Below are 57,409 nucleotides of genomic sequence, written 5' to 3'. Positions count from 1 at the left end.
AGCGCCGCCGCCGAGCACCCGCGGCACTGACCCCGCGCCAGCTCGAGCTCCTCCAGTACGTTGCCGAGGGCTACACCAACACGCAGATCGCGCGGCGGATGCAGCTGTCAGAGGGAACCGTACGTACGCATCTGAACCACATCTACGAGCGACTCGGCGTCACCAGCCGGACCGCCGCCGTGACAACCATGAGCACCGCCGGGCTGGAGTAGCCGGCCGAGACGAGAACCTCCGGTTGGGGGCTCGACAGGCCACACCACAACCGGAGGCTCTCCTCACCTCAAACCCCGTCCACCGCTGCCATCCTCAGGACCGAAGTGCTAGCGGCCGTTGTCTACTGTTCCGCCCAGAGTCAGGTCGGCGCGGAGCGTTGCGCCGTCGCGGACTCGCAGCTTGACGCCCTGTCCGTCCTCGAACCCCTCGGCCGATGGGGTCAGGGTGTACTTGCCGGCGGAGACCTCGATCACGTATCGGCCACGAGCGTCGGTGATCGTAGCGCCGCGATCGAAGGCGACAGTGGCGCCGGGTACGGCGTGACCGTCCTGGGCCATGACCATGCCGGTCAGCAGGCCATTGCCGTCAGCGGGGCGGTACGACGCCGGCCCGACCGTGGGTGGCGTGGTCACGTCTGCAGCGGAGAAGTCGACGCGCAGCGGCAACTGGGTCGTGCGAGCGTTCCCGGTCGCGTCGAAGCCGGGCGCGATCGCGGACAGATCGACCGTGGTACCTGCCGAGATCAGCGGTGAACTGCTCGACACGGGCGCCGCGTTCGCGACGTCGGTTTCCGGGTTGCCACCCAACCGAGGATCCGCGGTGATCGCGTTCGGGTCCTCGCCCGGCGCGGAAACCTGCGGGCCGTAGTACGCGTTGTTGCTGAACCGGACGCCGGGATAGGCGGCTCGGAACTGGGCGGCCGTGACATCTGCCCGGGTATTGACGAACACGTTGTTCAGGACGTAGTGCGCGTTCTTCGCGATCAGGATCGAGCTCGCGGACCCCGAGGACTCGAAGAATCCGACGGTGTTGTTCTTCACCGGCCGCTGCGTGTTGTACATCAGGTTGTTGTAGACGACGTTCACGCCGCTGTCGCCGTGCGGGTTGACGTAGTTCCGGTCGACGTCCTGGATGATGTTGTACCGCACCACCGCCGAGCCGAAGCCGAAGCCGCACAGCAGGACGCCCTCACCGGAGTCGTGAATGTAGTTGCCCTGGACAAGGATATTCGTCGAGCCGCGGTCCGGGTCGATTCCGTTCGAGTCGGCGGCGTTGACGCGCGTCTCCAGTTCGGCGACCTCATTGTTCTGGACGACGACATTGTCCGTGTAGTACATCTCGATGCCCGACACGCCCGCGCCGTCGATGACGTTGCCCTCAACGGTGGCGCGCTGGACGCTGGTCAGATAGAGCGAGTCCCAGCCGTACTGCGTGTCCCGGTTGGTCAGGTAGTTGCCCGAGACCTCGATGTTCTGATGGGGGCGCCAGTCCGGGTCGGCCGTGACGGTGCCGTCGTTCGCGGCCTTGCCGACGGCGCGGTCGCCCCAGCCGGGTTCGACGTCCTTGTAGCGGTTCTCGCCCATCCCGGAGAACTGCTTGAAGATCACGTTCGCGAACGCGGTGTTCGCGACATAGTTGTCCTTCACCGTGATGTCCTCGAACTGCGAGACCGTCTGCGCGTCACCCTTGAGGCCCTCGAACAGGATGCCTCCGGTACGTTTCGAGCGGTCGAGTCCGGTGCTGCCGATCGACCACATGACGCCGCTGACGTCGTGGACGAAGACGTTGTGGATGCTGTACCCCGCGAGCGTCCCCGAGTTCTCGGCCTGCACGTGGATGCCGCGCAGGTCGCCGGTCAAGGGGTTCTCCTCCCCCGGCAACAGCCCCTGGTTCTTGCCAGGCTGGAACTTCGACGGATCGAAGCCGTCCGTCACGTTGCTGATCTCGACGTTCGAGATGTCCCAGTGCTCCTGGTTCTTCAACTGCAATACGTCGTTGACGACCCCGCGGCCGTTCAGCTCGGGGGCAGCGCCGTCACCGTAGCTCGACAAGATGATCGGCCTGGCGGCCGAGCCGGAGCCCTTCGGCGCCAGCAGCGCGGTCGGGTCGGTGCCTGCGACGTCCGTCGGCTGGCCGGCCGTCCACTGGGTGTAGTCGTACGCCTCCTTGGCAACCTGGTCACCCTCGGCGCTCCACGAACTGCCGGCCCTCAGCAGAATCCGGTCACCAGGTCCGAACGCCGTCGCGTTGACCTTCGCCAACGTCTTCCAGGCAGTCGACGGCGACTGGCCCTTCGCCGTGTCGTCACCGCCGACGGAGTCGACGTAATAGGTGGTCCCGCCCCGTCTCGGCGGTGCCGAGCCGTCCACGACGGGAAGCGCGCCGTTGTCCACGACGCTGCGCCCCTCGGTCTTCAGAGCGGTCTTGTCGGTGTACCCGGCGAACGAAGGCGCCGACTTCGGCGACTCTGCCGGCAGCGCTGCGGATGCGGGAGCCGCACCGGCGACGACCATCGTCACACCGACTGCCGGTACGACGAGGTGCGTGACCCAACGCCTCACTTTGGTCATGGTTCCTGTTCCTCCCTGTTCGCCGATCCCTTGCCGAGTGTGCCAACGGTTCCAATCTCCGTCAACGGCGCGAACAAGAGAATCTGACCAGAAGCGGACATCCATCAGACAACGGTTCCACAACGGGCCGCAGGAGTGCAGGGGTCAGGCCGGGACAGTGCTGTCGCGGATGATCAGGCGGCTCTGCAGATGGATGTCGGGCTGGTCGTCGCCGTCCAGGGCCATGGCGAGCGCCGCCCTCCCCGCCTCCATGAAGGGCAGCGAGACAGTGGTCAGAGGCGGGGTGATGTCACGGGCGATCGGGATGTCGTCGACGCCGGACACGGCGATGTCCCGCGGGACGTTCAGCCCTGCCTCGTGGGCCTCATGGATCGCTCCGATCGCCAGCACGTCGTTGCCGGCCAGGAGCATGTCCGGCTTCTCGGCGCGCTCGAGCAACCGCCTGGTCGCCGTACGGCCGCCCTCTCGCGAGATCTCGACGCTCTCGACGGCGATGGCATCGCGGTCGTACCCCGCCGCCGCAAGGGCTTCGAGGAACCCCTGGGTGCGGCCCTCCATGGCCGGGTGGCCGGCCGAGGTCAGGATCGCCGGCCGGCGGCGCCCGAGCGACGCCATATGACGCGCGACGAGGTGGCCGATCTCGACGTCATCGAACCGTACGGCGGGGAAGTCGTAGTCGTGCTCGCCGATGAACACCACGTTCGCCCCTTCACGATGGGCGGCCTCGAGTTCGGCGAGGATCAACTCCCGGTCCGTACCGACGAAGCTGGCGCTGGTCACGACCAGGGCCAGCGGACGCAGGCCACGCAGGATCCGTAGCGCCGCAAGGTGCGTCTCCGCGTCGGGCCCGACCGCGGTGATGCTGACGGCAACGTCCCGCTCACGACCGGCTTCCTCCATGCCGGCACCCATCGCGGCGATGGAGGCGGTGCGCGGATCACCGCCCAGTAGGACGACTCCCGAGCGCTGGCCACGCAGCGCACGAGCTGCCTGATTACTCACGTAGCCGAGGGCGTCGGCCACAGCCAGGACACGCACCGAGAGATCGTCGCTGACCGCGCGGCCGCCGCCGTTGAGGACCCTGGAGGCCGTCGACGGCGACACACCTGCCACCCTCGCAACGTCCCGGAGGGTTGCGGTGCCCGTCGGCTGGTCAGCTGCCACCGATTCGACTCCGATCGTCACGCCGGCCCGGGCCGGCGACTGCGTGCATGGTCATAGCATCGCTCAGGGACGCGATGGGACAATCATTGCGTGGCCAAAGACAATGACGACGGAGCAACGACTCGATCCGGGGCCAGGCGTCCCGTCGTCACCTTGCGGGACGTCGCCAAGGCGGCGGGCGTCGGTCTGGCGACGGCATCGCGAGCCCTGGATCCGGCGTCTCGCTACGTGACCGACGACGCGCGCCTGCGAGTCCACGACGCCGCGACCAAGCTGGGGTACCGCCCGAACTCGTCGGCTCGCGCGACCACGACCGGCGCGACCCCGACGATCGCCATGGTGGTCTCGGACATCCGCGACCCGTACAACGCCCAGTTGGTCCACGGGGCGATCAACGCGGCTCGGCACCGCGGCCTGATGGTCACGATCAGCGGGACCGAGCACGCCGCCGACGACGAGGTCCGGGTCATCCGGATGCTGCGCAGCCAGCGACCACTGGCCCTCGTGCTCGCCGGAGCCCGGGGCGGCACGAACACCTCGCACGCGGCGCTCTTGCGCGAGCTCGAGCGGTACGAGCGCGACGGCGGCCGCATCGTCGTGGCCGGCGAGGACGAACTGCCTTTCGACACGGCGATCGTTCCCCGGCGCGAAGGCGCCCGGCTCCTGATCACCTCGCTCGCCGAGCTCGGCTACCGCTCGGTCGCGTTGATCCGGCCGGACGGGGACTCGTCGGGCGTCCGGTCCTGGGAGACCGGGATCGCCGAGGGAGCCCGGCAAACGGGAGTTCACGTCGACCACGTCGCACACCTGCGTGACGTTCCGATGTCGCGCGAAGGCGGGTACGCAGCGGCGACCGAGTTGCTGTCGGCCCGCCGCGCGGACGTCGACGCGCTGGTCGCGGCGACCGACACCATGGCCCTCGGGGCAATGAGCGCGATGCGGACGATCGGGCTCGTTCCGGGCACCGACATCGGCGTGGCAGGCTTCGACGACGTCGTCGACGCCGATGACGTCACTCCAGGTCTGACCAGCGTGAACCTCGCACTGGAGGCCGTCGGAGCGGCTGTGGTGGACATGGCGACGTCCGTTCCCGTGGAACAGCGGCGGGCCGAGCACTTCGAGGCCCGCATCACGGTCCGCGCGAGCACCCCACCGCGTGGATGACATGACGGTACGGCGTGAGCCGGCTGGACCCACGCCGTACCAGCGCGTCCTACTGTGCGGCGCTGATTCCTGACTTGAGCTCGCCGATCAGTCCGTCGGCGGCCTGCTGCGGCGTCTTCTTGCCGAAGAGCACGTCCTGCAGGTAGCGAAGGATCAGGGTGTCGGTGTCGCTGGCGCCGTTCGGGACGATCTCCGGGGCCTGCCCCAGGTCGGGCGTCATGGCGTCGGTGTAGTCGACGACCTTCTTGTCATTGGCGTCCAGGTGGCCGGTGATCGCCTTGACGACCGTGGGATTGGCGGGCAGTCCACGTTCGGTGCCGAGAATGGCCCCCGCGTCCGGGTCGTTGACCATGAAGTCGACGAACAGGGCGGCCTCGGCCGGGTGTGGACTCTTGGCGGAAACGGACCAGTACATGCCCGGCTTGAAGTAGAAGTACTTGCCGGCGTTCGCATCGGTCGGCAGCTTGGCGACGACGACGTTCGCATCCCCCGCGGCCTTGGCGTACGCCGTCAGCTGGGACACCTGGGTGAAGATCATCGCGGATTTGCCGGTGGCGAAGTCGGACTGTTCGAGAGTCGCCGAGGCCTGCTCGGCGAACTGGGACGCCGGCTGCGAGGCGCCGTCCTTGGACCAGTCGAGGGCCCGCTGGAAGTAGCCGGCCACCGTCTCGGGCTTGATGACGATCTGGCCGTCCTTGAACATCTGGTCGCCGGCCTGCCGGGCGGCGAGTTCCAGCGAGTACTCGTTGCCCCACGGGGTCGTGCCGTACACCTTGCCGCCGGACTTGTCCGTGATCGACCGCGCGAACGCGTCGAACTGGTCCCAGGTCCAGGTGTTCGTGTCGGGGAGCGAGATGCCGAGCTTGTCGAGGGTGTCCTTGTTGACCAGCAGACCGAACGCCGTGGTGGAGATCGGCATCGCGTACAGGCCGTCCTTGGTCCGCCCCATCCCGAGCACGGACGCGTCGAGAGCGGACGTGTTGAGTTGGCTGATCTTGGACAGGTCGGTCAGCGCGCCGCGGTCGGCGTACGAGGCGAGGTAGAGCTGATCCATCTGGATGACGTCGGGAGAGTTCCCGCCGGCCGTCGCGGTGGCGAGCTTGTCCCAGTAGCCGTTCCAGTCGGAGAACTCGCCGGTGACGTGAATGGTCGGATGCTTCTTCTCGAATGCGGCGATCGCGGTCTGGGTCAGCTTGGTCCGGGCGTCGCCGCCCCACCAGTTGACCCGGAGGTTCACGTCATCCTGGCTGAGCTCGGCCGGCTTGCCCGACCCGGCGTCGGTGCCGACGCCACAAGCGGCCAGACCGAGGGAGGCCAGAGCGATCGTGACCGCGCCGGCGGCAGCGCGTCGAATTCTCAAACGCATGGCTGTTGTCCTGCTTTCTGGATGGAAGGTGCCCGGCTACTTGCCGCCGGTGGTCGCGATGCCGCGGATCAAGTACTTCTGCCCGAAGGTGAACGCGAGGAACAAAGGGATGACCGAGACGACGCTCATGGCGAACATCGAGCCGTACGACGACTGCGACTGTGCGTCGACGAACGACCGCAGCGCGACCGGCACCGTGTAGAGGTTGGGATCGGTCAGGTAGATCAGCTGGCTGAAGAAGTCGTTCCAGGTCCAGATGAAGGTGAAGATGGCCGTGGTCGCCAGGGCCGGGGTCATGAGCGGCAACAGGATCTGGAAGAAGATCCGGCCGTGGCCCGCACCGTCGATCCGGGCGGCCTCGTCCAGTTCCCGCGGTAGCCCGCGGATGAACTGGACCATCAGGAAGACGAAGAAGCCGTCCGTGGCCAGGAACTTCGGGACGATCAGCGGCCAGAACGTGTTGATCAGGTGCGCCTGCGCCCAGATCACGTACTGCGGAACGATCACGACATGGATCGGGATCATGATCATCAGCAGCATCAACGCGAACGCCGGCTTCTGGAACCGGAACCTCAGTCGCGCGAAGGCGTAGGCAGCCATCGAGCAGGTCACCAGGTTGCCGATGATCGCGCCCAGCACCACGACCGCCGAGTTCAGCAGATAGGTACTGAACGGCCGGGTGAGCGCCGACCAGCCACGGGTGTAGTTCGAGGTCTCGAACGTGTTCAGCAGCAGCGACGGGTTGGAGAAGATGTGCCCGTCCGGCCGCAGCGAGCTGACGAGCATCCAGAGCACGGGATACAGCGCAAGCACCACGGCCGCGATCATCAGGACCTGCCGCGCGATCAGCCGGGTCCGGGTCCACCAAGTCTCAGTCGTCATAGTGCACCCAGTACTTCGAGGCCCAGAAGTTGATCGCGGTGAAGGCGCCGACGATCACGACCAGCAGCCAGGCCAGCGCGGACGCGTACCCCATCCGGAACGAGCCGAAGCCCTCCTGGTACAGGTACAGCGTGTAGAACAAGGTCGAATCGCTGGGACCGCCGGTGCCGCCCGACACCACGAAGGCCTGCGTGAACGCCTGGAACGAGTTGATGATCGCCAGCACGAGGTTGAAGAAGATGATCGGAGTCAGCAGCGGCAGGGTGATCGAGGTGAAGGTGCGCCACGTTCCCGCGCCGTCGGTGGAGGCGGCCTCATAGAGCTCGCGGGGAATCTGCCGCAGGCCGGCCAGGAAGATCACCATCGGTGAACCGAACGTCCAGATGTGCAGCACGATGATCGTCCACAGCGACGTACCCGGGTTGGCGATCCAGCTGGTGTGAGTCTGCAGGCCGAAGAAGCCGAGGACGCTGTTGAAGAGTCCTTCGCCGCCGAAGATCAGCCGCCACAGTACGGCGATCGCGACGCTCGACCCCAACAGGGACGGCAGGTAGAACGCCGACCGGTAGAACGTGAGCCCGCGCATGCCACTGTCCAGCAGGATCGCCAGGGCGAGCGCCACGATCAGCTGGCCAGGCACACCGACCAGCACGTAGACGAACGTGACCCTCAGCGAATGATGCAGCCGATCGTCGGAGAACATCCGGACGAAGTTGTCCAGACCGACGAACTTCGGGTCCTGCAGCAGGTTGTAGTTCGTGAAGGCGAGGTACAGCGAGGCGATCAGGGGGCCGATCGTCAGCGCAACCACTCCGACCAGCCAGGGCCCGAGGAAAATCAGGGCTGCCTTGTTGTCGGGCGTGTCGCCCTTGGCTCTCGGCCCGCCCCGGCGTCTCGTCAGCTGCTGCAACTCGGCAACGCTCATGCGTCCCCGCCTCTCAGCGACGGCTGGTCAGCCTCGTCGCCCATCGCACCACTCCTCTGCTCGAGGGAACGGCATGCCGCGGCGCCGGCCGATCCCCGGTGACAACACTCTGGAACTGCGGCCATCATGACAACGGTTCCAGAGTTCGTCAACATCGCCTATGCTCACTGTCCAGTCAGCGAGAACCCTGGAAATCGTCGGTGTTGAGCTCAGCTAAGTTGATTCGGCCATCGCAGTGAGCGCGTCATCTGACGTGACGGTTCCATGTCGCACCTTGGACACCATCGGAGATGCCATGACCAGCAGCTATGTCGCTGAAAGCCGCGACGGCGGAACCCTTGTCGCAGCGCGCGATCAGGCGACAACCGTCGCGCTCGCCGGCGCCGAGGACAGGGCCGTCCGTCGCGCCGCCCAAGACCTCTGCCGGGACCTGGAGACGGTCTGCGGAGCCCACGCGACGATCTCGGCGCAGGCAGCCGGGGCGCGGCTGGTGATCGGGACCATCGGGGTGTCACCGGCGATCGACGAAGCGATCGCCCGCGGCGACCTGGACGTCTCGGCGCTCACGGCGCCCGGTGACGGGTTGCGCTGGGAAGGGTTCGTGATCCAGGCCGGCCCGGACGCGGTCTACCTCGCCGGCGCCGACCGGCGCGGCACGATCTTCGGCATCTACGACCTGTGCGAGGCGATCGGAGTCTCGCCGTGGCACTGGTGGGGCGACGTTCCGGTCCGCCGGCGCGAGCACGTCACCATCGTGCGCGGAACCAGGGCCGATTGGCCGTCCGTCCGGTACCGCGGGATCTTCCTGAACGACGAGGAGGAGCTCGACGCCTGGGCTCGCAGCCACACCGCTGACCGCACGATCGGACCGGAGACCTATCGGCGCGTCTTCGAACTCCTGCTGCGCCTCAAGGGGAACTACCTGTGGCCGGCGATGCACGTCAACGCGTTCAATCAGGACCCGGCCAACGGCCGGCTGGCTCACGCGATGGGCATCGTGATCGGCGGCAGCCACTGCGACATGCTGCTGCGCTCGAACGAACACGAGTTCGACCCATGGGTCGCCGGCCAAGGTGAGCCTGTCGTGTACGACTACTCGTTGCCGGGCCGCAATCGGGGCAAGCTGCTCGAGTACTGGCGCGGAAGCATCGAGCAGAACCGTGGCTTCGAGGTCACCTGGACCGTGGGCATGCGCGGCATCCACGACTACGGGTTCTCCACCGCGGCCATCGACGCCGACGGCGCGCTGAGCGAGTCGGAGAAACACACGGCGCGGGTCCGTCTGCTCGAGCAGGTCATCGCCGACCAGCGCGCGCTGCTCGCCCACGAGCTCAGCGACCGCGCTGACGAGGTACCCCAAATCTTCATCCCGTACAAGGAGGTTCTGCCGCTGTACGACGCGGGCCTGCGCGTACCCGATGACGTGACTATCGTGTGGGCCGACGACAACTTCGGCTACATCCGCCGTTTCCCCTCCGGGGAAGAGCGCGAACGCTCCGGCGGCCACGGCTTGTACTACCACTCCTCCTACTGGTCACAGCCGCCACGCAGCTACCTCGCGACGTCCTCGACTCCACTCGCGCTCATGCGCCATGAGCTGACCAAGGCATGGGACCACGGGATCCGCCGGCTCTGGGTCGACAACGTCGGTGGGCTCAAACCGCTGGAGATCGAGACGGAGTTCTTCCTGCGATCCGCCTGGGAGGCCGGCAAGGAGTCTTCCACCGCCGATGTCGTCGGCTTCGTCGAGCAGTGGGCGGCCAAGACGTTCTCCGGCGGCCACGGCCCGCACATCGCCCACCTGTACGCCGAGTACTACCAGCTGGCCAACCAGCGCAAGATCGAGCACCTGAGCGCGAACACGTTCACGCAGTCCGGGTACGGCGACGAGGCCGGACGCCGGCTGGACGCCCTGCACCGCCTGTACGTGCGGACCAACGAGATCCACGGCGCCCTGCCCGCCGACGAGCGGGACGCCTTCTTCCAGCTCATCGGCATCAAGATCCACCTCGCCTATCTGACCAGCGCGCAGTTCCGGTACGCCGACCGCAGCACACTCGCCTTCGATCAGGGCAAGGTGTCTGCCGCCGACCACTACCTGACGTTGTCGCGCTCGTTCGACAGCCACAAGCGGGCGGCGGTGCACTACTACAACCACACGATGTCGGGCGGGAAGTGGGCACACATTTTCACTCCCGACGAGTTCCCGCCGCCGGTGATGGCTCTGTACCCAGCGGCAAAGCCGGCCCTGTCGATCGGCGCACCCGGTCTCGGCGTACTGCCGTGGGGCGACGACGTAGCGACCGAGGACCCCCGACTCGATTTCTGGCCGTACGGCGCCACCACCAAATGGCTCGAGGTCTTCACCACCGGTGCAGGCGGCCTGAAATACCAGGTCGCCGCCGACGACTGGATCGAGGTCTCCGCTCTGTCTGGCGTCATCGACACCGAGGCTCGTCTCTCGGTGAGTGTGCCGGACGCGCAGGCCCGGCGCGGGCAGTCAGGAACGATCGTGGTCCGCAACCTCGACGACGACACGGAGGTCGCCGTCACGGTGAGCGTCCCGTCCGTCCCCGCTCCCGATCCGGGGTTCATCGGCTCCGTCGAGGCCGACGGGTACCTCTCGATCGATCCGTCGCTGCCCGAGCGCCGTCTCGACGGTGCCTCGTCGTCGTGGGCGACGGTGCCCCATCTCGGGCGGTACGACAACAGTGCAGCGGTCGCCCGCGGAGACCGCGATGCCGTTCTGGAGTACGACGTACACCTCGTCACTGCCGGAGCGCATCTGCTCGAACTCCACCGGCTTCCCACCCTCGACGCCACCGGCCGGATCCGGGTCGCAGTCAGCGTCGACGATGCCGCGCCGGTAGTGATCGAATCGCCGACCACCGACGAGTACCGCGGCGCCTGGACGACCGCCGTACTGGACAACGTCGAGCTTCTCCAGGCTCGGCTGCCCTATCTCGACGCCGGCCGGCACACCCTCCGCATCCAGGCCGTCGATCCGGGCGTGGCCGTCTCCAAACTCGTGATCTACACCGGTACGCGGCGCAGTTCCAACCTCGGCCCGCAGTTCAGTCAGCACACCGCACGGCCGACACGATCGATACCGGAGCCGGCGCCCGACCTAGTCGACGAGCAAGAGCTCGCCCGCGTCGCACGAGACATCTACCGCACCGATCCCGACGCGGTGCCACCGCCGCCGGTCGTGTACGCCGGACACGGATTCTGGGACACAGACACAACGTTCAAGCCCAACCAGGCGGTGGCCCAGGAGACCCTCGCCGCACCGCACTCCTGGACCCGTGACGACGGGACGAAGAACGTCCTCGAGGATCTCGGTGCCGGCGTCGTGGTCGAGGAGGGCGGTGTCCTCGCGCTCGAGGCGGAGTACGCGCTCGTCAACCAGGCCAGCGCATGGACGACACCGAGCCTCGATGCGGAACCGGTGACCTGGTCTCACACGCAGGCCGAGACCGGCGGTGGTTCCGGACTGGCCGTGCACATCGCCGAGCGAGGCCTCCGCTGGGACGACCCGGTGCGGGCTCCAGGGCTGCACTACTCCGTGGAAGTCACGAAGCAGGGCAGCTACCACGTGTGGTTGCTGGCGAAATACGACGACCGCGACGACGACTCGTGCTGGCTTGCGGTCGACGGAACCCCGCTGTCGCTCGACGCGCAGTACTCGGGTGGAAACCTGTACAGCTTCGGAACCCAGCAGATCTGGCTGTGGACGCTGCTGTCCGAGGTGGAGCTGCGCCCCGGACGACACGTGCTGTCGATTCTCGCCCGCAAGTCCGGGCTCCGCATCGACCGGCTGTACCTGACAACCGGCGATGAGGTCCCGCCCGCGGATGCGGACTGGTCCGCGAGCAGCCGCCACTGACCTGAACGCCCGAAGACGGGCATCGCGCACTCGGTTGCCTATGGCATCTTTGTTGCTGCCGTGGGTCACGAGGGCGTGGATCTCAACTATTGCTGAGGTTTGGTTCGTGGTGGGTGGTGTTGGTTGCCGTTCGTTTGGTAACGCGCCATCAAGGTATCAGCGGTGGGTCAGGTCGGAGGTCGACGATCGCAGGGCGCCGGTTGCGGCGTACTCGACTGTCGATGTGAGGTAACCATGAACGACTCCCCTGACGCACCCGCGGGCATGAGCCGGCGCCGGCTGCTCGGCACTGGCGCCGCGGCGGCCAGCCTGGCCGCGGCCTCGCTCGCGCTGCCGCCGAACGTCCGTACGGCGCTCGCGTCACCGCCCCCGAAGCACGGTGGGCTGAAGGACATCAAGCACGTCGTCATGCTCATGCAGGAGAACCGCAGTTTCGACCACTACTACGGGACGCTGTCCGGCGTACGGGGCTTCAGCGACCCCCGCGCGGCGCGACTGCCCAACGGCCGGAACGTGTTCTACCAGCCGGACCCGTCGAACCCGGACGGCTACCTGCTGCCCTACCGGCTGAACACCAAGATCACCGCCGCCCAGGCGATCCCGTCGATGAGCCACGAATGGACCGTGCAGCACGAGGCGCTGAACGGCGGGAAGAACGACAACTGGGTGCCCGCCCACATGGCCTCCGACGGCGCCACCGACGGCCAGTACACGATGGGGTACTTCACCCGCGAGGACATCCCGTTCCAGTTCGCCCTCGCCGAGGCCTTCACCATCCTCGACGGCTACCACTGCTCGGTCCTCGGCCCGACGGCCCCGAACCGGCACATGTGGATGTCGGGCACGCTCGACCCCAACGGCCTGGCCGGCGGACCGTCGCTGACCACCGGCGGCCCGGCGAACCAGTTCAGCTGGACGACGTACCCCGAGCGGCTGCAGAAGGCGGGCGTCAGCTGGAAGGTCTACCGCCAGCCCGGCGGCCAGACCGGAGCGGCGTCGATCAGCAAGTGGAAGCAGTTCGGCAGCGCGCAGCCCGGCGACCCGCTGTACGACAACGGCATGGTCACCCAGCCGATGGGCCAGTTCGAGTACGACGCGATGAACGACCAACTGCCCACCGTGAGCTGGATCCTCCCGCCGTCGGGCTTCGACGAGCACCCGGCCGCGCTGCCTGCCGCCGGGGCGACCTTCGTGGCCGGCAAGATCGACGCCATCGCCGCCAACCCCGAGGTGTGGGCCAAGACGGTGTTCATCCTGTCGTACGACGAGAACGACGGCATGTTCGACCACGTCGTACCGCCGACCCCCAAGCCCGGCACGCCCGACGAGTTCGTGTTCAAGACCTCCAACACCGGGGTGGACGGCGCCGGCCTGCCGGTCGGACTGGGCTTCCGGGTCCCGTGCATCATCGTCTCGCCGTGGACGACCGGCGGCTACGTCTTCTCCGAGACCTCCGACCACACCTCGCAGTTGCGCTTCCTGGAACGCATCACCGGCGTGAAGGAGACCAACATCAGCGACTGGCGTCGGGAGACCGTCGGCGACCTGACCGGCGCGTTCCGGTTCGGCGACTCGAAACACGCGCCGACCCTGCCGGACACCACCGGTCAGTACAACCTCGCCCAGTACCAGGCCTCCCAGCTGCCGCTGCCGACCATCCCCGGCAGCCAGCAGTCCGTCCCCCGCCAGGAGCCGGGCCACCGCCCGCACGTCAGCTGACGACGCAAACGGCCGCTCCCGCACGCCGGGAGCGGCCGCCGCGTCACGTGGCCGTTCGTGCTGTTGCGGGTCATTGGAACGGGCGTACCTCGACCTTGCGGTTGCAGGCTTTGGAGGCCTCGGCGGCCAGCCTGTGTGCTGTGTCGAGGTCGGGTACCTCGATGACCCAGAAGCCGCCGAGGTACTCCTTCGACTCCAGGTACGGTCCGTCGGTGAACAGCGGTTTCCCGTTCCGGTTGTCAATGACCGTGGCTGTGCCGGGCGCTGCGAGGCCGCCGACGAAGACCAGGTGCCCCGCGGCCTCGAGCCGGCTGTTGTACGCGCCCGGGGCATGCGGATCGCCCGGGCCGGCGGAACTGGTCTCGTCGTCGATCGCGGAAACTAGGTACCGCATCTCGGATCATCTCCTGTTGCTCGGACGGCGCCCCTCCTGGACAGCCGCTCACCCTTACTACGAGCACGATGGCGCAGATCCGACAGCTCCGGGCCGAATCCTGTTCACGCCGGATGACCTCGCGTCGTCGCGGCTCCTGCCCGAGCCCGCTCCGGTACTGGAGCTGAAGTTCGCGGCACATGGCCGGTGGTGCGTCAACTCAGCGGACACTTCTCCTGGGCGTTGTCACCCACGTTCGCCAAGCCCTGCAGAAACTGAGAGCCCGACGACCGTCACGCCGCTGGACTTGGTGGTGTCAGGGCTGCCTCCAGGTCGGCGGCTACCGCGTCCAGGTCTCGTGACATTGTTTCGGCGGTGCTGGATTCGCGGAGGGCTTCCATGCGAACCCGCCCGGAGCGTACGGCGTCTCGAAGGGCGGCTGCTCGGGCTTGGGCGGACTCGTCGGGTGCGGACGCCTCCAGTACGGTCAGGTGGTCGTCGGCCGCGGTCACGCGGCTCGCGGCGACGGCCCAGCCGCCGGCGGCTGCTTCGACCGACCCCGTCAGGCGTAGCTCGGGGATCAGCGACCGGGCGAACCACGCCACCTCCTCCTCAGCGGAGGCAAGGTCGTCCCACCAGGCCCGGCGATGCCGGCTTCGCACCAGGAGAGGTATCGCCACGGCGAGCCCAACCAGGAACGCGATCAGGACCCACCACACCCAGGACGGCGTATCGGATGTCTCGGACGACGTGGGTGCTATGGCCGGCGAGGTCGGCGGCGATGTCGGAGAGGCGGCCTGAGACTCGGTCGGCGCGAGGGTTTCGGTGCGTGTCTCTGTCTGGGTCGGCGCTGGGGGCGGCGCGGTGGTTTCGGTGCGTGTCACCGTCCGGGTGGGGTTCGGCTGGGTGTCGTCGGAACTGGGGGCCGTGGTTTCGGGGCGTGCCGGCGTCCGGGTTGTCTCGGTGTCCTCGGGACTTGGAGCGGTGGTTTCCGCACGGCCCGCTGACCGCGTCGGGCTGGGAACCGACGCCGTCCCTTCCGGCCGCTCGCCTGCTGAGCGCGAAGGCGCGACAGTCGGGGTGCCGACGGAGTCACCGCCGCCGCCGCACGAGCCGAGAACGAGGGCCACCACGGCCAGAACGACCAGTCGCATCACGCGCACCGACGACATCGTGCTCCCCCTCTGTCTCGCAGGGTCACCATCGTCGCGTCGTACGGCGTCCGCGGCATCACCCCCCAGGGGCGAGACTTGTCCCTCCTCGAGAAGCTCAGGCGCGTTTCGGTGGAAGATATAGGCCAGCAGCCGTCGGATCACCCGAAGGGACACCATGAACGCCCTGCAGAAGTTCTCACTCGAGGGCAAGGTCGCTCTCGTCACCGGCGGCAGCCGGGGCCTTGGACGCGCGATGGCCGAAGCACTCGGCGATGCCGGTGCCTCGGTAGCGGTGACAGCACGAACTCTCGCCTCGGCCCAAGCCGCCGCCGACGAGTTGAGCGAGCTCGACATTCGCGCGTACGGCGTACAGCTCGAGGTGTCCGATGTCGACGACGTCGAACGCGCGGTCGAGCAGGTGAGCACCGAGTTCGGCGAGATCGACGTACTGCTCAACAACGCCGGCATCGGCGTCGCCGGGCGGGCCTTCGAGACGCCCGATTCCGCCTGGCATGAGGTGTTCTCCGTCAACGTCGACGGGATCTGGTACTGCAGTCGTGCGGTCGGGCGCCGGATGGCGGAGCGAGGCGGAGGCACGATCGTCAACGTCGGTTCCATGTCGGCCGAGATCGTCAACCAGCCCCGCTGGCAGGCGTCGTACCTCTCGTCCAAGGCCGCCGTCCATCAGTTGACCAAGGCGTTGGCGGCCGAGTGGGCTCCGCACGGGATCCGCGTGAACGCGATGGCGCCGGGGTACTTCCTCACCGAGATGTCGCCCGTCGACCAGCCGGAGTTCAAACAGTGGTGCGTCGATCCCGCTGCCATGAAGCGCTACGGGCTGCCGCCGGAGTTGGGGCCGGTGGCAATCTTCCTGGCCAGCGACGCGTCCAGCTTCATGACCGGCTCGATCGTGAAGGTCGACGGCGGCTTCACCCTGTTCTGATCCACTCGTTCCCGGAAGGGTCGCTCATGGTAACCATTGGCATCGTCGGCGCCGGGCTGCGCGGGAGGCTGTTCGCCGAGGCTCTGCAGGCTCAGCCGGACGTCACCATCGTCGGCCTCGCGGAACCCTCGGCCAAGGTGGCCGAGGACGCGCGGGACGCCACCGGCCTGCCCGTCACCGCGTCGCACTCCGAGCTGCTCGAGAAGTTCGATCCGGACGCCGTGATCGTGGCGACCCCTGACTTCGCCCACCGCCAGATCGCCGTTGACGTGGCTGAAGCCGGTAAGCACCTGCTGATCGAGAAGCCGGTCGCCACCACCTCGGACGATGCCCATGCCATTGCCGCGGCGGTTCACCGCGCGGGCGTTCGATGCCTCGTCGGCTTCGAGAACCGCTGGAACCCGCACGTGGTGCAGGCCAAAGCGGCGATGGCGTCCGTCGGCGAACCGATCACGGCATCAGCCACCCTGAGCAACTCCTTCTTCGTTCCGACCACCATGCTGTCGTGGGCGGCTCAGTCCTCGCCGGCCTGGTTTCTCATGCCGCACACCGTCGACCTCGTCCTGTGGCTCACCGGCAGCAAGCCCGTGTCGGTGAGCGCGGTGGGATCGCGTGGTGTCCTCGCCAAGCGCGGCATCGACACCTGGGACGTCGTCCATGCGCTGCTCACCTTCGACGACGGATCGACCGCGACGCTCTCGTCGGCGTGGACGCTCCCGGATGCCGGTGACGGCATCGTCGACTTCCGGTTCCAGGTGATCGGCACCGAGGGGTCGGTGACCGCGGATCTGTCGCATCAGGGTCTCACCGTGGTGAGCGACAAGTACCGGTCGGCGTGGCCGGTCTCCGGCCGGATCGGCCGATCACAGGTCGGCCCCGCCGTGTGGATGGTTCAGGACTTCGCGGCGGGACTCGTCGACGGCGGCGACCTCGGGCCGGGCATCGACCACGGCGTACTGGTCACGGAGATCATCTGCGCGATCGAGCAGTCGATCACCACCGGACAGAGCGTGAACCTCAGCCACTGACCTTTCAAACGTGAAGGGTGTCCGTGGCGTTGGTGAACGTTGTCCCGCGCCTCGGGGAATTCGATTGCCTGAGTGTTCCCGTGCCCGGCAGCAGGTCCATAGCCTCGAACGGCAATCGCCTGATGAGGAAGGAATCTGCATGTCTGCAGGAGACCTATCGCGCCGACGCGTCCTGGCAACCGGCTTGGCAACCGGCCTGGGTGCCGGCATCGCCGCAGCTGTCGGCGGTGTGGAGCTACCCGCCGTGGCGGCCGAGACCACGCAACCAGCGGCGCCGACGTTCAAGCCGGTGAGCATGGTGCTGCACACGCACTCGTGCTTCAGCGAGGGCGGCAGTTACGCCGCAGGTGGCGGCGGCGCCAGCATGCTTTCGCAGTTGGAGCAGGCGACGAAGAACAACATCGACGTGGTCTGGTGGACCGATCACGACTGGCGGATGGAGGCGTACGGCTACTACGACGGCATCGCCTTCGACGGTACGGACGAGGACGGCGACCTGGCGTGGTCGGTCCAGAACGAAGGCACGGTCGGCGGTACGGCGCATGCGTTCATCGACGATCCGCACAGCCCGGACGAGGACGGCAAGGCGTTGCGCGTCAAGGCGACCGGGACGGCGGCGGACTGGGGTGTGTCGTACCTGTGGGGCGACCCCGGCAACAGCTTCTTCTCGACGAACATCTCCGACACGACGCTCACCATCGACGTACTCGGTGAGCAGATCGGGCCCGACGCCGAGCTCGTCGTACAGGTGGAGACGTCGTACCGGCCCGAGATCAACGGCCGGCCGGCGGGTGTCTACGTCCTGGAGTACCGCGTCGGTACGACGAGCGCCCGGGTGCTCGAGAAGCCGCTGACCGGCGTCGTGTCGGTGCCGGTGAAGGACGGCTGGCAGACCCTCACGATGCGTCTGCTCGACGACATCAAGGCGTTCTGGCCGGACCTGATCGCCGAGGACTCCGGACTGGCGCGGCTGCGGTACGGCGTTCGCGCCCGCAACAACGCGACCGCGCAGGCTGTCTTCGACCACCTCCGGATCATCCGCACCCGTGACCCGTTGCGGTGGCCGGTCAAGACCCAGCAGAAGCTGATGAAGGCCTACGCGAAGCAGTACCCGAACGTGAAGCAGTTGCTGGCGGCCGAGGTGTCGATGGTCCGGCATCTGAACGTCTTCATGGAGAACTTCGAGCTGTACCCGTACCCGGACCAGGGCAAGGCACCCAAGCTCGACGGCTCCGTGGAAGGTACCGAGAAGGTCGTGCGCTGGTACCAGGAGCGCGGCGCGATCGTCCAGTACAACCACCCGGACATCAAGCCGGCCGAGTTCGTGCAGACCCGGGCGCTCGGAACCGATCTGACCGAGGTGGCCAACGCCGATGGCGACTTCGACGTAATCCACGACCGGATCAACCAGTACGACGCGGCCGCGCGCAACGCGATCTTCCTGACCGCGACCAGTCAGGTCGACGACCACGCCGGACGGAACTGGGGCGGTAAGTCCCACCTGTACACGACCTCGGTCTGGTCACCGTCGAAGGAGGCGAGGGACCTCATCGCGGCACTCCGGTCCGGGCAGGCCTGGTGGTTCCATCAGAGCCTCTGGCCGACAGGGCGGCTCGACCTCGCCATCCGCGGCCGCCGTGCGATGGGCCGGGTCATCCAGACCACGGCGGCCGCGATCCCCGTCGAAGTCATCGCGCAGAATCTGCCCGCAGGCTCGACAGTGCAGGTCGTCGTCGGCCTCTGCGACCGTTCCGGCGCAAGTACGCCGTCCATCGAGAAGTACGCCGTACCCGCCGACGCCTTCACCCACGACTCCACCACGTTCACCCTCGAACGCGGCATCGGCAGCTACCTCCGCTTGGAGGTGTACGACGCCGACAACACTCTCATCGGCTTCAGCAACCCCCTGTGGCTCCTCTCCCCGCACGACAAGGTCGCCATACCCCACGCCCGCCGACTCACTTAGGGCGCGGATCGCAGATAGGACAGGACCGCTAGTACGCGCCGGTTGTCGTCATGTGACTCGGGCAGCTCGAGTTTCTGCATGATCTGCCGGATGTGTGCTTCGACCGTCTTGGGGCCGATGGCCAGCTGCGATGCGACGGCGTCGTTCGAACGACCCTCGGCCATCAGGCCGAGCACCTCTCGTTCGCGAGCGGTCAACGCATCCAGCGGCTGTCGGCGCTGCGGCCGGCGCATCAACCGGGTGACGATGGTCGGGTCGATCACGCACTCGCCCTCGATCAGACGGTTCAGCGCGTCCACGAGGACCGCGACGTCGGACACGCGTTCCTTGAGGAGGTAGCCGACGTGATCCGGAGCGTCGGTGAGCAACCGCATGGCGTACTCCGACTCGAGGTAATGGGAGAGCACGAGGACGCCGAGGCCCGGATGCTGTTCTCTGAGCCGGCGTGCGGCGGCGATGCCCTCGTCGGTGTGGGTCGGCGGCATCTTGATGTCGACGATCACCACATCCGGAGCGGTCAACTGGACCTCTCGCATCAACACGTCGGCGTTCTCGGCCGTCCCGACGACGTCACACCCGGCATCGGACAGCAGGCGGGCCAGTCCTTCCCGCATGAGCATCGAGTCGTCAGCGACAACGACCTTCACGCGATCCTCCTCCCGTCCAGATCATCTTCGACCGGAATCCGCGCCACCACCAGCGTGCCTCCGCCGGGACCGTCGCCTACGGAGAAGTGTCCGTTGAGAGCCTCGACACGGTCCGCCAGTCCGCGCAGGCCTGAACCACGCGGGTCGGCACCGCCCACCCCGTCGTCGACCACGGTGGTGACGACGCCGACCGGATCGGGCTCGACGCTCACCTGGACGCGAGTGGCGTTCGCGTGCTTGGCGATATTGGTCAGGGCTTCCGAACACACGAAGAACAGGGCCGCCTCGACGGCCGGCGGAAGGCGACCGACCGAAACGGCCAGCTCGACCTGCAGCGGGGCTCGAGCAGCCAACACAGGTAGTGCTGCCGCGAGGCCGCCGGATCCGAGGGGCGACGGCCGCACTCCCTGCGCGAACTCGCGGAGCTCCGTCTGTGCGCCACGCACCTCGGCCACCACCTCCGCCAGACCATCTGCGGAAGACCCACGCTGGACGTCGGCGACCAGCCGCGCCACCTGCCCCAGGCGGCGTTCGGCACCCAATGCCAACTCTGCCTCGAGGGCACGCCGTTGGGCATCGGCAGCCTCCACGATCCGCCGACGGGACGCGGCGAGTGCACTCACTCGGGCTTGCACCTCGGCACGCATCCTCGCATTCGCGACGGCGAGGTTGAGAGCTGCACTGACCCCATCCACGAGCTTGTGGTCGTCCAGAACCGCGTTGTCGTGGACAAGTACGGCGACCGGCTCGCCGCCGTCGGTGACCGTCGTCGTCGACCGACCGTCCTCGGCATCGGGCAAGGCCAGGGGTACGCCGCGTTCGTCGACGTACTGCGCCTGGTCCGGCACCCAGTAGCCGACTACAAGGGTCGGATCGCCCAGCGCTTGCTGCAACTCCCCCCGCAAGCCGCCGGTGCCGGTGCCTCCGCCGAGTTGGGTCACCAGATCCGACAGGGTCGCATCGGTCCACCGGCCCGATCGCAGGTCGGCCGTGAGTACCAGCGCCAGTACCGCGATCGTGGTGTCGTAGACGAACAGGACCAACCGGTCGGCCTCCCAGCCGAGCAGCAGGTTGGCACAGCTGAAGGCCAGGACGGCGGCGAAGGTCAGCGCTGCGATCAACGCCGGCCAGCCTGCTTTGCGTGCGCGACCAGAGGTTCGCGCGAACACGTCCACGGCCGCGGCGGCGACGAGAACGGCCAGACCGAGCGTCAGCCAGGGGGTACGGACGACCGCCTCGAGCAGCGACACGGCGTACGCGAGCATGACGGTGATCGTGGCGATCGGGCGGCGAAGACGGCCGGTCGGATAGGAGATGTGCAGGTGGACCAGCGGCCCGCGATGCAGGAAGAGGAACGGGGCGACAAACGTCCCGAGGAACCAGCATCCGGCGGCCGCGATCATGATCACACCGACCCGCCGGCCGGTCCTCGACCTACGCGCGAACAGTCCGCAGCCCAGAAGAATCAGCCCGACGGTTGAGTCGGCGAGAACCGTGACCGTACTGCCTCCCACTCTGCTCATCCCGCCAGTGCATCGAGGGCTGTGCCCGAGAGGTCGTTCTTGGCGATGAACCCGCGGGCCTTGCTCTTGCCGAGCCGCTCCCGGTACGACGAGATGTCGCGGCTCGAGGTCAGAATGACAGCCGGCGGTGGCTGCCCGTCCTGCATGATCTGCTCGCACACCAGGAATCCGTCGATGTCCGGGAGCGCCACATCGAGCAGGACGAGATCCGGGGCGAGGGCACGGGCCGCCGCGACCGCGGATGTGCCGTCCTCGGCCTCGCCGATCACGTGGTATCCCTCCGCCTCCAGCAGAGCCCTGGCGAATGAACGGAAGCCGGCGTGATCATCCACGATCAGCAACGTGCGGCTCATGGGGTCATGCTCCTGGGCGGAGCCGCTACCTGTCAGTGACACGGACCCAGGCATGAGTTGTCCAGACGGCGTTGTCACCACACCGGCCGCCGGTCAGGTGGGTCAGCGTCAGGCGTGTGCCGTTGAAGGACCAGGTCGCCGTCAGACGGTCGCCGTTCGTCGACTCCTGGATCAGTTGGATCTGGTCGCGGAAGAGGCGGAACGTGCCCGCCCACCCGATCTCCCAGGGAGCGCCTGGACCACCGCGACGCTCGTATTGAGTCACGACTCCGTTCTTCAGCACCAACTCGAGAGTGGCTTCGTCATTCGGCGATCTGGGCGGTGCCGTGCCGGTACACGCCGCCACCACCACACCGTCCACCAGCTTCTGCTGGTAGGTACCGTCCAGGACGGTCTGAGGTCCGGTCGCACTACCGGTCCCAGAACACGTCGCCAGGTCCGGACCGGCGGCAACCGCCGCCTTCAGCTCCTCGATCGCGGCAAGCCAGGCGCTGGTCTTGTCGTTCGTGCCGAGCTGGTCGTAGACCGGCTGCAACGTCCTGCGGAGATCCCTGAGATTCTCGGCCGAAGCAACCGTGAAGGTCATTCCGGCCTGACACAGGCCGGAAGTGGCCGTCCCGTCCTCGGCCCGCAACGCGCCGAACGTCGGCGGCAGCACATCGTCCACCGCATCACGCAGCGTCTTGCGCTGACTGTCGTCGAGCGCCTTGTCGGCATCCTCGCCCATCAACAGCACCAGGGGTCTCGGCCACAGATTCACGTTGGCCGTCACGTAGCGAGCCGTCGCGGCGTAATGGTTGCCCAGGATCGAGTCCAACTGCTGTTCGTAGCCGTCGACTCCGTCGAGCTCGGCTCCGCTCGGAACCGCCCTCGACTCTGCTCCCCAGGCATGGAGAGTGGTCGCAGCAAGGGCGGAGTCCTGGATGGCAACGGTGGTTCCGGCGAACGCCTCGGGAGTCACCAGCGGCTTGCGTACGCCGAGCACTCGACGAAGCGGCCCTGGGAGCACGCCGATACCGACGACATCGATCGCATCGAGACCTTGCAGCATCTGCGCCGGAATGCCGGCCTCGAACACCTTCTCCTCGAGGTCGTAGCTGTCCACCAGCATCGGTGCCAGCAGGGCCTGGAAGCTCGTGACACCGGCCTTGTCCAGCACCCGGGCGCCGACCCATGCCATGTCGACCTTGCGTTCCTGAACGTCCCGCACGGTTCCGGACTCGTAATCCGCCTCGCTGTCGCGCCAGGAGTTCTTGAACTCGATCCGCAGTGATCCGCCCGACCGCCGATCCACATTCCCGGCCCATGCCTTCAGCTGAACCGGAGCCTCGTCGTTGGGCTGCGCGAAGGTGAGTACGCGAGTCTTTCCGTCCGCGTTGCCGCCGGCGCGATCCCGAGCCGGCCCCCGGCACGCGGTTCCGGCCAGGATCAGTCCTGCCACGACGGCGACCGTCGCCCATCCCCGAAGCTTCGTCGTGTGCATCGAGCACCTCCCCCGATCGATGCCGCTCACGCTAGGCACCGCGTATGCCCCCCACATCAGGGCTGGCCCTGAGTCCCGCGCCGCCAGTACGAGGGGAAGCCCTGTCCCGTTGCCGCATTCAACGGCAGACAATTACTCGATGTGTTGGAACACTCAGCGTATGCCCGTTCGGCTTGTGCTGGTCGGTTTGGGAGTGACGATCGGTCTGTTCACCGTGTCGATCGCGCACGAGGATCCCGGCTTGTCCTTCGCGCTGACCTCGACCCTTGGCACGACAACCCTGCTCGTCACCGGCTGGAGCCTGATGGTTGCCGGACTCGCCCTGTCGCTCAAGCGACCGCGGAACCAGGCAGCCCTCGGCCTCTACCTCGCCGGGTGTGCGTGGTTCCTGTCCGAATGGGACAACCCGGGAGGCTCCTCAAGTTGGGTCTTCTCGACCGGACTCGCCCTGTACGCCGCATTGCCCGCCGTGGTGACTCATGTCGCCCTGGCGTACCCGTACGGTCACCTCCGTACCTGGACGAACCGGACCGTCGTCGCACTGGGCTACGTAGTCACGATCGGCATCCAGGGACTGGCGAGCGCGATGGTCTTCGATCCCGGATCGCAGGGGTGCTCGGACTGTGCTTCGAACCTCTGGGTCGTCGCCGATCGGCCGGATACTCAGACAGTGGTCGACCTGCTCGGCGTACGAGCAGGAACTGCATGGGCCGTCATCGCCTTCCTGACCGTCATGTGGCGCGTGGTCAAAGCCAGTACGGCCGGGCGACGAGCGATCGTGCTGGTGTCAACATGCGCGCTCGGCTACCTCGCCCTGGTCGCCGGCATGTACGCCACCAGCCTCGGGCGCGGCTTCGTAGGAGCGAGTGACACCGAACACGATCTCTGGCTCGCGCAGGGGGTGGCGCTCTTCCTGCTGGCCGTCGCCGTCCTGGTCGACCTGGCCAGGGCACGGCTGATCCAACGCGCGTTGACTCGACTGGTGGTCGACCTGGGGCACGCAGCGCCGGCCGGTCGATTGCGGGATGCTCTGGCCGAGCGTCTCGGCGACCCGGGCCTCCTCATCGCCTACCCGATCGACGACGGCAGTCGCCATGTCGACGCGATGGCACGCGAGGTCGAACTGCCGCCGGCGGGCGATCGACGATCAACGACACTGAGGTACGCCGGGGCGGATCTCGCCGTACTCGTGCACCAGCCTGGCCTCTTCGATCATCCCGGTGCGGTCAGCGATCTGGCGTCCGCCGTCCATCTGGGACTTGAGAACGAGCGGCTGCACGCCGAGGCCCTCGCACAGCTGGCCGAGGTGCGCTCGTCCGGCGCACGGGTCGTTGCCGCAGGCGACGAAGAACGCCGGCGCCTCGAACGAGACCTTCACGACGGCGCCCAGCAACGTCTGATCGGACTGTCGCTGGCGCTGCGGCTCGCCCGGACCCGTCTCCCGCCCGGCGCTACCGAACTCGATGCGGCGGACACCGAGCTCCGGGAGACGATCGCGGACCTCCGGACTCTCGCGCACGGTCTGTCTCCAGTCATGCTCAAGGATGACGGCCTGCCCGCCGCCCTTCGCGCGCTGAGCGAGACCCTCGACCTCCGCGTCGATGAGCTTCCGGCGCAGCGACTGCCCGACGTACTCGAGACAACCGTCTACCTGCTCGCCGCCCAACTCGTCCGGCAGGCCACCACCTCGGTAACAGGCACGGTCACCAACGGCTGGTTCACCTTCGACCTCCAGGTCCAGGCCGACCACTTGGACCTGGGCGAACTCCCGGACCGAATCAACACCCTCGACGGCGGCCTGGAGCTTTCCCCAGGTCCCGACGGCACGACCCGCGTCGTCCTGCGCCTTCCGGTGTCCAGTTCCTGACAGCACAGTGGCGCCTGCGTGCCTGACCGGCCAGGGTTGAAGGTAGTCGAGGAACGGGAAGGGCGTATGACGAACAGCAACGCCGGCAAGGACCGCGAAACGACCGGGTTTCAGGAGCAGGCGGCGTACGACCAATCGATTGACCTGCGGACCGATTTCGTCATGGTCTACGGGCTCAACGACAGCACGCCGGAGCGCATTGCGCGGTGGCGCGAGGCCGGTTATCGCGTGCATCTGATGACCGGTATCTCCTGGGGCAACTATCAGGACTACCTAGATGGGCGGTGGGACGGCTCCGACCACTGGGCCGACGCTCAGGCCGCGGGCGACGGGTCGCCGATCCTGCACGGTCACAGCACCGATATCCCGTACATGGTCCCGACGTTCGGCTTCACCGAGTACCTGGTGCAGAAACTCCGCCCGATCATCGAGCTCGGTGTCGAAGGCATCCATCTCGAAGAGCCGGAGTTCTGGGCCCGCGCCGGCTATTCGGAATCCTTCAAGCGGGAGTGGCAGGCGTACTTCGGTGAGCCGTGGCAGGCACCGCACAGCACCGCCGAAGCGCACTTCCGCGCCGGCCAGCTCAAGCAGCACCTGCTCTCCCGCAGCCTCGACCGGGTCACCTCTGTGCTGCGCGACGAAGCCCTCCAGCAGGGTCGCGAGGTGCGCTTCTACGTCCCGACGCACAGCCTCCTGAACTACACCCAATGGCAGATCATCAGCCCCGAATCACGGCTGCGGACGCTGCCCTCGATCGACGGCGCCATCGCCCAGGTGTGGACCGGGACCTCCCGCACCCCCAACGTATACGCCGGGAAGGTCGCCGAGCGCACCTTCGAGACGGCGTACCTGGAGTACGGCATCGCGCAGGACCTCACCCGCGGCACCGACCGGCGGATGTGGTTCCTGCACGACCCGATCGAGGACCACCCGGACCGCACCTGGGAGGACTACCTGGCCAACTACCAGCGCACCCTCGTCGCGTCGCTGCTGCACCCGGGCGTCTCGCGGTACGAGGTGGCGCCGTGGCCCAACCGGATCTTCAACCGCCCGTACCTGCGCGAGGGATCCACCGAGCGGCAGCCGATTCCGCCGGACACTGCCACCAGCTACCTGATCGCCATGAACAGCCTGCGCGACCTGGACCAGCCTGAGGTGCGCTGGGCCGGCGAAGGACCGCGGATCGGGATCGCGCTCTCGGACACCGCCATGTTCCAGCGCTGGGCGCCCGGCGGTGAGAGCGGACACTACGACGGCCTGCAGGACGCCCTGGCACTCGAAGGCCGCGAGCAGCTGCATTTCTCCGACTTCTACGGCCTGGCGCTGCCACCGCTGTACGACGGGCAGCGGGTCAGCCCGGTCCAGCTGGAGAACGTGATCGACACTCCTGATGCACTGGACGACGTCGACGTACTCGTCCTCAGCTACGAATTCCAGAAGCCGCTTGCCCCCGGCATCCATTACGCGCTGGCCGGGTGGGTGAGCCGCGGCGGCAGCCTGCTGTACGTCGGCGACGGTGCCGACCCGTACCACGAGATCCGCTCGTGGTGGACCGCCCGCTACGACACCTGCGCCGACCACCTGGCCGAGGCGCTCGGCGCGGACCGCAAGGGCGACGGCGTGCAGCCGATCGGTCAGGGCCGGGTCCGGTTCGTTCCGACCCGGCCGGCCGACTTCACCGAATCACCGGAACGCACCGCCGAGCTGGTCGCGGCGATCCGAGAGTTGGCCGAAGGGGGCGGCCACCCCTGGAAGTCCACCAACTGGCTGTCCGTGCAGCGCGGTCCGTACCTCATCGGCGCCGTACTCGAGGAGGCCGGCGGCTCGCACGTTGTCGAGGGCAAATACCTCGATCTGCTCGACCCACAACTAGGCATCGTCCGCCGACGAGAGCTCGGCCCTGGCCAGCTCACCTGGCTCCGCGACCTCACCTACGACGATGAACCCCTCCTCGCCTCCGCCGGCCGAGTCGTCAACTGGCAACAAGACAAGACCACCATCCACTTCACCTGCGAGGCCCCGAGCGGCGTCCAGGTCACCACCGCCCTACGCGTCCCCGCCGAGCCCACCACCGTCCAAGCCGACGGCACCGACCTGCAGTACGACGCCGAGGATGGCGTGCTGTGGCTCCGCCATCCCGGCATCCCCACCGGCACCCACATCGAAATCACGTTCTGAGGAGTTGTTCGTATGGCTGCGTTGCGTGTCTTGTTTATCGGTGGGACTGGGATTATCAGCTCAGCGTGTTCGTGGCGGGCGGTTGGGGCGGGGCTTGACCTCGCGGTTGTCAATCGTGGGAAGACCTCGGTCCGGCCACTGCCGCCGGAGGTGCGGCAGCTCACGGCTGATGTGAATGATCCAGCGGCGTTCGCGGAGATTGCCGGTCAGGACTTCGATGTGGTGGTGGACTGGGTCGCGTTCACGCCGGATCAGGTGAACGCTCGCACTGATGCGCTGCGCGGACATGTTGGCCAGTACGTGTTCATCAGCTCCGCCTCGGCGTACCAGACGCCTCCGGCCCGGCTGCCGATCACCGAGTCGACGCCGTTGCGGAACCCGTTCTGGCAGTACTCGCGCAACAAGATCGCCTGCGAGGACCTCCTCACCACGCTGTACCGCGACGAGGGCTTCCCGGTCACGATCGTGCGGCCTTCACACACGTACGACCGCACCCTGGTCCCATTCGACGGCGGCTGGACGATCGTCGAGCGCATGCGCCGCGGCCAACCCGTCGTGGTCCACGGTGACGGCACCTCGCTGTGGACGCTGACACACCACAGCGACTTCGCCCGCGGATTCGTCCCGCTGCTCGGCCACCCGCGCACCCTCGGCGAGGCTTTCCAGATCACCTCCGACGATGTCCTGACCTGGGACCAGATCGCGCACGCACTCGCCGCCGCAGCCGGGACGACAGCGCAGATCGTCCACGTTCCTTCCGACGCCATCGCCGCCGTACACCCCGGGTGGGGCGACGGTCTCCTCGGCGACAAGGCCCACGCGGCGGTCTTCGACATGACCAAACTCCGCCGCGTGGTCCCAGACTTCGTCGCCACCATCCCGTTCGAAGCAGGAGCCCGCGAGATCGTCGCCTGGCACGACGAGGACCCGACCCGGCAGCGCATCGACCACGCCATCGACGAAGCAATGGACACCCTCATCGCCCGCTACACGCCCTAGGAGTCAGCCGACGCTCGGGGTGTCGGCCGGGTAGTTGTCCACGGAGAGCTTCTGCCGGACCAGGCTGGAGTGGCCGCCGGACAACTGATGCCGCAGGAACAGGTACGACTTGCCGTCGTCGTACAGGCGGTCGAAGTTGTCGTCGCCGTCGAAGTCGATCACCGACTGGTGGTTGGTGACATTGATGTCACCGGCAACCAACAGCTTCGAGGCGTTCCAGTTCACCAGATCGGTCGAGGTGGAGTAGCGAACTCCGTCGGCGGCTCGGTAGAAGGCGATGAAGTACCCCGACGGCTTGTGGTGTTCCGCCCGGTGTAGGTCAACCGGGCGGACAGAGCACGCCCGACGGGCCCTCCGGCAGCTCGCCGTACGTCGCAGAGTTCTGGCGCGGGACCCACCCGAGGTCCCGCGCCGCCGTACCAGGGCCGAACGGGCTGGTCGCGTTGGCCGAGATGCCGGCGAAGACGCCGTACCGCAGATCGGCCGTCAGCGCTGCCAGCACCAGCGAGCGCAAGTCGTCCGTGCCGATCCAGGTCCGGGCATAGCCGGCGTTCGGCGGCACGGGCCGGCAACCACCGAGCCTCAGGCACACCACCGAGGTCGAACTTCCGTATGCGGTCGCCGCCGCGGCCGCCTCGACGAAGGCCTTGCTCGCGCCGTACCGGCAGCACGGCAGTGGAGCACTCTGCGGATCGATCGGTTCTCGGGCCGCCCGCTGGAGGTAGCCGCCGAGCGCGTGCACCGAGCTGGCCACGACGACCCGCGAGACGTGGGCCGCCGCGGCGGCGTCCAGCACCGCGGCAGTCGTCGCAATGTTTGCCGGCAGCAACTGATCCCACGCCGCGTCGGGCCGCGGATTGCCGGCCAGATGGAGGACGGCATCAGCACCTGCGACCGCTGCGGCCGCAACGTCCGGGTCGCCGAGATCGGCAAGGAGGATTTCGCCCCAGCCGGCAGCTGGACGCTGGTCGACCACCCGGATGGCATGCTCGACCAGGACGGGGTGCAACAGAGTTCCGACGCCGCCAGAAGCGCCGGTGACGACGAGTTTCACCAGTTTGTGACGGAGCCGTCTGGGCGGTGGAGGCGGGGGATGGTGGCTGTCTCGGGCGGCTTTGCCTGGGACAGGTCCGCGGTGATGCCGAGGCCCGGGGCATCGGACGCGGTCAAGCGGCCTGGCTCGGCCACGATCGTGGAGGTGAAGGCACCCAGCGGCGCGGTGGCGCGGTGGGCCTGCTCCTGCACGCTCACATTCGGCAGCGCGGTGTTGAACTGCGTCGACGCCGCCGTACAGAGCGCGCCGATCGAGTTGTGCAGCGCCAACTGCACGTGGTGCGTCTCGCACAGCGCCGCGATCTTGCGCCCCTCGGTGAGCCCGGTGTGGCCGAGGTCGATCCGGGCGTGGTCGATCAGCTCGTCCTCGACCAACTGCCGGAACTCCCACTTCGTGCAGAGCTGCTCCCCCGCCGCGATCGGTACGCCGACCCGGCTCCGGAGCGACTTGTACGCCGACAGGTGCTCACTGCGCAGCGGGTCCTCGACGAAGAACGGCCGCAACGGTTCGAGCTCGCGGCACAGCTGCACCGCCTCGGCCAGGTCGAGCCGGGTGTGTACGTCGATCAGCAACTCGACGTCCTCCCCGAGTCCGGCCCGCAACTCCCGCATCAGCTCGACCGACCAGCGCACCGCGCGACGCGCGTCGTACTCCGGCTCCTGCGGGTCCCACGCCGTCAGCCGCAGATGCTTCCACCCCTGACCCGCCAGGTCGGAGGCATGGTTGAGTACGTCGTCCATCGACCCACCACGCACGTGTGCGTAGGCCGGAACGTAGTCCCGCGACCGCCCGCCGAGCAGCTCGTGCACCGGTACGCCGAGCGACTGCCCACGGATGTCCCACAGCGCGATGTCGATCCCGGCCAGCACCGATGCGTGGTGGCGGTCGGAGGGGAAGAACACCGACCGGAACCCCAGCTGCCAGATGTGCTCGATCCTGGTCGCGTCGACCCCGACGAGCAGCGGGCGCAGGTCCTCCACCAAGCCTGCCGCGGCCCGCTCGCGGCCGCGCATACCCACCTCACCGAGGCCGGTCAGACCGTTGTCGGTCCTGACCACTGCCACCAATGCCGGCCAGTCGTCGGCGGCCGGCAACGCCACCAGGTCGATCTCCTCGATCTTCATACCCTCACCCCATCACAGCACCTCTCCAGGGACGCGACGGCGGTCCCTTGACACCGGCATCGACCGCGAACAGGCACCCGCTGCCAGGCGCCGGATCGTCCAGGCCCAGCGAGGCGGTGGTGATCACCAGAGTGCTGCCCTGGAAGCAGACTGCGGTCGGTCTCGGCACCGGCAACTCGATCGTCGCCAGGAGCTCACCGGTCGGGGCGTATCGACGTACCTCGCTCGCGTCCCACACCGCCACCCAGACGCATCCGTCGTCATCCAGCGCCAGCCCGTCCGGGTTGCCGCCGGTGACCTCGACGACCGTACGCCGTTCGCCGAGCCCGGCACCGTGGACGGCGATCGCCTCCAACCGCCGATGCGGCAGCGTGTCCACGAAGTACACGGTCTCACCGTCCGGGGTGAAGTCGATGCCGTTGGCAACCGTCAGTCCGGACAGCGCCGTACTGACCGAGCCGTCGGGGTCGAGGCGGAAGAGGGCGGCATGCGGATCGCGGGGAATCGCCTGCGAGCCGGCCCAGAAGCTGCCGTCCGGGTGGCAGCACCCGTCATTCATCTGATCCTGGCCGGACGTCAGCCCGCTGACCAGCGGCGTGACGGTGCCATCCTCACCGAGATGCGCGAACCCGTCCTGCACCGTGAGCGCCCACCCGCCACCATCCTCGTCCACCGGTACGGCGACGCCGACGCGCGAGCCGATCTCGTACTCCCGCATCACCGTGAGCGAACCGCCCTCCAGGCGTCCCCGATGAACCCTGCCGGCCAGGATGTCCACCCAGACCAGCTCGCCGGTGCGCGGATCCAGCCGGGGCGACTCGCCTTGCACGTACGCCGCCGACGAGATCCGGTCAGCTCTTGACCGCACCGGCGATGCCTTCCACGAAGGTGCGCTGCAGGAACAGGAACACCACCACGATCGGCAGTACCCCGATACAAGCGGCCGCGGCCAGACCGGTCCAGTCGGTCGTGTCCTGGCCGTAGAAGCCGTACATGCCGACGCCGAGCGTGCGCAGTTCCGGGTTGCCGAGGGTGAAGACGAGCGGGATGAAGAAGGCGTTCCAGGCACCGATGAAGTTCATCAGCGCGACCGTCCCGACCACCGGCTTCGCCAGCGGCAGCATCACCTTCCAGTACGTGCGCAGGTAACCCGCGCCATCCATCCGCGCCGCCTCCTCCAGCTCCTTGGGGATGCCACTGAAGAAGCCCATGAACAGCAGCACGGGTACGACGAGGGCAGGCCCGGCCTGCGCCAGCGCCGCCCCGAGCAGGCCGTTGCCCAGTCCGATCCCGTTCACCAGCAGGAACGTCGGGATGATCGTGTAGCCGTGCGGGATGAACATCGTCGCGATCAATACGCCGACCATCACCTTCTTGCCGGGCAGGCCGGGCCTGGCCAGCGCGTAGCCCGCGGTGGACGCGACCAGCAGCACCAGGATCACCACGGCGATCGAGTACGTGATCGTGTTCGCGGTGTAGGTACCGAACTTCGCGGTCGTCCAGGCCCGCTTGAAGTTGTCCAGCGTGGCGTCGTCGGGCAGCAGCGACAGCCCGCCGAGGAGCATCTCCCGGGGCGTCTTGAACGCGGCCGAGACCATCCACACGAACGGATAGATCCAGACCAGGCACAGCGGCACCAGCACCACATGCCAGATGTTGCGCCGGGCAATCAGCCGCCAGCGGCCGGTCATGTCGCACTCCCACTCATCCGGCGCTTCAGGAAAGGTGTCTGCAGCAACGCCACGACCAGGGTGAGCACGCCGAAGGTCACTCCCGCCGCCGACGCGAACCCGTACCGGGGTGCTTGCAACTGTGGATCGAACGCATACCGGTAGATATAGGTCGGTACGACGTCAGTGGCGTAGTCCGGCCCGCCCTCGGTCACCGCCCGGACCAGGTCGAACGTGCTCAGGCTGCGCTGGAACACCAGCAACAGGATCACGATCGCGATCGGCGTCACCACCGGCAGCGTGACGAACCGCAGCGACCGCCAGAAGCCGGCGCCGTCGATCGCCGCCGCCTCCTGCAGGTCCTTCGGCACCGTCTGCAGCGCCGCGAGCCAATAGATCAAGGTGATGCCGAAGCCTTTCCACACGTCGATCGACATCAGCGTCGGCAGCGCGGTCGACGTGGAGCCGAGGAAGTTCACCGGCTGATCGATCAGGCCGGTGTCCAGCAGCACCTGGTTCACCAGGCCGCCGGCCGGGTCGAGCAGGATCGCGATCACGATGCCGATCACCGCGGTGGTCGCGACCACGGGCAGGAACAGCACCAACCGGTAGAGGTTGCGGAACCGCAGCCAGGTGTTGTTCAGCAGGATCGCCATCACCAGCGCCAGCGGCATCTCGACGAAGATCGCGGCCATCGAGAACAGCAGCGAGTGCCAGAACGACCGCCAGAACGCGGCCGAGCCCAGCACCTCGGAGAAGTTCAAGAGCCCGACCCACGCGGTCGGCGTACCGACACCGTCCCAGTCGAAGAACGCGTACACCCAACTGGCGATCAGCGGCCAGATCGTGAAGCCGCCGAACAGCAGCACCGTCGGCACCAGGAACAGGTAGCTCCACAGGTGCTTGCGGAACCGGCCCGGCCCGCGGCCCGGCCCGCGGCGCGGGCGCCCGGTGCGCCCGCGCCGGACCGGGGCCTGGTCGAGCTTTCGCTCGACGGTCTCGGTCGTCGTCATCGCGTCAGCCTCCCGGCGTGTAGTCCTTCAAGGGATCCCAGGTCGCGAAGGTCAGATCCTTGGCCGATCCCTGCTGGCCCTTGGCCTTCAGGCTCGCGGTCGTCTGGTCCAGGAAGGCCTGCAGGTTCTGGTCCAGCTTCGCGGCGGCCGGTGCGAACGGCTGGTTCTTGATGATCGAGCTGAAGGCCGCGTCGGTGTGCTTCAGGTCCGGCTTGGCCGCCAGCGCGGCGAGCACCGCGGTGCCGCCCGGGGTGGCCAGCTTCGGGCTCGGCACCCGGCGCATCCCGTCGGCGGCGACCTTCAGGATCGCGGCCTGGTCGGGGTTCTTCTCCGCCTCGGACTTCCACGCACTCTCCAGTGCGGTCAGTGTGCCGAACTTCTCGTAGTACGCCTTGTGGAAGGACTCCGACGAGAGGAAGTCCATCGCCTTCCATGCCTCGGCCTTGTGCTCGGACTTCGACGACATCGACCACAGCGGGCTGAAGGACTGCGAGATCGGCTGGTAGGCGCCACGTCCGGCGTCCGGCACCGGGATCCCGGTGACGCCCATCTTGATCTCCGGCGACAGCTTGCGGATCTCGGCCACGTGCCACGGCGCCGACGGGTACATCGCGAGTCGGCCGGCCGCGAACTCCTTGAACGCGCGGCTGCCGTCCCAGCTCTCCCAGCCGGGCATCATCACCTTGTTCGCCTGCATCCGGCGATTCAGCTCGACCGCTTCGACCAGACCGGGGCTCGAGGTGGCGGGCTTGCCGGTGCGGAAGTCGATCCCGGTCGCGGGCACCGAGTACGGCACCGCGGTGCCGGCCAGCATCTCGACGCCGACCGCCTTCGCGGCGGTGGGGGCATAACCGAAGTACTTGCCCTTGCCGTCGGCGGTGACCTTGGTGGCCATCTTCTCCAAGTCGGACCAAGTCTTCGGCGGTCCGTCGAAACCAGACTTCTTCAGCAGGTCCTCGTTGTAGATGAAGACCCGCAGGGTCGACCACTGCCCCCAGACCAGCGGCAGGCTCATCAGCTTGCCGTCGCGGTGCAGGCCCGAGGTAGCCGGGTCCATGCTTCCGGCCGGGAAGCGCTTGAGGAAGTCCGGGGTGACGAACTCGTCCAGCGGGGCGACCCAGCCCCGGGCTGCCATCCGGTCCATGCCGTCGTCCTGGGCCCGGAAGATGTCGGGCGCGTTGCCCTGCTGGAACATCAGCTCGACCGCGTTCAGCTGCTGGTCGGACGGGTTCTCCAGCACCTTCACCGCGATCCCGGGATTGGCCTTCTCGAACTCGTCGAACTGCTGGCGGTAGAACTCACTGGCTCCCGGTGGATCGGGGACCAGGGCAACGGTCACGGTGACCTTGCCGGTGGCGTTGCCGGCGTCCGGGCTGCCGCCGACGAGGTTGCACCCCGACAAGGCGAGCGCCACCGCGCCGACGAGCACGGTGAGGGCAGGGCGGATCTTCATGATCGGCTCCGTTGGTCGTGGCGCACAGGCGCCGGAATCTGGTGATCGGTGGGTCCGTGATGACCCAGCTGTGAGTTGATGGCATCGGCTGCCTCCACCAGCAGGCGGGACAGCTCCTGCTCGCGCGTGGGCAGGTCGACCACGCTCGACGGACCGGACAACGACAGGGCGGCGACCACCTGACCGGTGCGGTCGCGCAGCGGCGCCGCCAGGCACGCCCTGCTGAGCGACAGTTCCTCGGTCTCGGTGGCGTACCCCTGCCAGACGGCCTCGTCGATCGCGGCGTCCAGTACGTCGTGCTCGGTGATGGTGCGGGGTGTGTAGCGCTCGAGCTCGCCGAGCAGCTCACGTCGTACGGCGGGTGGCAGGCTGATCAGCAGGCACTTGCCGAGCGCCGTGGCGTGCAACGGGTTGCGCCGCCCGGTCAGGGCGAACGAACGCGGTGCGAGCCTGCCCTCGAAGTTGCACAGGTAGAACGCCTCGTCGCCACGGCGGACCGCGATGTTGGCGCCGAGCCCGGTGCTCGCCGCGAGGGACTGGGCCGGTTGCCGGGCGGCGTGGTGGACGGGGTGACCGTTCACCGCGACGCCGGCCAGGGTGATCAGGTCGGCACCCAGGCGGTAGAGGCCGTCGGTGTCGCGCTCGACGAAGTCCGCCTGCTCGAGGGTGCTGAGCAGCCGGGACGCGGTCGACTGACGCAGGCCGGCCAGCTTGGCGACCTCGGTGACGCGCAGCGCGCTGGTTCGCGCGAACGCCCGAAGGACAGCCACGGCGCGCTCGACGCTCTGGTTCGTCCCTGCCTCGTGACCCACCCTGCGACTCCTGACCTGGGAAAGATGGACGACCTCATCCACTATGTGGCAGCCTTACGCACATGATGGATCCCGTCAAGCATGGATCGGATGTCGAATGCTGAACGTCGAGGAGAAGACCATGCCGCCTACGCAGCCCACCGTTGAAGGACTGGTGCCCATCCTGGCGACGCCGTTCCAGCCCGACGGCAGCCTCGATCTGCCGGGGCTGCGCCGGCTGACGGAGTTCCAACTGGCCGGCGGAGTGCGAGCGGTCGCCGTACTGGGCATGGCGAGTGAGGCCTTCGCCCTCACCACGGCCGAGCGCCGGATCGTGACGACGACGGTGGCGGAGATCGTCCACGGTGTGGTGCCACTGGTCGCGGGAGTAGCAGCGACCTCGACGGTCACGGCGGTCGAGCAGGCGACAGAGGCAGCGGCGGCCGGAGCCGACGTGGTGATGGTGCTTCCGCCGTACATGGTGGCGCCGAGTCCGGCCCAGCTGCCCGAGTTCTACGCCGCGGTCGGTGCGGTCGGCCCGGAAGTGATGGTGCAGGACGCGCCGGGAGCCACCGGCGTCGCGATGTCGCCGCAGCAGATCGCGGAGCTGAGCAGGCTCCCCGGAGTGACCTCGGTGAAGGTGGAGGCTCCGCCGACCGCGCCGAAGGTGGCCGCGGTGGTGGACCGGATCGACGAGCCCGGCTTCGTCGTGATGGGCGGCCAGAACGCGCAGTTCCTGCTCGACGAACTGGCCGCCGGCGCTGTCGGCACGATGCCCGCGTGTGAGGTGCCGGATCTGCTCGCGCCGATCTTCATCGACTGGTACGCCGGCCGCCACGACGACGCCCGGGCCAGGTTCGAGCAGCTGCTTCCGCTGCTCGTGTTCGGATTGCAGCCGGGGATCGCCTGGGCCGTGCACAAGGAGGTCCTGGTACGGCGTGGCCTGATCGAGAGCGCGTTCGTCCGTACTCCGGCTCGCGACCTGGACAGCCGCACCCGGGCCGGTCTGACTGCGATACTCGACCGGCTGGGCCTTCCGGCCACCCCCGCGCTGACGAGGATCCCCTGATGCCGACGATCACCGAGGTCGAGGTCTTCCCGCTCGTCCTCTCCGAGCCGGACTCTCCGCCGCGCAGCTACTCCACCAAACCACCCTGGCCGAGCATCTACGCCTCCTCGCGGGAGGCACTGCTGGTCAAGTTGACCGCCGACGACGGCTCGGTCGGCTGGGGCGAGGCGCTGGCGCCGGTCTCCCCGGAGGTGCCGGCCAAGCTCATCGAGCTGCTACTCAAACCGGCTCTTCTCGGTGCCGACCCGACCCGAGTCCGCCCACTGGTCAACTCGCTGCGGTCCCTGATGAGGGAGCGCGGCCACCTCGGCGGTCACCAAGGAGACGCGGTCGCCGCAATCGACGTCGCCCTGTGGGACCTGGCCGGCAGGATCAGCGGGCTTCCCGTGCACCAACTGCTCGGTGGCGCACAGCGCGACGTCGTACCGACGTACGTGTCCGGGCTCCCGGGCAAGAAGGACAGCGAGCGGGTCGCTCAGGCACTGGACTGGGTGGCCGAAGGCGTCCGCCAGGTGAAGGTCGGGCTCGGGTACGGCGTACGCACCGACCTCGCGACGGTGGAAGCACTGCGGTCGGTGCACGACGACCTCTTGGTCGCTGTCGACATCCACGGTGTCTACAGCGTGGCGGACGCGATCCGGTTGGGGCGTGGCCTGGATCAGCTGGGTGGCTGGTTCCTGGAGGCGCCGGTCGGCTTCGAAGACATCGTGGGGCACGCAGAAGTTGCCCGACGCATCGATACGCCGGTCGCGATCGGCGAGAGCCTGCGACACCGGCAGGAGTTCCGCCCGTGGTTGCAGGCCGCTGCTGCCTCGATCCTGCAGCCCGACGCGGGCCGCACCGGCATCACCGAACTGATGGACCTCGCGGCGGTCGCGGACACCTGGTTCACGCCGTTGGCGCCGCATCATTCCTCCGGACTCGGCGTCATCCTGACCGCGAGCATCCACGCGGCTGCCGCGGTTGGGAACCTGCTGGCCTACGAGTTCCACCCCACGCTGTTCGGCCCGGTGAACCGGGTCCTGGTCACCCCGATCGAGCCCGGTCCGCTCGGGTTCGCCGTACCGACCGGCCCGGGCCTGGGGATCGAGGTCGATGAGGACGCCGTCCGCGCGGCGTGTATCGCATGAGCCCCGCGACCCGGCGTGCCCTGGTCATCGGGGCCACCACTCCGATCGGTACGGCGATCGTCGCCGCACTGGTCGCGGACGGCTACCGGGTCGCGGGAGCCTCCCTGGAGGATGAGAAGGTCGAGGGCCTCGAGCTTCACCTGGCCGCGGACTGCTCGGATCCGGACACCGCGGCCGGGGTGGTCGACCAGGTCGCGGCGGAGTTCGGCGGCCTCGACGTACTGGTCGCCGCCGCGGGGCGGATGCCACTCCAGCCTGCGCACCGGACCTCGGACGCGCAGTGGGTCGACGCACTGTCGAACACGCTGGACACGTTCTTCTTCCCGGTGCGAGCGGCCCTGCCGTACTTGTTCGAGAGCGACTCGGCCAGCATCGTGGCGGTCTCCTCGGTCAACACCCTGGTCGCGGCTCCGTGGGCAGCGGCGTACACAGCGGCCAAGGGCGGAGTGGACGCCCTGGTCCGGCAACTGGCCGTCGACTACGGCATCCGGAGTGTCCGAGTCAATGCCGTCGCGCCTGGAATGGTTGGTGGAGCCAATCTTCCCGATGCTGCGGCCGGCTACCTGATCGGTCGCACGATCCTCCCGTCAGAGGTTGCGGACGCGGTCGTGTTTCTGGCCGGTCCGCGGGCCAGTGCCATCACTGGTGTCGTGCTGCCGGTCGATGGTGGTCTGTCAGTCGTCTCGCCCGCTGCGGTCGGGCGCGCCGATCTACGCGCCCGCTTGGCCTCGGAGGAGTAGCCGACATGCCCGAGGTGGAGCTGACTGGCCGTGCCGGGCCGCTGTACCGCCTGCTCGATTGGCCGCTGCGGTTGGCGTTGCTGACCCTGCTGTGGCTGCTGGGGGTTGCCGCCGGGTTGGTGATCGCCGGAGTGGCTCCGGCCACGCTCGCGGCCCATCAGGTTGCGGTAGCCTATCTGGACGACAGCGAGGTACACCCCTGGTTGCGCTTCTGGTCGGCTTGGCGACAGTGGCTGGGCCGCGGTCAACTGATGCTCGGGTTGCCCTTGGCCACTGTCTTTGTCCTGGCGTTCTATCTGGTGGCGGCCCGGCAGACAGTCTGGGCTGTCCCGGTTTCAGTCGTCGTACTCGGCTACCTGGTGACGGTCTGGCTGCTGCCGGCCGTTGCCGTCTCGGCCGGTCAGCGCCCGGTGAAGGAGGTGTGGCTACTCACGATGCACCTCACCTGGCGTAGGCCCGGCCTACCGCTGGCGGGAGGCGCCGCACTCGTCGTACTGATTGCCGGTGCCTGGTACGTCGTACCTGGCGCACTGGTGCTCGCACCGGCAACGGCTGCGGCTGTTGCCGTCTGGGTCGTCCGCCGGGTCAGCTCACCGCGGCCGACGCGTGATAGCCAAGCCCCGACGAGATCTGGTCCGCCTGCTCGATGACCTGCGTGGCCAGTGACTCCTCGCGCGCCGGCAGGTCCATCGCCGACAGCGGGCCGGAGACCGACAGGGCCGCGACGATCGCACCGGTCCGGTCCCGGATCGGCGCGGCCAGGCAGGCCCGACCGAAAGCGAGCTCCTCCAGCTCGGTCGCGTAGCCGCGCTCCCGAACCTCGCGGAGGATCCGCTCCAGCGCGTCGTGGTCGGTCACCGTGTGCGGGGTGTAGCGGGCCAGATTCTCGCCGACGAGCTCCTCCCACTCCGGCCGCGGCATCTCACTGATCAGCGCCTTGCCCATCGCGGTCGAGTGGAGCGGACCGCCTCGGCCGACCAGGGTCGACGAACGTCCGGCCGCACGGCCTTCGAAGTGGCAGAGGTAGAAGAGCTCGGAACCACGACGCTCGGCCACATTCGCACCCAGGCCGAGATCGGCGGCCAGGTTCTGCGCGACCTGCCGGGACTGTTGGTGCACCGGCATCTCGTTCAGCCCGATGCCGGCCAGCGTGATCACCCGCGGCCCGATGCCGTACAACCCGCTGCGCTGGTCGTACGCCAGGAAGCCCAGCGCCACCAGCGCGCCGACCAGCCGGGAGACCGTGGACTGCCCCAGCCCGGTCGCCTCGACCAGCTCGGAGACGCGCCGTTGTGGGTGCGCCTCGGTGAACTCCGACAGCAGTGAGAGCGCGCGCTCGACACTCTGCGTCCCTGGTCCGGCTTCCCGGCCGATCGCTCGTGCCACGAGTTCACCCTCTCCCTAAAATGTGGTTGCCTCATCCGCATCGTAGATGCCCCCAGTCTCCCGCTCCAGTCAACCCGCGGCCAATCCAGGTCAGAAGTGGTCCAAGCGGGGCTGGCTGCGGTCTTCGGTGGCTACCAGTACGTCGATGAGCATTTCCTGGAGTCGCAGGCGCTCGGATGCGTGGTCAGGGTTGTCCCAGAGGTTGTTCAGCTCTTGGGGGTCGGCCGCCAGGTCGTAGAGCTCGCCGGTTCGGTCGCGGTCCGTGGCGGGCAGGCCGTGGTAAACGACGATCTTCCATTGGCCGGTGCGCAGCATGGTCGTGTGTACGGCGGGGTCGTACGGGTGGCCGCTGTTGCGGTACTCGCAGAGTGCCCAGCCACGGGTGACCGCGTCCTGCTCGCCACGAGCCAGCGGCAGCAGGCTCGTGCCTTGACCGCGGGGTAGCGGCGAAGCACCGGCTGCTTCCAGGAACGTCGGCGCCAGGTCGATCCACTGCACCAGCTCGGATCGCCGCTCCCCCGCCGGCAGTTGCCCCGGCCACCGCACGATCAGGGGGACGCGTACGGCGCAGTCGTACATCATCGGGCCCTTGAGCATCAGCTGGTGATCGCCGAGCATCTCGCCGTGGTCACTGGTGAACACCACAATGGTGTCGTCCGCGAGGCCTTCCGCCTCGAGCGCCGCCAGGATCCGGCCGACCTCGTCGTCCACCAGGCTGACCATCGCCCAGTACGCCGCCTTGACCTGCTGCAGCTCGTCCGCGCTGTACGAGAGGTAGCCGCGCGCGTGACCGCCGTACGACTCCTTCGACGCCTCGGTCAGGATCGGCGGCTTCCCGTCCAGCTCACCGTCTCGCGTCACCGGTCGCGGCAGCTCGTCCGGCTGGTAGCGCTCGAGGTACTCCTTCGGCGCACCGAAACCATGGTGCGGGTCGAAGAAGTTGGCGACGAAGCAGAACGGCTTCGACCGGTCCCGCGACGACTGGAGGAAGTCGATCGTCTCGTTGCCGATCCACCGGCTGTAGTGCGCCTCGGTCGGCAGGTTGTCGAATCCGGATCTGCCGGGTGCCTCGGCGTACAGGTCCGGGAAGGCCGTTTTCAGCCAGCGGTGGTATTGGTTCTCCGACGAGCCCGGGTACGGATCGTGCGCCCATCGGAAGACGCGGAACCCGTCGTCGTGCCGCGGCTCCAGCCGGCCGCCCTTGCAGGCCGACAGGTGCAGCTTGCCGACGAGTCCGCAGTCATACCCGTCGTCCGCGAGCGCCTTGGTGAAGAACTGCTCGTGATCGGGCAGCTGGACGCCGTTGGCCCACAGACCGTGGGCGTGCGGATACCTCGAGGTCATCAGCGATGCGCGCGACGGCGAGCAGACCGGGTTCTGGACGTAGCAGTTCTCGAACAGGACGCCGTCGCCGGCCAGCCGGTCCAGATTCGGGGTCCGCACATGCTCGTTGCCGTAGGCCCCGATCGTGTCATAGCGCTGCTGGTCCGTGCAGATCAGCAGGATGTTCGGCCGGTCGGTTCGGGTGCTGGGAAGGGTCATGACTTGATGGCTCCTGCGATTCCCTCGACGAAGTAGCGTTGGAGTACGACGAACAGCACGACCACCGGCAGCAGCGAGATGGATGCGGCCGCGGCCATGCCGGACCAGTCGGTCGAATTCTCGCCGACGAACGCGAGCATGCCGACACTCAGGGTCCGCAGGTCCGGCCGCGAGAACGTGAACACCAGCGGCAGGAAGAACGCGTTCCAGGTGCCCAGGAACGTGAGCAGCGTGACGGTGGCGGTGACCGGATTGGCCAACGGCAGCATGATCCGCCCGAAGATGCTGAGGAACCCGGCGCCGTCGATGACGGCGGACTCCTCGAGCTCGCGCGGCAACTGCCGGAAGTAGCCGAGGTACAGCAGTACCGACGCCACGTGGGCGCCGCCGGACAGCGCCAGCACCATCCCGGTCAGGGAGTTGAGCAGCCCGAGTCGCTGGGAGACCTCGACCACCGGGATGATCGTGTATCCGGTCGGCACGAACAGCGTGGCGATCAGGATGCCCATCACGATCTTCCGGCCGAAGAACTGGTGCCTGGCCAGGACGTAGCCCGCCATCGCGCACCGCAGGACGACCAGCACCACGGTCGTCACCGTGACCACGACGGTGTTGACCAGGTACCTGCCGAACCCGGCGTCACCCCAGGCCCGGCCGTAGTTGCCCCACTCGGCGTGCTTCGGCAGCAGTGACAGGCCGGAGGTGAACACCTCGAGCGGGTCCTTCAGCGACGCACCGAGCATCCACAGGAACGGGTAGATCCAGAGCAGCCCGCCGATCCCGATCACGACGGCCGCTCCCCACCAGGGCAGCCTGCGCAGGATCCGGCCGGAACTCCACCGGTTGCCGCGCCCGCGGCCGGCAAGGACGTCCGTCATCGCTCACTCCTCGCTTTCCTGGCAGCCCGGATCCCGACCAGTTGCAGTACGCCGATCAGCCCGACGAACAACCCGAACACCACGGCAGCGGCCGAGGCGAAGCCCAACTGGGGAACGGTGGCCGCGAACGCCCAGCGGTAGATGTAGATCTCCACCACCTCGGTGGCGTAGAACGGGCCGCCGTTGGTCATCGTGAGCATCAGGTCGAAGATCTTCAGGGTGCTCTCCAGCGTCAGCAACGTGATGATCACCGCGAACGGCTTCAGCAGGGGCAGCGTTACGTGCCGGAGCAGCCCCCACGGTCCGGCGCCGTCGATGGCGGCGGCCTCATAGACCTCGTCGGGCACCGTCTGCAGGGCCGCGAGCCAGTAGATCAGCGTGACGCCGAACCACTTCCAGATGTAGACCCCGACCACCGTCCACAACGCCGCCTTCGGGTCGCCCAGGAAGTTGATGCCGTCAGCAACGACACCGAGCTTGCGCAGTACGACGTTCACCGGACCGGAGGCGGGGTCGAAGACGAACTGCATCACCACGCCGACGATCGCGGTCGTGGTCACCACCGGCAGGAAGAACGCCGTCCGGAACAACGTCCGCAGCGGCAGCTTCGGCGAGTTGAGCACCAGCGCCAGCAACAACGTCAGCAGAACCTTCACCGGCACCACCGCCACCATGAACAGCACGGTGATCTTGAACGAGTTCCAGAACAGTGGATCGGCGACCACCGCGCGGTAGTTCGCCAGTCCTACCCAGGTCTTCGCGGCATCGAAGCCGTTCCACTCGACGAACGAGTACCAGTAGCTCGCGACGACCGGATAGACGGTGTAGACGCCGTACAGGACGATGGTCGGGGTCAGGAACAGCCACACCCAGAGCCGGTTACGGCCCAGTCGCGGACCTCTGCCGTTCATCGAGGTACGGCGCGCCGAGCCGCTGCGGCGTTCCGGCGGCGCGTCGGGGACAACGGTGACAGCCACAGGTTCTTCCCATCCTCACGACGTCTTGTACTTGTCCCGGCCGTAGTCCTGACCAGGGGTCCAGTTGTCGAACGCCCAGTCGCCGGCCGCGACCTTGACTCCCTTGGCCGCGACCGCCTTGACGGCTCGCTCGCGCTCCGCGGTCAGCTTGCGGTCGAGGTCCGTGAGCGCCTTGCGGGCATCCGGCAACTGACCGCTCAGCACGCCCTGGACGATCGAACCCAGGTCCGGCTGGACCTGCTTCATCTCCGCGACCACCTCGCTGATCCCCGGATTGCGGACCTCGGGTGCGGGCCGCAACTTGATCTGACGGGCGAAGATCGCGGCCGCCGTCTTGTACGTCGGGTGGACGTTCGCCTTGTCCACCAGGGACAGATCGACCGGCATCCCGTCCATCTGCTCGGTCTCGGCGAGCATGACCTCCTTGGTGGTGAACAACTTCAGCAACTCGGCGGCCGCCTCGGGCTGCTTGGACGTGGCCGCGAAGCAGTAGTCGCCGGCCTTCGGCGGGTTGTAGACGAAGATCGGCCGGCCGGCTTCGGCCGACGGCATCGAGGTGACGCCGACCTTGTCCACGAACGGTTTGAACTGGTCCTTGACCACTCCGATGTTCCACGGGCCGTCGAAGAACAAGCCGGCCACTCCGGTCGACCAGCGGGCCCGCGCCGTCCGGGCGTCCAGCGACGACGACGCCGGGAAGAGCAGGCCGTCCTTCTTCAGCGAGACCAGGAACTCGATGGCATGCACATACGGGTCCGTGGCGTAGGAGTATTCGCCGGTGCGGGGGTCGGTGGCGCCGGAGCCACCGGCCGCCATGGCCAGATCGGAGACGTGCTCCCCCATCCGCTCCGCGAACTGCAACGGTGCGATCCAGCCGGAGACGCCGTCGCCGCCGGCCGACTCCATCTTGGCGGCCGCCGCCCGGAACCCGTCCCAGGTGGCCAGGTCACGGTCCGGGTCCAGCCCGGCCTTCTCGGCGAGTTCCACGTTGTACCAGGTCAGCGTTCCGTACTGCCGGAAACTCACCATCGGCAGCGAGTAGAGCTTGTCGTCGAAGTGCGTGAAGCCGTTCAGGAACGCGTCCTGCGGCATCGCGGCGAGGTCTTCCTTGGTGAGCTGGATGGGAGCGATCCAGCCGTCCTTGCGCAACCGGGCCTGCGGCAACTTCACACCGGCCGTGGTGAAGATGTCCGGAAGTTGCTTGCTCCCGAACGCCAACTGCAGCGCCTGGCCCTGCTGGTTGGGGTTGTAGACGGTGTATTCCACCGCGGTCCCGGACGATTTCTGGAAATCCGCGAACAGCTTCTTGTGCAGGTCTTCCCGGGGCTGGAAGTGGTCCCACACGCGCAGCGACTTCGCGCCGGCGGCCTGACCACCGCTCGGGGCGGTGCTGCAGGCACTCGCGGCGAGCGCGCCGAGCACGCCGCCGGCGGATGCGCCGAGGAACCTTCGTCTGTTGATCATGAGTCCTCCTCGAGGAGCGGTGGGCGGTACAACGTTGTACCAAGAAACCGCGCCAGATGTACAGAGTTTGGTCGGGAATCCGCTGCCGTATGCGGGTCGGGGCGATCTAACGTTGTATCGTTCGGTGCGACGATCCAGCGTGATGGGAGGTGCCGATGGCAGCGACACTGAGCGACGTCGCGGCGCGCGCCGGCGTCTCGATCAAGACGGTGTCGAACGTCGTCAACGGCACCGGCCGGGTCGGATCCGAGACCAGGGATCGGGTCGAGCGGGTCATCGAGGAGCTCGGCTACCGTCCCAACGTCTCGGCCCGGAATCTGCGCCACGGCAGGTCAGGCGTGATCGCGCTCGCCGTACCGGAGATCGGGAACCCGTACTTCGCGGAGCTGGCCGAGCTGGTCGTGAAGGCCGCCGAGGGCTACGGCTGGACCGTGCTGATCGATCAGACCGATGCCGACCCGGATCGCGAACGCCTTGTCCTGCAAGGGATCCGGTCGCATCTAATCGACGGGCTGCTGTTCGTGCCCGGCCGGCTGAGCGCTGACGACTTCGCCGCCCGGACGGACACCACGCCGATGGTCCTGCTCGGTGAGCGGCTGACGAGAGTCGCGGACCGGGTGGCCATCGACAGCTACGCGGCGGCCCGCGCCGCCACCGAACACCTGATCGACCTTGGCCGGACCCGGATCGCCGCCATCGGCGCCACTGCCAGCGGTGATGCCGTCTCCCGCGGCCGGTACGAGGGGTACCACGACGCCCTCGTCGCCGCCGGTCACCGGCCGTCGGCGCGGCTCGTCGTGCCGCAGCGACGCTGGCGCCACGAGAGCGGCGTAGAGGCAGTCGGTCGCCTGCTGGCCCTGAGCCGGCCGCCCGACGCGCTGTTCTGCTCGAACGACCTGCTGGCCCACGGTGCGCTCCGAGCGCTGCACGACCACGGCGTGCGGGTGCCGGACGACATCGCGGTGGTCGGCATCGACGACATCGCCGAGAGCCGGTTCAGCCGGCCCAGCCTCACCTCCGTCGCGCCCGACAAGCGGCACATCGCCGAAACCGCGGTCGGCCTGCTCGCCGACCGCCTGAAGGGAAGCTTCTCGTCCGCACCCCGTGAGTTCATCGCCGGGTTCCACCTCGAGGTCCGGGAGAGCACCGAAGGATGACTGCCCCGACGCCCAGAGACATCGTCCTGGTGATGACAGACCAGCAGCGAGCGGACCTCACGGCGCGGGAAGGATTCCCCAGCGACTGCACTCCCACCCTCGACAGCCTGGCCACCAGTGGCCGCTGGTTCGACCGCGCCTACACCACGACACCGCTCTGCGTCCCCGCCCGCATCAGTCTCCTCACCGGCCGGTTTCCCAGTGCACACGGAATTCTTGGCAACACCGGGTACGACGATCCGGCCCGCGGCGACGACCTCATCGACGTACTGAACGCCGCCGGATTCCGGACTGCGCTCGTAGGCAAGAACCACTCCCACTTGACGCCCGAGCGGCTCGATCACTGGATCGAGTTCAGCCATTTCGGTCGCGTGCCGCCGACCGCCGCGACGGGCACCGACCGCGGGTTCGACGACTGGTTGCGCGCTCATCCCGGTACGACGACAACCCCCAGCCCGTTCCCGCTCGAGCACCAGCTGCCGGCTCGTATCGTCGACGAGGCGATCAGCTGGCTGGACACCGCCGGTCCGGACGACCGTTCGTTCCTCTGGTTGTCGATTCCCGAACCGCACGTTCCCTATCAGGTGCCCGAGCCCTACTTCTCCACCTACGGACCCGACACGGTGCCACCCGCGGCGACGACCTCCGAAGTCCTGGCAGAACGCGACTTCAGTTGGCGCTACGCGGGCAAGCTCGCCGAGCAGAGCGGTGAGGCCGAGCCGGACGTCATGGCCCGGGCCCGCGCGAACTACGTCGGCATGCTCCGGCTCGTCGACGACCAACTGACGAGGCTCGTGGCCCACCTCGAGCGGACCGGCCGCCTCGCGACGACGCTGTTCGTGCACCTGGCCGATCACGGCGACTTCGCCGGCGAGTACGGCCTGATGCGCAAGGGCCCCGGACTTCCCGAAGTACTCGCCCGGATCCCGATGGTGTTCCACGGTCCGGGTGTCCCTCCGGATCCGCGTCCCAGCTCCGCTCACGTGTCGATCTCCGACGTCCTTCCGACGATCTGCGAGCTCATCGGCGCGCCCATCCCGTCCGGCGTCCAAGGACGCAGCCTCGTTCCGCTCCTGCGCGATCCGGATCAGACGAGCGGCTTCTCGAGCGTGTACGTCGAGCAGGGCCACGGACCGCCGTACCGCGAGGAAGACCTCGGCGATCGGACCCCTGGTGTGCGACGGGGACCAGACGGGCGGGTGGCGATCGACACCGTCAACGAGGTGACCCAAGCCGGCGTACGCCGGATGATCCGGTCCGACCGGTGGAAGCTCCTGTCCCTGGCCGATGGCACGATCCAGCTCTTCGACCTGTCGACCGATCCGTTCGAACTCAACGATCTGGCAGGTCGCCCGGAACATGCGGCGACCTGCCAGAAGCTTCACAGCGAACTGGAGTCTTGGCTCGCATCACGCGACGTTCGCGCGTGACCGACGCTTCGACTTCCAGGCGTTGGCGCCCAGAGCAACGATGCCGACGACCAGCCCCGAACCGATGCCGATCATCAAGGCGATGCCCGTGGTGTACCCACGCAATGCGAGGTCCTGCCAGCCTGCGCTGAAGTGGTCGGCCAAAGCGACCGCGCCGGCGGGCGGGTTGTGGCCGAGCGAGGGCCCGACGTTCCACAGCACTTGGTGGACAAGCACCAGCGACAGCGCGTAGAGGACGCCGACCATCAGGAAGTCCAGGAACGGGCGACGACTCCTGCGTACGACCGCCACGACCAGCCAGACCGCGAACGGCACCAAGGCGAGGAAGTAGTAGAACAACGAGCCTTCCGGTTCGACGATGCCCAGGTCCTCCAGGACCGTCCGCGGCACCGCGAGCGCGACCAGCAGAAGCATCAGCCACGTCGGCAGATCCGTGGCCGGGAAGCGCCGGCTGACGTGATGCTGATTCATGATCCTCCTCCTTTCCGGTGGGCGACGCGGGACCGCGTCGCATCCATCCAAGAGTCGGTTGAACCACCGTGCTCCCGCATCGGCTCGGCGGCGGCACCCGATGTACGCCCGAGGACGTACACGAAGGCAACTCCGCCTCGGGGAGGGCTACTTCACGCAAGGACAGGCGCGGTCGTGGTCAGCTCGATGATCGAGTAGGAGCTTGGCGGCAGGACCAGGGCAAGGTCGTCGTCCAGCTTGACCTCGTCCGACCGCGGAGCGACGCGGTCCGGCTCGGCCAGGCTGTTGCGGTCCAGCGGATCCTCCGTGTGCAGTTGACGGACTCGCACCACGGTGGTCGCGAGCGGCTGTCCTAGCTCGACGGACAGGCGCACGGACTGGTGGCGATCCCGGTTGACCACTGACAACCACACAGTCGTTTCGCCCCGATCCGTCGAGGCGCTCACGTCGACGGCCGGCAGTTCGATCGCCGTACGTTCGAGCGATTCACCGGCGACGTTCGAACAGCTGGTGTCGCCGGCAAGCGAGATCCCACCGCTGTACCGGCGCTGCATCCACAGGGGCCAGTAGACGGTCTCGCGAACCAACTCCTCGTCGGTGACAACCAGAGCTCCCACGACGTTGATGGTCTGGGCGAAGTTCGCCAACGTGACGCTGCCGGCCTGCCGCTGCATGACGTTGAGGAACGATCCGACCGCGAGCGCGTCGACCGTTCGGTAGCGCGTGTCGGTCGGGCGCCACTTCGGACTCATCTCGAACCGGGTCGCGTCCGCGCAGTTCCACTCGGTGAAGGCCAACTCCGGCTTCGGCGTACCGGGCTTCTCCCGCGCCACCAGGTCCACGAGTCCCTGGATCGCGACGATCGCGCTCTCCGTGCGGTACGGACCGCTGAGGACACGCTCGTAGTCCCCGCCGTCAGCGTCCGGATCGAACGGCCAGTACGTGTGGAGCGTCAGGTAGTCGATGTGATCCCACGCCTCACGCAGCAGAGCGAGATTCCAGTCGAGTGCCTGCGACGGCTCGAAGCAGCCGATCGCGAGCACCTTCAGCTCCGGGTCCAGACGCTTGATCGCCTTGGCCCATTCGCGGCAGCGTACGGCGTTCTCCCGCGGACCCACCTGTCCGAGCTCCCACGCCCCCCACTCCTCATTGCCGATCTGCCAGTAGCGCACACCGAAAGGCTCGTCGTACCCATGCGAGCGTCGCAGGTTGGCCCACACCGAGTCGCCGGTGCCGTTGCAGTACTCGACCCAGGCGAGCGCCTCGCGCAGAGACCCGGTCCCGGTCGTCAGGTTGATCTGCGGCTCGGCACCGATCCGCCGGCAGTACGCGACGAACTCCGCCGTACCGAAGCCGTTGCCGACGTCGTACCCGAAGTGCCAGTCGACCGTCCGCGCGCGCTGCTCGCTCGGACCGACCCCGCGCTCCCACTCGTACGACGTCCCGGTGCACCCACCCGGCCAGCGGACGACAGGCGCCCCGAGCTCGCTGATCGCGTCGACGACGGACCGTCGCAAACCCGACTCGTCCGCGTCAGGATGACCGGGATTGTGCAGGGCCTCGTCGGCCACCCAGCGACGGCGGGACAGGAACTGTCCGTAGATCTCCGGCCGGATCGTCCCGTTGACAGTTCCCCGCAGCTTGAACGTCGCTGGCATCACCGGCGTCAGTCCCTTCGTCGACTTATCTCTGTCTTGAAGATAAATTCACCGCGCCAGCGTGTCAACAGTTGGCCCAGGCCGTCAGGCAGTGCTAGAACCGACGGCATGAAAGAGCTCATGCGTTCTGCCCAGCTCAGCGATGTCCGGCAGCAGAACTACTCGACGATCATGCGTGAGCTCATGCGGTCCGGACCGACAGCCCGCACGGATCTCGCGTCCGCCATCGGGATGTCGACCGGGTCGGTGACCAGGCTCACCGGTGCCCTCGCACGGGCGGGGCTGGTCAAGGAAGCCGCGGAGCCCACGACGCGTGGGATGGGCCGCCCGAAGGTCCCGGTCGCCATCGACGAGTCCACGTACGGCGTCATCGGCGTGCACTTCGGCCTGCACCGGATCAACACCTGCCTGATCGATCTGCGCGGACAACTCGTCGCCGAGCTCCCGGCGACCGAGCGCACGACGAACCTCAGACCCTTGCTCCGGGGCGCGGCCCGATCGGTGCGGAAGATGATCGACAGTCACGGCCTGACTGTTCTCGGCGTCGGCGCGAGCACTGGTGGCTGGGTCGACAGCTCGAGCGGACAGGTGCACAGCCAGCCGGTGCTGGGGTGGCAGGAGGCCCCGCTGGCGGAGGCGCTCCATGACCTGGTAGGCCTGCCGGTGCTGGTCGATTCGCAGGTGCGGGCGCTGGCGCTCGCTGAGCACTGGTTCGGGGCGGCGGCCGGCGTGGACAACTTCATCCACCTGTTCGTCGGCAACGTCGTCGGTGCCGGCTTCGTGTTCAACGGCTCGCCGTACCGGGGAGCGCACTCGGCCGCGGGCGGGCTGGATCACCTGCCGGTCGCCGGCCGATCCGGCCAGACCTGTATCTGTGGCAGCCGGCGCTGCTTCGCCATGGTCGCCGGAGACCTCGAAACCGCCCGCCGGGCCCGCGCCGCCGGCCTGATCACGGACGATCAGGAGGTCTACGACGTCTTCGCCCTGGCGGTCTCCGGCAATCCGCAGGCTCGGCGGCTGCTCCAAGATCGCGCCGGCGTGGTCGGGACGGCGACCGCCACCCTGATCGAGCTCCTCGATCCCGAGCTCGTCGTCATCGGCGGCGGGGTCAGCGCCCCGGTCGACCACGTCGCGGTCGTCCGCGACGCCGCGCAGGACAGGCTCGCAGCCAGTCGGGGCGGCGGCGCTACCACGGCCACGGCGCGGATCCTGGCGAGCGCGTTCGGACCACACGCCCTGGCCATCGCCGCCGGCGCGATCATGCTGGACGCCGTCTACCGCTCCCCCGAGGCCTTCGTCCCGGCGCTGACCGCCACCGCAAGCTGACTCAGCGATACCTCAGCTCGATCAGGTTCGCCGAGTGCGGCGGCAGCTCGGCATCGACCTTCTGCCCCTTCGCCCGCAGAGGTGTCGTCGTCCGCTGCACCGGCTGCATCACGTCGTTGTTGTACGCCGTGATGTCGTCGTCGGTCACGGTGGTACGCCACGCCAACTTCACCGCCGAATCGCCGCCCGGATCGACCGTGATCGGGACCGCCTGGTCGAGGCTCCGGTTGACGACCAGCAACTGAACGCCGTCGTTCGTCCGGGTCGCGGCGGCCACCACGGCCGAGTAGCCCTGGCCGGCCGGCACCGGGTTGCCCGTCATCGTCACCTTCCGCGGCGCGGCGCCGATCATCGGCGCGGCGAGCGTGAGGGACAGCGCGCGTCCGGTGACGCCGAAGCCTGGCGGAGACCCGAGGATGTTGCCCCAGTCCCGCTTCGGCGGATCGGCGTTCGGTCCGCCGTTGAGGTTCGAGTTGATCGACAGTCGTACGCCGTTGGTGATCTGACCGATCAGCAATGCGGTCTCGTACACGTTGTGCATCTGCATCGCCGTGAAGTTGCCCGGCGTACTGACTCCGGTCGGACCGTTCTGGCTGATGGTGCCGTACTCCGTGACAGCGAGCGCGGGCCGCTTGCGCGGGTCCGGGAAGTACCGGCCGAGTTGCCGACGCAGCTCGGTCAGCTCCTGGGTCGGAGCGTCGCTCACGCTCATCAGGCGCTGATAGAGCTCGGTCGGCGTGTACGCGCCGTCGGCGTCACCGCCCCGCTGATCGGTGTAGGAGTGGATGCCCAGGCAGTCGTACGGGCGGTTGCCCATGGCATCGACGAACTCCGCCTTGCCCCAGCCGGAGCAGACCGTGATCTTCGGATCGACCGCCTTCATCGCGCGGACGAAGTCGAGGAAGCCGTCCTGACGGCCGGTGGTGTACTCGATGCTCAGCCCGGCGTCCTTCGGCGGCACCGCACCGTGGACCCCGTCGCCGAAGCTGACCGTGCCGTCAGCCGTTCCGATGCGGTACACCTGATCGCTCGGTCCGGCGGTCGCCAGTGAATCCACCCGCGTCCATCGCGCTCCGTCCACGGTCAGCACCGGTTCCGCGATCGGGCCGGACTCGGCTGTCGCGTCCGCAGGCAAGGCGATCGGCCGGTACCGCGTTCGGTAGGTCTGATCGGCCGCGCCCGTACCGGTCCGCCGGTTGACCAGATCGCAGCCCGTGAACAGCCCGTCGTCGTTCTGGTTGGTCACCGATGCGGCCGTCTGCCGACTCCACCCGCCCTCGATGAACTGCTTCACCCTGACCTGCTGATCCTCGTCGCGCCAGTAGCGCTGACCGTCGAGAAACGGCTCGTTGCCGTACTCCCAGATCCTGATCCCGTACGGCGCCGGATGGCCGTTGGCAGCACGTACTTCCGCCCAGTCAGTGCCGTCGTTGGGGTTGGTCGCCGTACCGTCGCTGGGCGAGTTCATGTACTCGACATAGTCGGCCGCATCCGCCGACGTCTGGTTGATCGACGGCACCATGACCATGGTCTTCGCGCCGATCGCCGAGACCAGGGCCTCCTCCTCGTTCGGCCCGAACCGGTTCCGCGCACCGGGAATCGCGCCGAAGCGCACCGCCGCGAAGCCGCCGGACGTCTGGCACCCACGCTGCCCCACCGGGCCGATCGCCGACTTGAAGTCGAAGAAGTTCGCGACCGTCCCACCCGGATAGCGGATCAGGTCGAGCCGCGCCGCCGCGGCCGCGTCGGCGAACCCGGCCGCCGGACCGTGCGTCGCCGGATCCCAGGCACCGAGCTCGTCGTCGATCCACCGAGCATTCGCACCGAAGATTGCCGGCTCGATCTTCGGCGCGGGCGTTCCGTCCGCCATCACCAGCGGCGCCCGATCGACCCGGATCTCCACCCCGCTCGGCGGTCGGGCGGCAGCCTGGGTCAGTCCGGCGGCGACCAGTACGACGGCGATCGCCCCTGTCGTTCTTCTCATGTCCGCACCTCCGTCAGGCCGGCTGGGTCGGCATCGCGGCGCGGGCGGCGAGCACGTCGGCGTACGGAATGACCCCGACCGTGTTCGCCCAGGTCTGCCAGCGACTCGCCAGCTCCTTGACGCGTTCCGGCTGCGCGCCGGCGAGGTTGTTGCTCTCGCTCCGGTCGGCCAGCAGGTCGTACAGCTCCCACGGTCCTTCGTACTCGCGGACGAGCTTCCAGCGATCGGAACGGATCGCCGCGTTGCCGATGTGTTCCCAGCAGAGATCGTGGTGTTCGGCCTCGCCACCGCGGAGCAGCTCGAGCATGCTGACACCTGGCAACGCGGGCATCGCGTGCCCGTCGCGCTCGGCGAGCGGCGGCACACCGGTTGCCTTTAGCAACGTCGGCGCGATGTCGGTCAGCTGGTGCGGCGCGTCGATCACACCGTCAGACAGGCCCCCGTCCGGCCACGACACGATCAGCGGGGTCGCGATACCGCCTTCGTGCACCCACCGCTTGTACAGACGGAACGGCGTGTTCGAGAGATTCGCCCAAGCCTGACCGTAGCTGGTGTAGGTGTCCGCGGTTCCCGGACGGATGTCGGGCGAGTTGCCCACGCGCATCGGCGTACCGTCAGGTGCGCTGGGCGGGATGATCAGATGGTGCTGCCGGAACCGCGCCGCGCCCTCGGGATCGCTGCGGAGCTCCTCGGCGCAGCCACCGTTGTCGGACAGGAAGAGCACGATCGAGTTGCCGGCCTGTCCGGTCTCTTCCAGCGCGGTGAGAATCGTGCCGACGGCTCGGTCCATGGCACGCACCTGCGCGGCGTACGCCTCCATCCGTTCGAGCTGCCACTTCTGTTCCGGTTCGTCCGTCCACGCCGGAACGGCTGGATCGCGGCGGTCGAGCGTCGCGTCGTCCGCGCAGATCCCGGCATCGAGCTGGCGCTGACGACGGCGGGTCCGCAGGACGTCCCAGCCCTCGTTGAAGAGGCCGCGGGTCTCGGCCAGATCGGACTCCTTCGCGTGCAGCGGCCAGTGCGGCGCGGTGAAGGCGACGTACCCGAAGAACGGGCGCTCACCTTCGGCCGCGTCGCGGATCGCCGCCGCCGCATGCGAACCGATCTCGTCGGTGTAGTAGAAGTCCGGCCCGAGCTCGGACAGCGGTACGGGCGTCTCGCCGTCGTGCAACGTGGTGGTCTGGAAGTAGCTGCCGGCGCCGCTGATCGTCCCCCAGAAGCGCTCGAACCCACGACGCGTCGGCCAGCTCTGATCCGGCTGCTCGCGTTCGTTGGACAAGTGCCACTTGCCGGTCATGTGCGTGTGGTATCCGGCGGCGCGGAAGGTCTCGGCCAGCGTGGCGCACCGATCGCCGAGGCTGCCTGGATAGCCACCAGGACCGTCGTCGTTCACCAGCTCGGCGACGCCGGTCTGGTGTGGGTGCAGACCGGTCAGCAGCGACGCGCGCGAAGGGCTGCAGCGGGCGGTGTTGTAGAAGTTCGTCAGACGGGCGCCGTTCTCGGCGAGCCGGTCGATGTTCGGCGTACCGATCTCGCCGCCGTAGCAGCCGATGTCGGAGTACCCCATGTCATCGACGAGGATGATGAGGACATTCGTTTCCATGCAAGGCCTCCAAGAGCTTCACGTGTTCGCATCAGGCCCACCGTGGCAACGTGGCGAGCATTCCTCCGTCGACCGGGAGCGACACCCCTGTCACACCTCGGGCATACGGTCCGAGGAGGAAGGCAACGACCTGCGCCACGTCCTCGGCGGTGACGAAACGGCCGAGTGGATGCTCTGCCAGCAGGCTTTCGGCAGCACTCGGATCGGACCAGCGCTCCTTGTTCCGCTGCACCGGAACGAATCCCGGAAGAACGGCGTTGCAGCGCACACCCTGCCGGCCCCACTCCACCGCGCCGGCCCGGACCAGGGCGTCCAGAGCGGCCTTGCCCAGCGCGTACGCCGCCATGCCGGGCGCTGCCCGCTGCGCATGCACGCTGGAGATGTGGACGATCGATCCGTCGCCCGACGCCGCATCGGCGACCGCCGTACTCCAAGCCCATGCCGCGGCGACCTGCACGTCGTACACCTCCGTGAGGGCACGCCGGTCGAGACTCGCCAGCGCTCCACGATGCTCAGACAAGGTCGCCGTGACCAAGCCACTCAGACGGCCCAGACGAGCCGCGGACTCGACCGCGCGGCCGATGCTCGTCTCGTCGCGGACGTCACCCACGACCCACTCGACCGCTCCCGCAGCCGTGAGGCAGGCAGGCCGCTCCACCAGGTCGACGCCCACCACCGCCCAGCCGCTCGCCGCGAGAGTCGAGGCGACCGCGGAGCCGATGCCGCCACCCGCGCCGGTCACCAGTGCAACGGATCTCATCCCTTCAGGCCCGAGGTGGCGACTCCGTCGACGATCCGCCGCTGGAACGTGATGAACAGGACGAGCGGCGGGAGGAGTGCAACGGTGCTCATGGCAAGCATCGGTCCCCAGGACGAGTCGCCGGTCGAGTCGAGGAACTGGCGTAGCCCGAGCGGTACGGTGAACAGCTCGACGTCGTTGAGGTAGATGAGCTGCTTGAAGAAGTCGTTGTAGGTCCAGATGAACGTGAAGATGATCGTGGTGACCAACGCCGGCCGCAGCAACGGGAACACAATGTAGCGGTACGTCTTCCACGGATTGCAGCCGTCCAGCCGGGCGGCCTCGTCCAGCTCCCGTGGCAGCGACCGGATGAACTGCACCATCAACAGCACGAAGAACGCGTCGACGGCGAAGAAGTGCGGCACGAACAGGGGGTAGAACGTGTTCACCCAGCCCAGCTTGTTGAACAAGATGTACTGCGGCACCAGCGTGACGTGGGTCGGCAGCATCAGCGTCACCAGCATCGTCGCGTAGGCGATCCGCCGCCCGATGAAGTTGAGACGCGCGAACGCGAACGCGGCGAGGCTGCACGAGATCACGTTCCCGACGATGGCGAACAGCGAGATCAGCAGTGAGTTCTCGAGGAAGATGCTGAACGCCGTGGACACTCCCCGCCAGCCCTCGGCGTAGTTCGACGGCTGCAGGTGCCGCGGAATCAGCCCGGGCTGGGAGAAGATCTCGTCGGTCGGTTTGAAGGAGCTCGCCACCATCCACACCAGCGGATAGAGCATGACGAGCGTGACCACGATGAGCGCGAAGTGGGCGAGCAGGCGCCGTCCCGGCGCCCAGCGGCGGACGGCCACACGGCTGTCGGCGTCGTCCCGGATCGCGGCGAGTCGTTCAGTCGCCATAGTGCACCCAGTACCGGCTGAAGATGAAGTTGACCGCGACGACCGCGCCGGCCAGCAGCACCAGCATCCAGGCCATCGCCGCGGCGTAGCCCATGTCGAAGTTCACGAACCCCTCCTGATAGAGGTAAAGGGAGTAGAAGAGCGTGGAGTCGGCCGGCCCGCCCGAACCGTCGCTGATGATGAACGCCGGCGCGAACGCCTGGAACGACCGGATCAGTTGCAGGGTGAGATTGAAGAACAGGATCGGGCTCAGCAACGGCATCGTGATGCTCCAGAACTGGCGCCACCGGCTCGCGCCGTCGACCTGGGCGGCTTCGTAGAACTCCCGCGGTATCTGCCGGAGCCCGGCCAGGAAGATCACCATCGGGGCGCCGAACTGCCACACCTCGAGGGCGATCAACGTGCCCAGCGCGGTGTGCGGTTCGGAGATCCAGGACGGACCGTGGATGCCGACGAGGGCCAGCACCTGGTTGACCAGGCCGTCGCCGTTGAAGACCTTCCGCCACAGCACCGCGATCGCCACGCTGCCACCGAACAGCGACGGGAGGTAGATGGCCGAGCGATAGAAGTCGAGGCCGCGCAGTCCCCGGTTCAGGACCACCGCGACCGCGAGGGCGAAGGCCAGACTGAGCGGCGTACCGACGAAGACATAGATCGCGGTCACCTTCAGGGACTGCAGGAACAGCGGATCGGCACCGAACATCCGGCTGAAGTTGCCTGCGCCGATCCACTTCGGTGCCGACAGCAAGTCGTAGTCGGTGAAGGCGAGATACAGCGACATCAGCATCGGACCTGCGGTGAACGCCAGGAAGCCCACCAGCCACGGTGCCAGGAAGGCCAGCGCCCAGCCGTTCTGGTATCGGGTACGACGCTTCCGCTCGCCGCGGATCGTCGGATAGGTGATTGCCATGGATCACTCCTTTCGGCGGGAACGAGGCCGGCAGCCGATGCCGGGACCGGTCGGCCGGATGATCCCGTCGGTCACGGGCTCGGCAGGCTCGAGGAATGCGGTGCGATCTGCCTCGCCCCACGCGAACTCGAGCCAGGTCGTCGTACCGGCCAGTCCGGCGAGATGAGCCGCGTGGGCGGTGCCGATCGGACCGCTCGGATTGTGGAATGTCAGTTGCGTACCTTCGACTGCCTCGGCGATCCGTGCGACGCCGACCGGTCCGCCGGCGTGCTTGGGATCGGCCAACCAGTACCGGAGTGCACCAGTGGCACACGCAGCCGCGGCGACCTCCGGATTCCAGATGTGCTCCCCCGCGGCCAGCGCGAGCCCGCCGGCCGCAGCCCTTTCCATCCCGGAACGGTCACCGATGGGCACGAGGTCCTCGACCCAGTGCAGCCCCATCGGCGCGAGCTCCCGGACGACGACATCCAGCAGTTCGGCGGGGACGAGGTGGTGACAGTCGACCATGAGCTGTACGTCGCTCGGAAGCGCATCCCGGACGAGTGCGACGACTTCGATGCCTGCGTCGATCAACTGGGCGCCGCACATTCCGCGGGCGTGGTTGTCCAGGAACGGCGCCACTTTCAGTGCGGGGAATCCGTTGCGTACGGCATCTACTGCCGCCGCGAGGATCGCCTCCGGACCGTCACCGCCGTACCGGCGGTTGAGGTTTGCGTACAGGCGCACGGGCTGCGGTTCGCCGAGG

General features: G+C 67.9%; 49 protein-coding genes (2 of these 49 only partly in view). 17 read left to right on the top strand and 32 right to left on the bottom strand.

Annotation, left to right across the window (positions count from 1 at the left end):
- On the top strand, positions 1-212 hold the 3' portion of the coding sequence (locus ACIBG5_RS32245; RefSeq protein WP_396395285.1) for a response regulator transcription factor. 532 nt of this gene lie to the left of the window's left edge; 212 of the gene's 744 nt are visible here — the last part of the coding sequence; its start codon lies beyond the left edge, outside the window; it ends in the stop codon at positions 210-212.
- Between the two features lie 108 nt (positions 213-320).
- On the opposite strand, the gene ACIBG5_RS32240 is transcribed toward ACIBG5_RS32245, so the two are convergent.
- Entirely contained in the window at positions 321-2,564 is a 2,244-nt protein-coding gene (locus ACIBG5_RS32240; protein WP_396395284.1) for a carboxypeptidase regulatory-like domain-containing protein, read from the bottom strand.
- 144 nt (positions 2,565-2,708) lie between these two features.
- Positions 2,709-3,728: a LacI family DNA-binding transcriptional regulator gene (locus tag ACIBG5_RS32235; RefSeq protein WP_396395283.1), complete on the bottom strand. Its 1,020-nt coding sequence runs from the start codon at positions 3,726-3,728 to the stop codon at positions 2,709-2,711.
- Positions 3,729-3,818: 90 nt separating this feature from the next.
- Here ACIBG5_RS32235 and ACIBG5_RS32230 point away from each other — a divergent pair, with 90 nt between their 5' ends.
- Positions 3,819-4,892 carry a LacI family DNA-binding transcriptional regulator gene (locus ACIBG5_RS32230; protein WP_396395282.1) on the top strand — a complete coding sequence of 358 codons (1,074 nt, stop codon included), beginning with the start codon at positions 3,819-3,821 and terminating at the stop codon, positions 4,890-4,892.
- Between the two features lie 49 nt (positions 4,893-4,941).
- Here the strand turns inward: ACIBG5_RS32230 and ACIBG5_RS32225 are convergent, their stop codons facing one another.
- The 3 genes from ACIBG5_RS32225 to ACIBG5_RS32215 are packed head-to-tail and all read right to left on the bottom strand — an operon-like array spanning position 4,942 to position 8,065.
- Positions 4,942-6,258 carry an ABC transporter substrate-binding protein gene (locus tag ACIBG5_RS32225; protein ID WP_396395281.1) on the bottom strand — a complete coding sequence of 439 codons (1,317 nt, stop codon included), beginning with the start codon at positions 6,256-6,258 and terminating at the stop codon, positions 4,942-4,944.
- A gap of 36 nt (positions 6,259-6,294) precedes the next feature.
- A complete protein-coding gene (locus ACIBG5_RS32220; protein WP_396395280.1) occupies positions 6,295-7,140 on the bottom strand; it encodes a carbohydrate ABC transporter permease in 846 nt (281 codons plus the stop codon).
- Positions 7,130-8,065, bottom strand: coding sequence for a carbohydrate ABC transporter permease (locus tag ACIBG5_RS32215; RefSeq protein WP_396395279.1), 936 nt, complete (start codon positions 8,063-8,065; stop codon positions 7,130-7,132). Before ACIBG5_RS32215 ends, ACIBG5_RS32220 begins: the two co-directional genes overlap by 11 nt.
- Before the next feature lie 295 nt (positions 8,066-8,360).
- Here ACIBG5_RS32215 and ACIBG5_RS32210 point away from each other — a divergent pair, with 295 nt between their 5' ends.
- Together ACIBG5_RS32210 and ACIBG5_RS32205 are read left to right on the top strand one after the other, a co-directional pair.
- Complete coding sequence (locus ACIBG5_RS32210; RefSeq protein WP_396395278.1) at positions 8,361-11,951, top strand: glycosyl hydrolase 115 family protein; 3,591 nt, start codon at positions 8,361-8,363, stop codon at positions 11,949-11,951.
- Positions 11,952-12,185: 234 nt separating this feature from the next.
- Positions 12,186-13,670, top strand: a complete 1,485-nt coding sequence (locus ACIBG5_RS32205; protein WP_396395277.1) for an alkaline phosphatase family protein — start codon at positions 12,186-12,188, stop codon at positions 13,668-13,670.
- A gap of 70 nt (positions 13,671-13,740) precedes the next feature.
- Here the strand turns inward: ACIBG5_RS32205 and ACIBG5_RS32200 are convergent, their stop codons facing one another.
- Together ACIBG5_RS32200 and ACIBG5_RS32195 are read right to left on the bottom strand one after the other, a co-directional pair.
- Positions 13,741-14,064, bottom strand: coding sequence for a YciI family protein (locus ACIBG5_RS32200; protein WP_396395276.1), 324 nt, complete (start codon positions 14,062-14,064; stop codon positions 13,741-13,743).
- 272 nt (positions 14,065-14,336) lie between these two features.
- Positions 14,337-14,762 (bottom strand): hypothetical protein, encoded by a 426-nt coding sequence (locus ACIBG5_RS32195; RefSeq protein WP_396395274.1) that lies wholly within the window; start codon positions 14,760-14,762, stop codon positions 14,337-14,339.
- 610 nt (positions 14,763-15,372) lie between these two features.
- Here ACIBG5_RS32195 and ACIBG5_RS32190 point away from each other — a divergent pair.
- From ACIBG5_RS32190 to ACIBG5_RS32180, 3 genes are all read left to right on the top strand, one after another.
- Positions 15,373-16,140 carry an SDR family NAD(P)-dependent oxidoreductase gene (locus ACIBG5_RS32190; protein ID WP_396395273.1) on the top strand — a complete coding sequence of 256 codons (768 nt, stop codon included), beginning with the start codon at positions 15,373-15,375 and terminating at the stop codon, positions 16,138-16,140.
- A 26-nt stretch (positions 16,141-16,166) separates the two neighbouring features.
- On the top strand, positions 16,167-17,168 hold the full coding sequence (locus tag ACIBG5_RS32185; protein ID WP_396395272.1) for a Gfo/Idh/MocA family protein: 1,002 nt from the start codon (positions 16,167-16,169) through the stop codon (positions 17,166-17,168).
- Between the two features lie 139 nt (positions 17,169-17,307).
- Positions 17,308-19,134: a hypothetical protein gene (locus ACIBG5_RS32180; RefSeq protein ID WP_396395271.1), complete on the top strand. Its 1,827-nt coding sequence runs from the start codon at positions 17,308-17,310 to the stop codon at positions 19,132-19,134.
- Here the strand turns inward: ACIBG5_RS32180 and ACIBG5_RS32175 are convergent.
- From ACIBG5_RS32175 to ACIBG5_RS32160, 4 genes are read right to left on the bottom strand one after another with little or no spacing between them, the layout of a single operon-like run.
- Entirely contained in the window at positions 19,131-19,781 is a 651-nt protein-coding gene (locus ACIBG5_RS32175) for a response regulator (protein WP_396395270.1), read from the bottom strand. The two genes, ACIBG5_RS32180 and ACIBG5_RS32175, sit on opposite strands and share 4 nt — an antisense overlap.
- Complete coding sequence (locus ACIBG5_RS32170) at positions 19,778-21,304, bottom strand: sensor histidine kinase (protein WP_396395269.1); 1,527 nt, start codon at positions 21,302-21,304, stop codon at positions 19,778-19,780. Before ACIBG5_RS32170 ends, ACIBG5_RS32175 begins: the two co-directional genes overlap by 4 nt.
- Complete coding sequence (locus ACIBG5_RS32165; RefSeq protein ID WP_396395268.1) at positions 21,301-21,657, bottom strand: response regulator; 357 nt, start codon at positions 21,655-21,657, stop codon at positions 21,301-21,303. The genes ACIBG5_RS32170 and ACIBG5_RS32165 overlap by 4 nt, the downstream gene beginning before the upstream one ends.
- A 25-nt stretch (positions 21,658-21,682) precedes the next feature.
- Positions 21,683-23,140 (bottom strand): TRAP transporter substrate-binding protein, encoded by a 1,458-nt coding sequence (locus tag ACIBG5_RS32160; protein WP_396395267.1) that lies wholly within the window; start codon positions 23,138-23,140, stop codon positions 21,683-21,685.
- 160 nt (positions 23,141-23,300) lie between these two features.
- Here ACIBG5_RS32160 and ACIBG5_RS32155 point away from each other — a divergent pair, with 160 nt between their 5' ends.
- The 3 genes from ACIBG5_RS32155 to ACIBG5_RS32145 all read left to right on the top strand — a co-directional run bounded on the left by ACIBG5_RS32155 (position 23,301) and on the right by ACIBG5_RS32145 (position 28,184).
- Entirely contained in the window at positions 23,301-25,007 is a 1,707-nt protein-coding gene (locus ACIBG5_RS32155; protein WP_396395266.1) for a histidine kinase, read from the top strand.
- Between the two features lie 66 nt (positions 25,008-25,073).
- Positions 25,074-27,185, top strand: coding sequence for a hypothetical protein (locus ACIBG5_RS32150; RefSeq protein ID WP_396395265.1), 2,112 nt, complete (start codon positions 25,074-25,076; stop codon positions 27,183-27,185).
- A gap of 12 nt (positions 27,186-27,197) precedes the next feature.
- On the top strand, positions 27,198-28,184 hold the full coding sequence (locus ACIBG5_RS32145) for an NAD-dependent epimerase/dehydratase family protein (protein ID WP_396395264.1): 987 nt from the start codon (positions 27,198-27,200) through the stop codon (positions 28,182-28,184).
- 3 nt (positions 28,185-28,187) lie between these two features.
- On the opposite strand, the gene ACIBG5_RS32140 is transcribed toward ACIBG5_RS32145, so the two are convergent.
- The 8 genes from ACIBG5_RS32140 to ACIBG5_RS32105 form a co-directional block, all read right to left on the bottom strand.
- Positions 28,188-28,409 (bottom strand): hypothetical protein, encoded by a 222-nt coding sequence (locus tag ACIBG5_RS32140; protein WP_396395263.1) that lies wholly within the window; start codon positions 28,407-28,409, stop codon positions 28,188-28,190.
- Positions 28,410-28,503: 94 nt separating this feature from the next.
- Positions 28,504-29,238 (bottom strand): NAD-dependent epimerase/dehydratase family protein, encoded by a 735-nt coding sequence (locus ACIBG5_RS32135; protein ID WP_396395262.1) that lies wholly within the window; start codon positions 29,236-29,238, stop codon positions 28,504-28,506.
- Positions 29,235-30,362: a mandelate racemase/muconate lactonizing enzyme family protein gene (locus ACIBG5_RS32130; protein ID WP_396395261.1), complete on the bottom strand. Its 1,128-nt coding sequence runs from the start codon at positions 30,360-30,362 to the stop codon at positions 29,235-29,237. Before ACIBG5_RS32130 ends, ACIBG5_RS32135 begins: the two co-directional genes overlap by 4 nt.
- A gap of 4 nt (positions 30,363-30,366) precedes the next feature.
- Positions 30,367-31,230: an SMP-30/gluconolactonase/LRE family protein gene (locus ACIBG5_RS32125; protein WP_396395260.1), complete on the bottom strand. Its 864-nt coding sequence runs from the start codon at positions 31,228-31,230 to the stop codon at positions 30,367-30,369.
- The gene (locus ACIBG5_RS32120; protein WP_396395259.1) at positions 31,214-32,053 is read right to left on the bottom strand and encodes a carbohydrate ABC transporter permease; all 840 of its coding nucleotides are present in this window, start codon (positions 32,051-32,053) and stop codon (positions 31,214-31,216) included. The genes ACIBG5_RS32125 and ACIBG5_RS32120 overlap by 17 nt, the downstream gene beginning before the upstream one ends.
- On the bottom strand, positions 32,050-33,045 hold the full coding sequence (locus ACIBG5_RS32115; protein ID WP_396395258.1) for a carbohydrate ABC transporter permease: 996 nt from the start codon (positions 33,043-33,045) through the stop codon (positions 32,050-32,052). The genes ACIBG5_RS32120 and ACIBG5_RS32115 overlap by 4 nt, the downstream gene beginning before the upstream one ends.
- A 4-nt stretch (positions 33,046-33,049) precedes the next feature.
- Positions 33,050-34,498 (bottom strand): ABC transporter substrate-binding protein, encoded by a 1,449-nt coding sequence (locus ACIBG5_RS32110; protein WP_396395257.1) that lies wholly within the window; start codon positions 34,496-34,498, stop codon positions 33,050-33,052.
- Positions 34,495-35,310 carry an IclR family transcriptional regulator gene (locus tag ACIBG5_RS32105; protein WP_396395256.1) on the bottom strand — a complete coding sequence of 272 codons (816 nt, stop codon included), beginning with the start codon at positions 35,308-35,310 and terminating at the stop codon, positions 34,495-34,497. Before ACIBG5_RS32105 ends, ACIBG5_RS32110 begins: the two co-directional genes overlap by 4 nt.
- A 121-nt stretch (positions 35,311-35,431) precedes the next feature.
- On the opposite strand from ACIBG5_RS32105, the gene ACIBG5_RS32100 reads away from it, so the two are divergent.
- Genes ACIBG5_RS32100 through ACIBG5_RS32085 form a run of 4 tightly spaced genes read left to right on the top strand, consistent with a single transcriptional unit; the run spans position 35,432 to position 38,878 of the window.
- The gene (locus ACIBG5_RS32100; RefSeq protein ID WP_396395254.1) at positions 35,432-36,358 is read left to right on the top strand and encodes a dihydrodipicolinate synthase family protein; all 927 of its coding nucleotides are present in this window, start codon (positions 35,432-35,434) and stop codon (positions 36,356-36,358) included.
- Positions 36,358-37,488 (top strand): mandelate racemase/muconate lactonizing enzyme family protein, encoded by a 1,131-nt coding sequence (locus tag ACIBG5_RS32095; protein WP_396395253.1) that lies wholly within the window; start codon positions 36,358-36,360, stop codon positions 37,486-37,488. The genes ACIBG5_RS32100 and ACIBG5_RS32095 overlap by 1 nt, the downstream gene beginning before the upstream one ends.
- On the top strand, positions 37,485-38,228 hold the full coding sequence (locus ACIBG5_RS32090; RefSeq protein WP_396395251.1) for an SDR family NAD(P)-dependent oxidoreductase: 744 nt from the start codon (positions 37,485-37,487) through the stop codon (positions 38,226-38,228). Before ACIBG5_RS32095 ends, ACIBG5_RS32090 begins: the two co-directional genes overlap by 4 nt.
- 5 nt (positions 38,229-38,233) lie before the next feature.
- On the top strand, positions 38,234-38,878 hold the full coding sequence (locus tag ACIBG5_RS32085) for a DUF624 domain-containing protein (protein WP_396395250.1): 645 nt from the start codon (positions 38,234-38,236) through the stop codon (positions 38,876-38,878).
- Here the strand turns inward: ACIBG5_RS32085 and ACIBG5_RS32080 are convergent.
- The 5 genes from ACIBG5_RS32080 to ACIBG5_RS32060 form a co-directional block, all read right to left on the bottom strand.
- Positions 38,814-39,614, bottom strand: a complete 801-nt coding sequence (locus ACIBG5_RS32080; protein ID WP_396395249.1) for an IclR family transcriptional regulator — start codon at positions 39,612-39,614, stop codon at positions 38,814-38,816. The genes ACIBG5_RS32085 and ACIBG5_RS32080 overlap by 65 nt on opposite strands.
- A gap of 90 nt (positions 39,615-39,704) precedes the next feature.
- Entirely contained in the window at positions 39,705-41,156 is a 1,452-nt protein-coding gene (locus tag ACIBG5_RS32075) for a sulfatase (RefSeq protein WP_396395248.1), read from the bottom strand.
- Positions 41,153-42,034, bottom strand: coding sequence for a carbohydrate ABC transporter permease (locus ACIBG5_RS32070; protein ID WP_360441112.1), 882 nt, complete (start codon positions 42,032-42,034; stop codon positions 41,153-41,155). The genes ACIBG5_RS32075 and ACIBG5_RS32070 overlap by 4 nt, the downstream gene beginning before the upstream one ends.
- Positions 42,031-43,011: a carbohydrate ABC transporter permease gene (locus tag ACIBG5_RS32065; RefSeq protein ID WP_396395247.1), complete on the bottom strand. Its 981-nt coding sequence runs from the start codon at positions 43,009-43,011 to the stop codon at positions 42,031-42,033. Before ACIBG5_RS32065 ends, ACIBG5_RS32070 begins: the two co-directional genes overlap by 4 nt.
- 15 nt (positions 43,012-43,026) lie before the next feature.
- Positions 43,027-44,475 (bottom strand): ABC transporter substrate-binding protein, encoded by a 1,449-nt coding sequence (locus tag ACIBG5_RS32060; RefSeq protein WP_396395246.1) that lies wholly within the window; start codon positions 44,473-44,475, stop codon positions 43,027-43,029.
- Positions 44,476-44,630: 155 nt separating this feature from the next.
- Here ACIBG5_RS32060 and ACIBG5_RS32055 point away from each other — a divergent pair, with 155 nt between their 5' ends.
- Both ACIBG5_RS32055 and ACIBG5_RS32050 read left to right on the top strand, forming a co-directional pair.
- Positions 44,631-45,632, top strand: coding sequence for a LacI family DNA-binding transcriptional regulator (locus ACIBG5_RS32055; RefSeq protein WP_396395245.1), 1,002 nt, complete (start codon positions 44,631-44,633; stop codon positions 45,630-45,632).
- The gene (locus ACIBG5_RS32050) at positions 45,629-47,062 is read left to right on the top strand and encodes a sulfatase (RefSeq protein WP_396395244.1); all 1,434 of its coding nucleotides are present in this window, start codon (positions 45,629-45,631) and stop codon (positions 47,060-47,062) included. Before ACIBG5_RS32055 ends, ACIBG5_RS32050 begins: the two co-directional genes overlap by 4 nt.
- Here the strand turns inward: ACIBG5_RS32050 and ACIBG5_RS32045 are convergent.
- Positions 47,042-47,533, bottom strand: a complete 492-nt coding sequence (locus ACIBG5_RS32045; RefSeq protein ID WP_396395243.1) for a hypothetical protein — start codon at positions 47,531-47,533, stop codon at positions 47,042-47,044. The two genes, ACIBG5_RS32050 and ACIBG5_RS32045, sit on opposite strands and share 21 nt — an antisense overlap.
- A gap of 152 nt (positions 47,534-47,685) precedes the next feature.
- A complete protein-coding gene (locus tag ACIBG5_RS32040) occupies positions 47,686-49,191 on the bottom strand; it encodes an alpha-L-arabinofuranosidase C-terminal domain-containing protein (RefSeq protein ID WP_396395242.1) in 1,506 nt (501 codons plus the stop codon).
- A gap of 108 nt (positions 49,192-49,299) precedes the next feature.
- Between ACIBG5_RS32040 and ACIBG5_RS32035 the strand changes: the two genes are divergently transcribed.
- Entirely contained in the window at positions 49,300-50,517 is a 1,218-nt protein-coding gene (locus tag ACIBG5_RS32035; RefSeq protein WP_396395241.1) for an ROK family protein, read from the top strand.
- Between the two features lies 1 nt (position 50,518).
- Here the strand turns inward: ACIBG5_RS32035 and ACIBG5_RS32030 are convergent, their stop codons facing one another.
- The 6 genes in view from ACIBG5_RS32030 to ACIBG5_RS32005 are tightly spaced (at most 31 nt apart) and all read right to left on the bottom strand, a layout consistent with a single transcriptional unit that may run on beyond the window.
- Positions 50,519-52,501 (bottom strand): hypothetical protein, encoded by a 1,983-nt coding sequence (locus ACIBG5_RS32030; RefSeq protein ID WP_396395240.1) that lies wholly within the window; start codon positions 52,499-52,501, stop codon positions 50,519-50,521.
- A 13-nt stretch (positions 52,502-52,514) separates the two neighbouring features.
- Complete coding sequence (locus ACIBG5_RS32025; protein ID WP_396395239.1) at positions 52,515-54,104, bottom strand: arylsulfatase; 1,590 nt, start codon at positions 54,102-54,104, stop codon at positions 52,515-52,517.
- A gap of 31 nt (positions 54,105-54,135) precedes the next feature.
- A complete protein-coding gene (locus ACIBG5_RS32020) occupies positions 54,136-54,864 on the bottom strand; it encodes an SDR family NAD(P)-dependent oxidoreductase (RefSeq protein ID WP_396395238.1) in 729 nt (242 codons plus the stop codon).
- Entirely contained in the window at positions 54,861-55,754 is an 894-nt protein-coding gene (locus tag ACIBG5_RS32015) for a carbohydrate ABC transporter permease (RefSeq protein ID WP_360441079.1), read from the bottom strand. The genes ACIBG5_RS32020 and ACIBG5_RS32015 overlap by 4 nt, the downstream gene beginning before the upstream one ends.
- Positions 55,744-56,664: a sugar ABC transporter permease gene (locus ACIBG5_RS32010; protein ID WP_360441076.1), complete on the bottom strand. Its 921-nt coding sequence runs from the start codon at positions 56,662-56,664 to the stop codon at positions 55,744-55,746. Before ACIBG5_RS32010 ends, ACIBG5_RS32015 begins: the two co-directional genes overlap by 11 nt.
- 3 nt (positions 56,665-56,667) lie before the next feature.
- Positions 56,668-57,409: the 3' portion of an enolase C-terminal domain-like protein gene (locus ACIBG5_RS32005; protein ID WP_396395237.1), read on the bottom strand. 338 nt of this gene lie beyond the right edge of the window; 742 of the gene's 1,080 nt are visible here — the last part of the coding sequence; its start codon lies beyond the right edge, outside the window — the gene reads right to left on this strand; its stop codon occupies positions 56,668-56,670.

The organism is Kribbella sp. NPDC050241 (assembly GCF_044459685.1).
Taxonomy (GTDB): Bacteria; Actinomycetota; Actinomycetes; order Propionibacteriales; family Kribbellaceae; genus Kribbella.
This window is presented reverse-complemented; position numbering and strand designations above follow the sequence as displayed.

Bases quoted from the DNA above. Each gene is read 5' to 3' on its own strand.
- ACIBG5_RS32070 (WP_360441112.1), bottom strand. From the start codon at position 42,034: ATGACGGACGTCCTTGCCGGCCGCGGGCGCGGCAACCGGTGGAGTTCC.
- ACIBG5_RS32045 (WP_396395243.1), bottom strand. From the start codon at position 47,533: ATGAATCAGCATCACGTCAGCCGGCGCTTCCCGGCCACGGATCTGCCG.
- ACIBG5_RS32090 (WP_396395251.1), top strand. From the start codon at position 37,485: ATGAGCCCCGCGACCCGGCGTGCCCTGGTCATCGGGGCCACCACTCCG.
- ACIBG5_RS32130 (WP_396395261.1), bottom strand. From the start codon at position 30,362: ATGAAGATCGAGGAGATCGACCTGGTGGCGTTGCCGGCCGCCGACGAC.
- ACIBG5_RS32200 (WP_396395276.1), bottom strand. From the start codon at position 14,064: ATGCGGTACCTAGTTTCCGCGATCGACGACGAGACCAGTTCCGCCGGC.
- ACIBG5_RS32100 (WP_396395254.1), top strand. From the start codon at position 35,432: ATGCCGCCTACGCAGCCCACCGTTGAAGGACTGGTGCCCATCCTGGCG.
- ACIBG5_RS32035 (WP_396395241.1), top strand. From the start codon at position 49,300: ATGAAAGAGCTCATGCGTTCTGCCCAGCTCAGCGATGTCCGGCAGCAG.
- ACIBG5_RS32095 (WP_396395253.1), top strand. From the start codon at position 36,358: ATGCCGACGATCACCGAGGTCGAGGTCTTCCCGCTCGTCCTCTCCGAG.
- ACIBG5_RS32145 (WP_396395264.1), top strand. From the start codon at position 27,198: ATGGCTGCGTTGCGTGTCTTGTTTATCGGTGGGACTGGGATTATCAGC.
- ACIBG5_RS32060 (WP_396395246.1), bottom strand. From the start codon at position 44,475: ATGATCAACAGACGAAGGTTCCTCGGCGCATCCGCCGGCGGCGTGCTC.
- ACIBG5_RS32020 (WP_396395238.1), bottom strand. From the start codon at position 54,864: ATGAGATCCGTTGCACTGGTGACCGGCGCGGGTGGCGGCATCGGCTCC.
- ACIBG5_RS32165 (WP_396395268.1), bottom strand. From the start codon at position 21,657: ATGAGCCGCACGTTGCTGATCGTGGATGATCACGCCGGCTTCCGTTCA.
- ACIBG5_RS32190 (WP_396395273.1), top strand. From the start codon at position 15,373: ATGAACGCCCTGCAGAAGTTCTCACTCGAGGGCAAGGTCGCTCTCGTC.
- ACIBG5_RS32050 (WP_396395244.1), top strand. From the start codon at position 45,629: ATGACTGCCCCGACGCCCAGAGACATCGTCCTGGTGATGACAGACCAG.
- ACIBG5_RS32225 (WP_396395281.1), bottom strand. From the start codon at position 6,258: ATGCGTTTGAGAATTCGACGCGCTGCCGCCGGCGCGGTCACGATCGCT.
- ACIBG5_RS32010 (WP_360441076.1), bottom strand. From the start codon at position 56,664: ATGGCAATCACCTATCCGACGATCCGCGGCGAGCGGAAGCGTCGTACC.
- ACIBG5_RS32110 (WP_396395257.1), bottom strand. From the start codon at position 34,498: ATGAAGATCCGCCCTGCCCTCACCGTGCTCGTCGGCGCGGTGGCGCTC.
- ACIBG5_RS32085 (WP_396395250.1), top strand. From the start codon at position 38,234: ATGCCCGAGGTGGAGCTGACTGGCCGTGCCGGGCCGCTGTACCGCCTG.
- ACIBG5_RS32215 (WP_396395279.1), bottom strand. From the start codon at position 8,065: ATGAGCGTTGCCGAGTTGCAGCAGCTGACGAGACGCCGGGGCGGGCCG.
- ACIBG5_RS32155 (WP_396395266.1), top strand. From the start codon at position 23,301: ATGCCCGTTCGGCTTGTGCTGGTCGGTTTGGGAGTGACGATCGGTCTG.
- ACIBG5_RS32030 (WP_396395240.1), bottom strand. From the start codon at position 52,501: ATGAGAAGAACGACAGGGGCGATCGCCGTCGTACTGGTCGCCGCCGGA.
- ACIBG5_RS32040 (WP_396395242.1), bottom strand. From the start codon at position 49,191: ATGCCAGCGACGTTCAAGCTGCGGGGAACTGTCAACGGGACGATCCGG.
- ACIBG5_RS32150 (WP_396395265.1), top strand. From the start codon at position 25,074: ATGACGAACAGCAACGCCGGCAAGGACCGCGAAACGACCGGGTTTCAG.
- ACIBG5_RS32075 (WP_396395248.1), bottom strand. From the start codon at position 41,156: ATGACCCTTCCCAGCACCCGAACCGACCGGCCGAACATCCTGCTGATC.
- ACIBG5_RS32015 (WP_360441079.1), bottom strand. From the start codon at position 55,754: ATGGCGACTGAACGACTCGCCGCGATCCGGGACGACGCCGACAGCCGT.
- ACIBG5_RS32205 (WP_396395277.1), top strand. From the start codon at position 12,186: ATGAACGACTCCCCTGACGCACCCGCGGGCATGAGCCGGCGCCGGCTG.
- ACIBG5_RS32180 (WP_396395271.1), top strand. From the start codon at position 17,308: ATGTCTGCAGGAGACCTATCGCGCCGACGCGTCCTGGCAACCGGCTTG.
- ACIBG5_RS32115 (WP_396395258.1), bottom strand. From the start codon at position 33,045: ATGACGACGACCGAGACCGTCGAGCGAAAGCTCGACCAGGCCCCGGTC.
- ACIBG5_RS32170 (WP_396395269.1), bottom strand. From the start codon at position 21,304: ATGAGCAGAGTGGGAGGCAGTACGGTCACGGTTCTCGCCGACTCAACC.
- ACIBG5_RS32240 (WP_396395284.1), bottom strand. From the start codon at position 2,564: ATGACCAAAGTGAGGCGTTGGGTCACGCACCTCGTCGTACCGGCAGTC.
- ACIBG5_RS32055 (WP_396395245.1), top strand. From the start codon at position 44,631: ATGGCAGCGACACTGAGCGACGTCGCGGCGCGCGCCGGCGTCTCGATC.
- ACIBG5_RS32120 (WP_396395259.1), bottom strand. From the start codon at position 32,053: ATGACCGGCCGCTGGCGGCTGATTGCCCGGCGCAACATCTGGCATGTG.
- ACIBG5_RS32160 (WP_396395267.1), bottom strand. From the start codon at position 23,140: ATGCACACGACGAAGCTTCGGGGATGGGCGACGGTCGCCGTCGTGGCA.
- ACIBG5_RS32210 (WP_396395278.1), top strand. From the start codon at position 8,361: ATGACCAGCAGCTATGTCGCTGAAAGCCGCGACGGCGGAACCCTTGTC.
- ACIBG5_RS32220 (WP_396395280.1), bottom strand. From the start codon at position 7,140: ATGACGACTGAGACTTGGTGGACCCGGACCCGGCTGATCGCGCGGCAG.
- ACIBG5_RS32025 (WP_396395239.1), bottom strand. From the start codon at position 54,104: ATGGAAACGAATGTCCTCATCATCCTCGTCGATGACATGGGGTACTCC.
- ACIBG5_RS32185 (WP_396395272.1), top strand. From the start codon at position 16,167: ATGGTAACCATTGGCATCGTCGGCGCCGGGCTGCGCGGGAGGCTGTTC.